At 37.6% G+C, this 57,671-nt stretch carries 55 protein-coding genes, 5 tRNA genes and 1 pseudogene; 45 read left to right on the plus strand and 16 right to left on the minus strand.

From position 1 onward, the window contains the following. Window positions 1-275 precede the first annotated feature (275 nt). The 8 genes from JCM9140_RS09850 to dnaA all read right to left on the minus strand — a co-directional run bounded on the left by JCM9140_RS09850 (window position 276) and on the right by dnaA (window position 10,555). Window positions 276-1,364 carry an HD-GYP domain-containing protein gene (locus tag JCM9140_RS09850; RefSeq protein ID WP_034745475.1) on the minus strand — a complete coding sequence of 363 codons (1,089 nt, stop codon included), beginning with the start codon at window positions 1,362-1,364 and terminating at the stop codon, window positions 276-278. 132 nt (window positions 1,365-1,496) lie between these two features. Next, window positions 1,497-4,031 (minus strand): DNA gyrase subunit A, encoded by a 2,535-nt coding sequence (gyrA, locus tag JCM9140_RS09855; RefSeq protein WP_034745478.1) that lies wholly within the window; start codon window positions 4,029-4,031, stop codon window positions 1,497-1,499. Window positions 4,032-4,056: 25 nt separating this feature from the next. Further along, window positions 4,057-5,997: a DNA topoisomerase (ATP-hydrolyzing) subunit B gene (gyrB, locus tag JCM9140_RS09860; protein WP_034745481.1), complete on the minus strand. Its 1,941-nt coding sequence runs from the start codon at window positions 5,995-5,997 to the stop codon at window positions 4,057-4,059. Between the two features lie 102 nt (window positions 5,998-6,099). Further along, window positions 6,100-6,384: an extracellular matrix regulator RemB gene (remB, locus tag JCM9140_RS09865; protein WP_034745483.1), complete on the minus strand. Its 285-nt coding sequence runs from the start codon at window positions 6,382-6,384 to the stop codon at window positions 6,100-6,102. Between the two features lie 2 nt (window positions 6,385-6,386). Further along, a complete protein-coding gene (gene recF, locus JCM9140_RS09870) occupies window positions 6,387-7,508 on the minus strand; it encodes a DNA replication/repair protein RecF (protein WP_034745486.1) in 1,122 nt (373 codons plus the stop codon). 12 nt (window positions 7,509-7,520) lie between these two features. After that, complete coding sequence (yaaA, locus tag JCM9140_RS09875; RefSeq protein ID WP_034745489.1) at window positions 7,521-7,733, minus strand: S4 domain-containing protein YaaA; 213 nt, start codon at window positions 7,731-7,733, stop codon at window positions 7,521-7,523. Between the two features lie 156 nt (window positions 7,734-7,889). Continuing rightward, window positions 7,890-9,029, minus strand: a complete 1,140-nt coding sequence (gene dnaN, locus JCM9140_RS09880; protein ID WP_034745492.1) for a DNA polymerase III subunit beta — start codon at window positions 9,027-9,029, stop codon at window positions 7,890-7,892. A 179-nt stretch (window positions 9,030-9,208) separates the two neighbouring features. Beyond that, window positions 9,209-10,555: a chromosomal replication initiator protein DnaA gene (dnaA, locus tag JCM9140_RS09885; RefSeq protein WP_034745495.1), complete on the minus strand. Its 1,347-nt coding sequence runs from the start codon at window positions 10,553-10,555 to the stop codon at window positions 9,209-9,211. A gap of 1,041 nt (window positions 10,556-11,596) precedes the next feature. Between dnaA and rpmH the strand changes: the two genes are divergently transcribed. From rpmH to JCM9140_RS09945, 12 genes are all read left to right on the plus strand, one after another. Next, complete coding sequence (gene rpmH / locus JCM9140_RS09890) at window positions 11,597-11,734, plus strand: 50S ribosomal protein L34 (RefSeq protein WP_003323480.1); 138 nt, start codon at window positions 11,597-11,599, stop codon at window positions 11,732-11,734. A 90-nt stretch (window positions 11,735-11,824) separates the two neighbouring features. Continuing rightward, complete coding sequence (gene rnpA, locus JCM9140_RS09895) at window positions 11,825-12,178, plus strand: ribonuclease P protein component (RefSeq protein ID WP_034745499.1); 354 nt, start codon at window positions 11,825-11,827, stop codon at window positions 12,176-12,178. A 79-nt stretch (window positions 12,179-12,257) separates the two neighbouring features. After that, window positions 12,258-13,058, plus strand: a complete 801-nt coding sequence (gene spoIIIJ / locus JCM9140_RS09900; protein ID WP_034745501.1) for a YidC family membrane integrase SpoIIIJ — start codon at window positions 12,258-12,260, stop codon at window positions 13,056-13,058. Then, window positions 13,055-13,678, plus strand: coding sequence for an RNA-binding cell elongation regulator Jag/EloR (gene jag, locus JCM9140_RS09905; RefSeq protein WP_034745504.1), 624 nt, complete (start codon window positions 13,055-13,057; stop codon window positions 13,676-13,678). The genes spoIIIJ and jag overlap by 4 nt, the downstream gene beginning before the upstream one ends. Window positions 13,679-13,839: 161 nt before the next feature. Beyond that, a complete protein-coding gene (gene mnmE / locus JCM9140_RS09910; RefSeq protein ID WP_034745507.1) occupies window positions 13,840-15,216 on the plus strand; it encodes a tRNA uridine-5-carboxymethylaminomethyl(34) synthesis GTPase MnmE in 1,377 nt (458 codons plus the stop codon). Window positions 15,217-15,380: 164 nt separating this feature from the next. Beyond that, window positions 15,381-17,267 carry a tRNA uridine-5-carboxymethylaminomethyl(34) synthesis enzyme MnmG gene (mnmG, locus tag JCM9140_RS09915; RefSeq protein WP_034745510.1) on the plus strand — a complete coding sequence of 629 codons (1,887 nt, stop codon included), beginning with the start codon at window positions 15,381-15,383 and terminating at the stop codon, window positions 17,265-17,267. Between the two features lie 19 nt (window positions 17,268-17,286). After that, on the plus strand, window positions 17,287-18,000 hold the full coding sequence (rsmG, locus tag JCM9140_RS09920; protein ID WP_034745513.1) for a 16S rRNA (guanine(527)-N(7))-methyltransferase RsmG: 714 nt from the start codon (window positions 17,287-17,289) through the stop codon (window positions 17,998-18,000). 256 nt (window positions 18,001-18,256) lie between these two features. Then, on the plus strand, window positions 18,257-19,123 hold the full coding sequence (gene noc, locus JCM9140_RS09925; protein ID WP_034745517.1) for a nucleoid occlusion protein: 867 nt from the start codon (window positions 18,257-18,259) through the stop codon (window positions 19,121-19,123). A gap of 144 nt (window positions 19,124-19,267) precedes the next feature. Beyond that, a complete protein-coding gene (locus tag JCM9140_RS09930; RefSeq protein WP_034745518.1) occupies window positions 19,268-20,041 on the plus strand; it encodes a ParA family protein in 774 nt (257 codons plus the stop codon). Continuing rightward, window positions 20,022-20,876, plus strand: a complete 855-nt coding sequence (locus JCM9140_RS09935) for a ParB/RepB/Spo0J family partition protein (protein WP_034745522.1) — start codon at window positions 20,022-20,024, stop codon at window positions 20,874-20,876. Before JCM9140_RS09930 ends, JCM9140_RS09935 begins: the two co-directional genes overlap by 20 nt. A 245-nt stretch (window positions 20,877-21,121) precedes the next feature. Further along, window positions 21,122-22,273, plus strand: a complete 1,152-nt coding sequence (locus JCM9140_RS09940; protein WP_034745525.1) for an aminotransferase class V-fold PLP-dependent enzyme — start codon at window positions 21,122-21,124, stop codon at window positions 22,271-22,273. Window positions 22,274-22,286: 13 nt separating this feature from the next. Further along, window positions 22,287-22,988, plus strand: coding sequence for a DUF554 domain-containing protein (locus JCM9140_RS09945; RefSeq protein ID WP_034745527.1), 702 nt, complete (start codon window positions 22,287-22,289; stop codon window positions 22,986-22,988). Window positions 22,989-23,137: 149 nt separating this feature from the next. On the opposite strand, the gene yyaC is transcribed toward JCM9140_RS09945, so the two are convergent. Beyond that, on the minus strand, window positions 23,138-23,791 hold the full coding sequence (gene yyaC / locus JCM9140_RS09950; protein ID WP_034745530.1) for a spore protease YyaC: 654 nt from the start codon (window positions 23,789-23,791) through the stop codon (window positions 23,138-23,140). Between the two features lie 105 nt (window positions 23,792-23,896). On the opposite strand from yyaC, the gene JCM9140_RS09955 reads away from it, so the two are divergent. From JCM9140_RS09955 to rlmH, 26 genes and pseudogenes are all read left to right on the plus strand, one after another. After that, on the plus strand, window positions 23,897-24,913 hold the full coding sequence (locus JCM9140_RS09955) for a YkvI family membrane protein (protein ID WP_034745533.1): 1,017 nt from the start codon (window positions 23,897-23,899) through the stop codon (window positions 24,911-24,913). A gap of 92 nt (window positions 24,914-25,005) precedes the next feature. Next, entirely contained in the window at window positions 25,006-25,203 is a 198-nt protein-coding gene (locus tag JCM9140_RS09960; protein ID WP_034745536.1) for a DUF951 domain-containing protein, read from the plus strand. Window positions 25,204-25,341: 138 nt separating this feature from the next. Next, window positions 25,342-26,442, plus strand: coding sequence for a redox-regulated ATPase YchF (gene ychF, locus JCM9140_RS09965; protein ID WP_034745539.1), 1,101 nt, complete (start codon window positions 25,342-25,344; stop codon window positions 26,440-26,442). Between the two features lie 771 nt (window positions 26,443-27,213). Continuing rightward, window positions 27,214-27,501, plus strand: a complete 288-nt coding sequence (rpsF, locus tag JCM9140_RS09970) for a 30S ribosomal protein S6 (protein ID WP_034745542.1) — start codon at window positions 27,214-27,216, stop codon at window positions 27,499-27,501. 27 nt (window positions 27,502-27,528) lie between these two features. Then, window positions 27,529-28,035: a single-stranded DNA-binding protein gene (gene ssb / locus JCM9140_RS09975; RefSeq protein WP_034745545.1), complete on the plus strand. Its 507-nt coding sequence runs from the start codon at window positions 27,529-27,531 to the stop codon at window positions 28,033-28,035. A 69-nt stretch (window positions 28,036-28,104) separates the two neighbouring features. Continuing rightward, window positions 28,105-28,338 (plus strand): 30S ribosomal protein S18, encoded by a 234-nt coding sequence (gene rpsR / locus JCM9140_RS09980; protein ID WP_034745548.1) that lies wholly within the window; start codon window positions 28,105-28,107, stop codon window positions 28,336-28,338. Window positions 28,339-28,515: 177 nt separating this feature from the next. After that, window positions 28,516-29,451 carry a YybS family protein gene (locus tag JCM9140_RS09985; protein WP_034745550.1) on the plus strand — a complete coding sequence of 312 codons (936 nt, stop codon included), beginning with the start codon at window positions 28,516-28,518 and terminating at the stop codon, window positions 29,449-29,451. An 11-nt stretch (window positions 29,452-29,462) separates the two neighbouring features. Next, window positions 29,463-31,434: pseudogene (locus JCM9140_RS09990) on the plus strand (DHH family phosphoesterase). After that, window positions 31,431-31,877: a 50S ribosomal protein L9 gene (gene rplI, locus JCM9140_RS09995; protein ID WP_034745554.1), complete on the plus strand. Its 447-nt coding sequence runs from the start codon at window positions 31,431-31,433 to the stop codon at window positions 31,875-31,877. Before JCM9140_RS09990 ends, rplI begins: the two are co-directional and overlap by 4 nt. Before the next feature lie 102 nt (window positions 31,878-31,979). After that, window positions 31,980-33,344 carry a replicative DNA helicase gene (gene dnaB, locus JCM9140_RS10000; protein WP_034745556.1) on the plus strand — a complete coding sequence of 455 codons (1,365 nt, stop codon included), beginning with the start codon at window positions 31,980-31,982 and terminating at the stop codon, window positions 33,342-33,344. A 263-nt stretch (window positions 33,345-33,607) separates the two neighbouring features. After that, complete coding sequence (locus JCM9140_RS10005; protein ID WP_034745559.1) at window positions 33,608-34,894, plus strand: adenylosuccinate synthase; 1,287 nt, start codon at window positions 33,608-33,610, stop codon at window positions 34,892-34,894. A gap of 408 nt (window positions 34,895-35,302) precedes the next feature. Beyond that, window positions 35,303-35,378, plus strand: a tRNA-Lys gene (locus JCM9140_RS10010). Window positions 35,379-35,391: 13 nt separating this feature from the next. Beyond that, a tRNA-Glu gene (locus JCM9140_RS10015) sits at window positions 35,392-35,466 on the plus strand. Window positions 35,467-35,483: 17 nt separating this feature from the next. Continuing rightward, a tRNA-Asp gene (locus JCM9140_RS10020) sits at window positions 35,484-35,560 on the plus strand. A gap of 21 nt (window positions 35,561-35,581) precedes the next feature. Beyond that, a tRNA-Phe gene (locus JCM9140_RS10025) sits at window positions 35,582-35,657 on the plus strand. 11 nt (window positions 35,658-35,668) lie between these two features. Next, window positions 35,669-35,741, plus strand: a tRNA-Thr gene (locus JCM9140_RS10030). Between the two features lie 214 nt (window positions 35,742-35,955). Continuing rightward, entirely contained in the window at window positions 35,956-37,419 is a 1,464-nt protein-coding gene (locus JCM9140_RS10035) for a M23 family metallopeptidase (RefSeq protein ID WP_052002171.1), read from the plus strand. Between the two features lie 123 nt (window positions 37,420-37,542). Further along, window positions 37,543-38,253 (plus strand): response regulator YycF, encoded by a 711-nt coding sequence (gene yycF / locus JCM9140_RS10040; RefSeq protein WP_034745562.1) that lies wholly within the window; start codon window positions 37,543-37,545, stop codon window positions 38,251-38,253. Beyond that, window positions 38,254-40,071 carry a cell wall metabolism sensor histidine kinase WalK gene (gene walK / locus JCM9140_RS10045; protein WP_034745565.1) on the plus strand — a complete coding sequence of 606 codons (1,818 nt, stop codon included), beginning with the start codon at window positions 38,254-38,256 and terminating at the stop codon, window positions 40,069-40,071. Then, a complete protein-coding gene (gene yycH / locus JCM9140_RS25510) occupies window positions 40,068-40,811 on the plus strand; it encodes a two-component system activity regulator YycH (protein WP_034745568.1) in 744 nt (247 codons plus the stop codon). Before walK ends, yycH begins: the two co-directional genes overlap by 4 nt. Next, window positions 40,808-41,413, plus strand: coding sequence for a two-component system activity regulator YycH (locus tag JCM9140_RS25515; RefSeq protein WP_034745570.1), 606 nt, complete (start codon window positions 40,808-40,810; stop codon window positions 41,411-41,413). Before yycH ends, JCM9140_RS25515 begins: the two co-directional genes overlap by 4 nt. Then, a complete protein-coding gene (locus tag JCM9140_RS10060; RefSeq protein WP_034745573.1) occupies window positions 41,400-42,173 on the plus strand; it encodes a two-component system regulatory protein YycI in 774 nt (257 codons plus the stop codon). The genes JCM9140_RS25515 and JCM9140_RS10060 overlap by 14 nt, the downstream gene beginning before the upstream one ends. A gap of 23 nt (window positions 42,174-42,196) precedes the next feature. After that, the gene (locus JCM9140_RS10065) at window positions 42,197-42,994 is read left to right on the plus strand and encodes an MBL fold metallo-hydrolase (RefSeq protein ID WP_034745576.1); all 798 of its coding nucleotides are present in this window, start codon (window positions 42,197-42,199) and stop codon (window positions 42,992-42,994) included. 215 nt (window positions 42,995-43,209) lie between these two features. Beyond that, window positions 43,210-44,436 (plus strand): S1C family serine protease, encoded by a 1,227-nt coding sequence (locus tag JCM9140_RS10070; RefSeq protein ID WP_034745579.1) that lies wholly within the window; start codon window positions 43,210-43,212, stop codon window positions 44,434-44,436. A gap of 325 nt (window positions 44,437-44,761) precedes the next feature. Next, the gene (locus tag JCM9140_RS23140; protein ID WP_081727651.1) at window positions 44,762-44,923 is read left to right on the plus strand and encodes a CxxH/CxxC protein; all 162 of its coding nucleotides are present in this window, start codon (window positions 44,762-44,764) and stop codon (window positions 44,921-44,923) included. A 69-nt stretch (window positions 44,924-44,992) separates the two neighbouring features. After that, on the plus strand, window positions 44,993-45,472 hold the full coding sequence (rlmH, locus tag JCM9140_RS10075; protein ID WP_034745582.1) for a 23S rRNA (pseudouridine(1915)-N(3))-methyltransferase RlmH: 480 nt from the start codon (window positions 44,993-44,995) through the stop codon (window positions 45,470-45,472). 117 nt (window positions 45,473-45,589) lie between these two features. Here the strand turns inward: rlmH and JCM9140_RS10080 are convergent, their stop codons facing one another. The 7 genes from JCM9140_RS10080 to JCM9140_RS10110 all read right to left on the minus strand — a co-directional run bounded on the left by JCM9140_RS10080 (window position 45,590) and on the right by JCM9140_RS10110 (window position 53,484). Beyond that, window positions 45,590-46,528, minus strand: coding sequence for a hypothetical protein (locus JCM9140_RS10080; RefSeq protein WP_034745585.1), 939 nt, complete (start codon window positions 46,526-46,528; stop codon window positions 45,590-45,592). Window positions 46,529-46,536: 8 nt separating this feature from the next. Continuing rightward, complete coding sequence (locus tag JCM9140_RS10085) at window positions 46,537-47,112, minus strand: KwaA family protein (protein WP_052002172.1); 576 nt, start codon at window positions 47,110-47,112, stop codon at window positions 46,537-46,539. A 68-nt stretch (window positions 47,113-47,180) separates the two neighbouring features. Further along, the gene (locus tag JCM9140_RS22470; protein WP_052002173.1) at window positions 47,181-47,816 is read right to left on the minus strand and encodes a restriction endonuclease subunit S; all 636 of its coding nucleotides are present in this window, start codon (window positions 47,814-47,816) and stop codon (window positions 47,181-47,183) included. Between the two features lie 155 nt (window positions 47,817-47,971). Continuing rightward, complete coding sequence (locus tag JCM9140_RS10095) at window positions 47,972-48,388, minus strand: restriction endonuclease subunit S (RefSeq protein ID WP_034745588.1); 417 nt, start codon at window positions 48,386-48,388, stop codon at window positions 47,972-47,974. Window positions 48,389-48,392: 4 nt separating this feature from the next. Next, on the minus strand, window positions 48,393-49,946 hold the full coding sequence (locus JCM9140_RS10100) for a type I restriction-modification system subunit M (protein ID WP_034745592.1): 1,554 nt from the start codon (window positions 49,944-49,946) through the stop codon (window positions 48,393-48,395). 21 nt (window positions 49,947-49,967) lie between these two features. After that, window positions 49,968-50,558, minus strand: coding sequence for a restriction endonuclease subunit S (locus JCM9140_RS10105; RefSeq protein ID WP_034745595.1), 591 nt, complete (start codon window positions 50,556-50,558; stop codon window positions 49,968-49,970). A 172-nt stretch (window positions 50,559-50,730) separates the two neighbouring features. Beyond that, entirely contained in the window at window positions 50,731-53,484 is a 2,754-nt protein-coding gene (locus tag JCM9140_RS10110) for a type I restriction endonuclease subunit R (protein WP_034745598.1), read from the minus strand. 190 nt (window positions 53,485-53,674) lie between these two features. Between JCM9140_RS10110 and JCM9140_RS10115 the strand changes: the two genes are divergently transcribed. The 7 genes from JCM9140_RS10115 (at window position 53,675) to JCM9140_RS10145 (ending at window position 57,633) form a co-directional block, all read left to right on the plus strand. Next, window positions 53,675-54,121, plus strand: coding sequence for a JAB domain-containing protein (locus tag JCM9140_RS10115; protein ID WP_034745601.1), 447 nt, complete (start codon window positions 53,675-53,677; stop codon window positions 54,119-54,121). 16 nt (window positions 54,122-54,137) lie between these two features. After that, window positions 54,138-54,464 carry a hypothetical protein gene (locus tag JCM9140_RS10120; RefSeq protein WP_052002174.1) on the plus strand — a complete coding sequence of 109 codons (327 nt, stop codon included), beginning with the start codon at window positions 54,138-54,140 and terminating at the stop codon, window positions 54,462-54,464. 101 nt (window positions 54,465-54,565) lie between these two features. Further along, window positions 54,566-54,886: a hypothetical protein gene (locus JCM9140_RS10125; protein ID WP_052002175.1), complete on the plus strand. Its 321-nt coding sequence runs from the start codon at window positions 54,566-54,568 to the stop codon at window positions 54,884-54,886. Window positions 54,887-54,968: 82 nt separating this feature from the next. Continuing rightward, window positions 54,969-55,484 carry a DUF1643 domain-containing protein gene (locus JCM9140_RS10130; RefSeq protein WP_034745604.1) on the plus strand — a complete coding sequence of 172 codons (516 nt, stop codon included), beginning with the start codon at window positions 54,969-54,971 and terminating at the stop codon, window positions 55,482-55,484. 588 nt (window positions 55,485-56,072) lie between these two features. Next, on the plus strand, window positions 56,073-56,948 hold the full coding sequence (locus tag JCM9140_RS10135) for a tyrosine-type recombinase/integrase (protein ID WP_034745607.1): 876 nt from the start codon (window positions 56,073-56,075) through the stop codon (window positions 56,946-56,948). 13 nt (window positions 56,949-56,961) lie between these two features. Beyond that, complete coding sequence (locus tag JCM9140_RS10140) at window positions 56,962-57,327, plus strand: hypothetical protein (RefSeq protein WP_034745610.1); 366 nt, start codon at window positions 56,962-56,964, stop codon at window positions 57,325-57,327. Between the two features lie 33 nt (window positions 57,328-57,360). Then, complete coding sequence (locus JCM9140_RS10145) at window positions 57,361-57,633, plus strand: DUF960 family protein (RefSeq protein ID WP_034745612.1); 273 nt, start codon at window positions 57,361-57,363, stop codon at window positions 57,631-57,633. Window positions 57,634-57,671: the final 38 nt, after the last annotated feature.

Here is a 57,671-nt window from a genome sequence, read left to right on the forward strand (position 1 = left end):
GTAAGTAACGTAATTAGCTATTAAATGCATATCGCTTAACGATACGATTGTGATTTTTACTTAAAATCACAAAAACAATTGACGAGATATCATGTATCTCTATTTCGCTTGGCTTTTGTTCAGTTTTCAAAGAACTCGTTTGTCATTTTTAGCGACAAGGAATAATATATCACATTCAAACAACCTAGTCAACAATATTTTTTAATATAATAACGAAGTCGTCTTAGCGACAAGATTTAATATACCATAAATAAAGAAATACATGCAACCTTTTTTTAAACTTTTATGATTTCTTCTATAAAGGTACTTGATTCTTTTGTTAACTGAATAATATCTCCAGTATCAACTAACTTCACCATTGGTCTGGTAGGAGCTTCTTGTTCAAAGAAGACAATTTCTGCTTCCTTCCCATTGCTTAACTTTACTCTACTCCCGACTGCTACCACAACTAAACTTTCACTTAATGTCTGAACTACTTTTAAATCGAATTTTCCAAATTGGTTCTTTGATATATCTTCAAGTACTTGAAACGGTGATCGTTTATTACGGTAATAACGTTCCGATGTCATAGCATGATAGACATCCGCAACCGCTATAACTTTACTAAACTTATGAAGCTTTTGATCACCTGCACCTAGTGGATAACCACTACCATCAGGCCTTTCATGATGCTGCAACACAGCTAACAAGACTGCATCTGAAATTCCAGTTACTCCTTTTAACATATTATAGCTATGAATTGGATGCTTCTTAATTTCCTCAAATTCTGCTACTGTTAAATGTCCAGGCTTCTTTAAAATAGAAGGGGAAATTTTGGTCATTCCGGTATCCGCTAAAACTGCACTAAACCCTATCTGTAACCATTCTCCCTTTGTGTATTTTAATTTATACCCTAAATAAACGGATAAGATTCCAGTATATACTGAGTGATGATAAAAGTAATCTTCCTTTGTACTATAATGATGAAGTTTCAGTAAGTTCTCAGGTTTGTCAATAATCGTTTCAAACAACGGGAGAAAAAGTTCCCTAATCTTAACCATTTGAACTTTTTCACCAGCTTGCCAGTTTAGAAACATCTTCTTAAATTGTTTAACCGTCTCTAAGTATAAATAAACATATCCAAGTGGTTGTTTTTTAGTTGGCTTATCCTCTATCTCCTCTTCAATAACTACAGCTGGTTTAAAAGATTCTCCATTTGCTAAAACAGGTTCTACATCGACTGTGCTCACCAAAAAAAGGCTGATTAACTCAATATGCTGATCAGTTAAAACGGTATTCTTTTTCATAATAGGTAAATCTGTTAACCCTTGGACATCTTTAGAGAGAATACACCCCTCTATTAACTGATTTGGTCTCACCTTCATGTATGAACCCTCTTTTCATTGTTGCGTTACCAATATTATACGTGACAGGTACAACCAAGAAAAGGAAGATCTTTCAAAGAAATAGAAAAAGTGTGCCTAAAAAGGTTTTCACCTTTTGGCACACTCAATCACTTATTCATTTTCAGTTTCATCTTCAGAATCAAGAGGAGCTTCTTCTACTTGATCGTCATTTCCTTCTGAAACCTCTTCTTCCATTCCTTCTTCATCTTCACTAACTTCTTCATCATTGATATCAACTCTAGCAACGGTTGCTACTTCTTCTCCTTCATTTACCCGAATGAGTGTAACCCCTTGAGTATTTCTTCCTGTTGTAGAGATTCCTTCAACATTCATACGAATAATTACACCACTTGCGGTAATAATCATAATATCATGTTCACCAGAAACAATTTTTAGAGAAACAAGAGAACCATTACGGTCTGTAATGTTACATGTTTTGATCCCTTTACCGCCACGGTTTTGGATGCGATACTCCTCAATTGGCGTTCGCTTTCCATATCCTTTTTCGGTAACAATTAAAACATCGTGCCCTTCTTCGATAATATCCATTCCGACAACGTGATCCCCATCAGCAAGGGAAATCCCTCTTACTCCAGCTGCGGTTCTTCCCATTAACCGGACATCATTTTCAGGAAAGCGAATGGACATTCCATATTTTGTCCCAATGATTAGTTCTTGTTTTCCATCTGTTAACCGTACTCCGTGCAACTCATCTTCTTCACGAAGATTAATAGCAAACAAACCACCTTTTCTTATGTTAGCAAAAGAAGACAACTCTGTTCGTTTAGCTACACCGTACTTCGTTAAGAAAAACAAATACGAATCCTCGGTAAACTCTTCAATTGGAATAACAGTACTAATGTATTCACCTTGCTCAATTTGCAAGAGGTTGATAATTGGAATTCCTTTTGCTGTTCTACCTAGCTCCGGAATTTCATAACCTTTTAAGCGATACACTTTTCCTTTGTTCGTAAAGAAAAGAATCGTATGGTGAGAACTTGTTGTAAATAAATGTTGAACAAAATCATTGTCATTTGTCCCCATTGCTTGAATCCCTTTTCCACCACGACGTTGATTTCGGTACGTGGAAATAGGCAAACGTTTAATATAGCCATTATGTGAAATCGTAATAGCAATATTCGTACGAGGAATTAAATCTTCATCTTCTAGATGTTCTTCACTCATTGAAATAACCGTACGACGTTCATCATTAAATTTATCTTTTACTTCCGTTAACTCATCACGAATAATTTCGAGTACCTTTTCTTCATCTGCTAAAATAGCCTTCAATTCAGCAATCCTAGCAACTAGATCTTGGTACTCTCCTTCAATCTTGTCGCGTTCTAAACCTGTCAGACGTTGTAAACGCATGTCCAAAATCGCTTGTGCTTGTTCATAACTAAGTTCAAAACGCTCCATTAGTCCATTTCGAGCAATTTCTGTTGTTTGAGAAGCACGAATCAGGTTAATAACTTCATCAAGATGATCCAGCGCGACACGTAACCCTTCTAAAATATGAGCACGGGCTTCCGCTTTTCGCAACTCAAAGGCCGTACGGCGTCGGATAACTTCGATTTGATGATCTAGGTAGTGTTCTAAACACTCTTTTAGATTTAATACTTTAGGCTGGCCACCAACAAGCGCTAATAAGTTAATCCCGAAACTAGACTGAAGAGCCGTTTGTTTATACAAATTGTTTAGTAAAACATTTGCATTGGCGTCGCGCCTTAATTCAATGACAATCCTCATTCCATTTCGATCAGATTCGTCTCGTAAATCGGTAATGCCATCGATTTTTTTATCACGAACAAGTTCAGCAATTTTTTCAATTAATCTAGCCTTGTTTACCTGATATGGAATTTCAGTAAAAATAATACGAGGTTTGCCGTTATGCTCCTCAATATTCGATTTAGCACGTAAAGTAATAGATCCTCTTCCAGTTTGATATGCCTTTCGAATTCCTGAACGTCCTAAAATTTCGGCACCTGTTGGAAAGTCTGGTCCAGGAATATATTCCATTAACTCAGGAATGCTCATGTCACGATCTTTCGAGAGAGCTAAGACTCCATCAATGACTTCCCCTAATTGATGTGGTGGAATGTTTGTCGCCATTCCAACAGCAATACCTGATGCACCATTTACTAGTAGATTCGGAAATCTTGCCGGTAGTACGATTGGCTCACGTTCACTACCATCATAGTTATCTTGGTAATCAATTGTATCTTTATTAATATCACGAACAAGCTCCATTGATATTTTAGACATTTTTGCTTCGGTATAACGCATCGCTGCTGCCGAGTCACCATCTACGGAACCGAAGTTACCATGACCATCTACTAACATGTAACGGAAACTAAAATCTTGCGCCATCCGTACCATCGTCTCATAAACAGCTGAATCACCATGAGGGTGATACTTACCAATTACTTCACCAACGATACGTGCCGACTTTTTGTACGCTTTATCTGACGTCATTCCTAATTCATTCATCGCATATAAAATACGACGATGAACCGGCTTTAATCCATCACGAACGTCAGGCAGAGCGCGGCTTACAATGACACTCATCGCATAGTCCATAAACGACGATTTCATTTCCTGACTTATATTTCTTTCTTTTACTCTTGATTGCTCATGCTCAGCCATTAATTATAAACCTCCATCTTCAAGCCTATATATCAAGATTTTGCACGTATTGCGCGTTTTCTTGAATAAAATCACGGCGCGGTTCTACACGGTCACCCATGAGAATTTCAAATATTTCATCCGCCTTCATTGCGTCTTCTAATGTAACTTGAAGAACCGTACGATGTTCAGGGTCCATTGTTGTTTCCCATAGTTGAGTCGGATTCATTTCTCCAAGACCTTTGTAACGCTGAATGCCAAGCTTGTCTTTGTTTGGAATTTCTTTTAATGCTTCTTCTAACTCTTTATCTGTATAAACATAGTTAACTTCTTTCCCTTGACTAAGTTTATATAGTGGTGGTTGTGCAATATAGACATATCCATTTTCAATTAATGGACGCATATAACGATAGAAGAATGTCAAAATTAATGTACGAATATGGGCACCATCAACGTCGGCGTCTGTCATAATAATGATTTTATGATAGCGTGCTTTTTCAATATCAAAATCATCACCAATCCCTGTACCAAAAGCGGTGATCATCGCACGAATCTCATTATTAGCTAAAATTTTATCTAATCTAGCTTTTTCTACGTTAATAATTTTCCCTCGTAATGGCAAAATCGCTTGGAAATGACGGTCTCGTCCTTGTTTAGCTGAACCACCAGCCGAATCACCCTCAACGATGTAAATTTCACTAATCGAAGCATCTTTCGATGAGCAATCTGCAAGTTTTCCTGGCAAGGAACTCACTTCAAGTGCACTCTTTCTTCTTGTTAACTCACGGGCTTTTTTAGCAGCTTCTCTTGCTCTTGATGCCATTAAACCTTTTTCTACTATTTTTCGAGCTACTTGAGGATGTTCAATTAAGAAACGGGAAAAGTGTTCACTAAAAAGCGAATCAGTTATCGTACGCGCTTCACTGTTTCCTAGCTTTGTTTTTGTCTGCCCTTCAAATTGAGGATCAGGGATTTTCACCGAAATAATAGCGGTTAATCCTTCACGAACATCGTCACCCGTTAAGTTAGGGTCTGACTCTTTAAAGAGGTTATTTTTTCTCGCATAATCATTAATAACACGAGTTAACCCTGTTTTAAAGCCAGACTCATGTGTTCCACCTTCATGAGTATTGATGTTGTTAGCAAAAGAGTAAATATTGCTTGTATAGCTATCATTGTACTGGACTGCTACTTCAACAGTTAAACCTTCCTTTTCACTTTCAATGTGAATCGGTTCTTCATGCAGTACCTCTTTTGATCGATTCAAATGTTCAACGAATGAAGCAATCCCACCTTCATAGTGATACGTCGCTTCTTTTCCATCTTCTCGTTTATCTTCAATCGCAATTGTTAAACCTTTATTTAAAAACGCCAGCTCTCGCAAACGCGTTGCTAATATATCAAATTCATAAACCGTTGTTTCCTGAAAAATTTCCTCGTCTGGTTTAAAGTGAATGACCGTTCCTCTTTTTTCTGTTTCTCCAACGACTTCTAAGTCTGCTGCGGGAACACCTTTTTGGAATTTTTGATAATGAATTTTTCCTTCACGATGAACATTTACTTCCAATACGGTTGAAAGGGCATTTACTACGGATGCACCAACCCCGTGCAATCCACCTGATACTTTGTAACCTCCACCACCAAATTTTCCTCCGGCGTGAAGAACTGTCATAATAACTTCAACAGCAGGACGTCCCATTTTTTCATGAATCCCTACCGGAATACCACGTCCATTGTCTTCTACGGTAATGCTATTGTCGACCTCGATGGTCACTTTAATCGTGTCACAATAACCTGCCATCGCTTCATCAATACTATTATCAACAATTTCCCATACAAGATGGTGTAATCCACGTCCACTTGTTGAACCAATATACATTCCTGGTCGTTTACGAACGGCCTCTAACCCTTCTAACACTTGAATTTGACTTTCATCGTACGACTGTTGTGTAGAATGTTGTTCATTCGTCACTTCGTTCACCTTCATTCTTCAAGATCTCAACAACTGCTTCTCTAGATTAGAAAATACAATTGCCTTTTTTCGTACCCGAACACTCTATTTTACCATTGCAATCAATGAAAATCTATGTCACTCTTCATCCTCTTCTTCTAAACCATAGTGAAGGTCCGTTAATGACTTACCTTGCGCTCGACGGTTTAAGGTTAGTGAAGATACGGGAGAATAGTAAATTTCATCATCTGTCAAAACAATTGATTTTGTGTAATCTGAGGAAATGACAACTTTCTTCTTCTTTTTCTCTTCTTCTTTGAGATACGTACTAGTAATAGATGACTGTTCATGCGAATCGCTATTAATAATGGCAATAATATCTTTTGCTCTAATAATGATATCTCCACCTAAATGAATAAACATCGTCACCGCTCCATTTCCTGTGATATCGTTCCTTCTGAAACATAAAAAATAGTTGATTGATTTAATGTTTGTTCGTCGATCCCACTTACATTTGTCGTTGTGACAAACGTTTGTACACGACCTTGAATCGTTTGGAGAAGATGGGATTGCCTGTAGTCATCTAGCTCAGAAAGAACATCATCCAAAAGAAGAATAGGGTATTCTCCGATTTCTGCATAAATTAATTCTATTTCGGCTAATTTAAGGGCAAGTGCTGTTGTTCTTTGCTGTCCTTGAGAACCATATGTTTGAACATCCTTTTCATTGATTAAAAAACCAAGATCATCTCGGTGTGGACCAAACAATGTGATTCCTCTTTGAATTTCCCGTTCTTTAACTTCCTTGTAAACTTGATAGAATGCTTCTTTTATTTTCGACAAATCTATCTCATCTGATACGTCTACAGCTGAGAGATAACAAATCTCGAGTTTCTCTTTTCCTCTGCTCACATCATGATGGATTTGTTCCGCCCACTTTTGAAGCCGTTTAATAAATCCATATCTTCGAATCGTCACTTCTGCAGCTAACACAATCATTTGATCTGTTAAGATATCTAACATTTCTTTAGAACCCTTGCCAAATTGTAAGGTTTTTAAGAGGTGATTCCGTTGTTTCAGAACTTTTTGGTACGTAGCTAAATGATGTAAGTAAACACGACTGATTTGTCCTAATTCCATGTCTAAAAATCTCCTTCTTACCTGAGGGCTTCCTTTGACAAGGTTTAAGTCTTCTGGGGCAAACATGACGACGTTTGCTGCACCAACGTATTCACTAAGTTTCTTTTGTTCAAGTCCATTAATTTTTCCTTTCTTTCCTTTAACAGAAAGAATAAGTTCGATATCAAGTGGACTTGTTTTTCTAGCAACTTCCCCCTGAATCCTGGCAAATTCCTCTCCCCAACCAATTAACTCTTTATCTTTTGATGTCCGATGAGATTTTGCAAGAGCTAACACAAATATAGCCTCTAGTATATTCGTCTTTCCTTGTGCATTCTCACCCAAAAAGATATTAACTTGTTTATGAAACGCTAACTCTACTTTTTTATAGTTACGGTATTGTCTAACATTTAACTTTTTCAAATACAAAAGGGCTTCCCCCTATACGACAATTTCAAATTTTGTACCGTCTTCTAGAGTTATCGTATCACCCGGAACTAATTTTTTTCCGCGACGATTTTCTTCTTGATCGTTTACATAAACAATATGTTCAGATAGGTACCATTTAGCCATACCACCAGTATCAATGATTCCTGCCTCTTTTAGCATTTGTCCTAAAGTTATGTAAGCTGTTGAAATGACGATTGAATTCACGTTTTATCACTCTTTCTTATTTATGTTCGTTCCTTAGTCATGTAGCAAAGTGAAGACAGCAATTCATACGTGAGTTGCTGTCTTTTTAGCGTTCATTCGATTTATCTTATTATATTGTACTAAACGTGCGAGTTTTTTGCCAATCCCTCACGAAAATTAATATGTTCGAACAGGTGAAAACAAGTGTAAATAGTGATCATGTTCAATCGGACGAATAACAAATGGACTCATTGCACCCGTAAAAGAAATGTTTACTTCATCACTATCAATGACTTTAAGAGCATCAATGACATTTTTTCCATTAAATGAAATCCGCATTTCCTCACCTTGCATTGTAGTTTCAATGTTTTCTGTTACTTTTCCTACTTCTGGAGAAACAGAGGTGATTTCGATATTCCCGCTATCTAATGTCTTTAAATTAATAACATTGTTTTTTCCTTCTCTAGATAAAAGAAGAGCACGCTCCAACGTTTGCAAGAAAGGCTTTGTTTTTAATTTTAAAGATGTTTTGGACTGAGTTGGAATCATGCTTTTTGTAACAGGATATTTCCCTTCAAGCAGCCTTGAGAAAAATAATAAATTTTTCAATTTGAACAAAATTTGGTTTTCAGTAACAACGACATCCATCAGCTCATTTGAGTCATCCACAATTTTGCTTAACTCATTCAAACTCTTTCCTGGAATGACAACATTAGAAAATGAAAGGGCTTCGTCATTTTTCTCAATAGTTGCTTTTCTCATTGCCAGACGATGGCTATCTGTTGCAGTACAGATTAACTCACCTTCTTCAGTCTCTAAGTTTACACCTGTCAACACCGGACGTGTTTCCTGAGTGGACACAGCAAACACAGTTTGACGTATCATGTTTTTTAACATGTCTTGAGGCAAGCGAAACAATAAATCTTCTTCTAGTTGTGGCAAACGAGGATACTCTTCAGGATCCAAACCATTTAGGTTAAAAACAGAGGATCCTGATCGAATCGTTGTAGCGAATTGATCTTGAACAATAAGCTCAATTTCATCACCAGGTAGCTTTTTTACAATTTCAGCAAAAAAACGTGCTTGTAAAACAATGCTGCCTTTTTCTTGAATTTCAACTATTTCTTTATCGTCTTCTTCTTTTGGGATGAAAACTTCAATAGATACATCAGAGTCGCTTCCGGTAAGAGTCAATCCTTCATGGTTAGCTACAATTTTAATACCAGTTAAAATAGGAATTGTTGTTCTTGAAGACACAGCTTTCGCTACATTTTGAACATCATGAACAAAACGGTCACGATTAACAGAAAAACGCATATTAAAACTCCTTAATTAATATATTTATGTTTTTAAAAATATAGTAATAATAGTAATAGGGCCTGTGAATTTGTGGATAACTCTCTTACGAAGTAAAATACCAGTCTATCCACATGTTAATAACGTGTTAATAGACTGGTTTCTTTTATTCACAGTTTGCACAAGTATACTTACTCTCATTACGATCTTAATAAATCCGTCAGTTCTTGGATCTTCTCTTGTAACTCTTGATCTGTTGCAAGCAAAGTCGAAATTTTCTCGTGAGCGTGAATGACGGTAGTGTGATCTCTTCCCCCGAACTCACTTCCTATTTTCGGCAATGATGCATCTGTTAATTCTCTTGATAAATACATTGCGATTTGCCTTGGGAAAGCAACAGATTTCGTGCGTTTTTTCGCTTTAAAATCTTCTAGTTTCACATGATAATGTTCCCCTACTAACTTTTGAATATCAACAATCGTCAATATTTTCGGCTTTGAATTAGGAATAATATCTTTTAGTGCTTCCGCTGCTAAATCAGCATTCATATCTTGATTTATAAGCGAGGAATAGGCAACAACACGAATAAGTGCTCCCTCTAATTCACGTATATTTGTATCGATTTGATTCGCAATATATAGCATAACCTCATTTGGAATATCGAGGTTCTCAGCTTTAGCTTTCTTACGTAATATGGCAATTCTCGTTTCTAAGTCAGGAGGCGTGATGTCCGTTATTAATCCCCACTCAAATCTCGAACGCAAACGATCTTCAAGTGTAGGAATCTCCTTAGGAGGCCGATCACTAGATATAACAATTTGCTTTGATTCCTCATGTAACGCATTAAATGTATGGAAAAATTCCTCTTGAGTTTGTTCTTTTCCAGCTAAAAACTGAATATCATCTATAAGGAGAACATCCACGTTTCGATATTTATTTCTAAAATTGACTGCTTTGTTGTCACGTATTGAATTAATGAATTCATTCGTGAACTTTTCCGAAGACAAATAAACCACTTTTGCATTTGGATTGTGATCCATTACGTAATGACCAATGGCATGCATTAAATGGGTTTTCCCAAGACCAACACCACCATAAATAAATAGTGGGTTATAAGCTTTTGCTGGTGCTTCCGCTACGGCGAGAGAAGCAGCATGAGCAAAACGATTTCCTGAACCGATGACAAATGTGTCAAACATATATTTATCATTTAACATCGTTTTAGATGCAGTTTGGTTATTGTCTTGCTTTGTTTGTTTTTTCGGGATGGGCTCAGGTATAAACTCTTCTTCCATTTCATGTTGAGGAATAACAAATTTAGGTTTTAAGCGTGTGCCCGTTATTTGTTCAATCGTGTCCGATGTTAAGTCTGCATAATGATCTTCAAGCCAGTCACGAGCAAATTCATTTGGTGCCGTAATGACAATCATGTCATTTTGAATATCATTGGCTTTTGTTGCTTTTAACCACGTTTCGAAACTAGGCTTACTGACCTTTTTTTCGATTTCGGCAAGAGCTTGTTCCCATAAGTCATGAATATTCTCCAAACGTTCTCCCTCCTTTTTTTCTTAATAACGAACGAACGACCACCAACTTGTCGAACCTTTGTACAAGTTGGTGGATGAAGTCGAATAAATATACATTCACACATATCTGTGTAAAAATTATAATATAGTAGAAAAACGTCAAAACGCTGCTTTTAAACAGTTTGTGGACAAGTAAACACACAGGAAAATAAAAATGTCCACAATGTTACCCACAGGTTGTGGACAAAATAAAGTGAAAATAAGTTTTCCACGAGTGAAAACAATTCAATCATAGCAAAAAAACTTGTTAACCGCAATGGTTTGTTGTATTTATCCACACAACACAGTATCTTGTGTTTAGTTTTTATCCACAGCACAAGATATGTGTGTAACTTGTCGATAAAGTTATGAACAAGTCGAAAAATGTCTGTTTATAGTTATCCACACGGGAAATTAGTTAGAGTTGTACATAGGGGATGTTTTTGAAAGGATGAAAAAGATTAATCATTTCTATATATGTTTGCGATGTTGCAAATAGAACAAATGAAAAAAAGAGGGAGGTTACTAACATAGTGTCGAACTGCCGCAGGGGAATGACACTCCGCTTTCCGCGGGTGCCCGGTGAGCCTCCTCCCCGCGGAAAGCGAGTGGTTGCAGCGCAATGGAACGAACATGGAAAAAAACGCAACCCATCATACTGACCTAAAAATTGTTGCTTAAAAAAACATTTATCTTCTCAGTAAAATGAAGTGGAAGTCATTCGACTCCTGCGGCAAATATAGGTAGGAACGAGATCCTACAGGCGTAGCCGAGGCGGCTCGCCATCTCCCAGCGATAAGCGAGTGGCTGCAGTGCAATGAAACGAACATGGAAAGAACACTAACTATTAATTACAACCTAGTTATCCGTGAGAATAACACCAAACTCGGCCTATTCTATTCGGACAAGAAATAGAAGAAGATCGTTCCCTTTTCTTTCTGCTCTTGACAAACAGGGTTGCAGTTCCTTATAATTTACAAGAATGTCTTTAAGATATAGTCAATCCTCAGGGAGGTGTTATAAATGGGAAAACCAACATTCCAACCGAATAACCGTAAGCGTAAAAAGGTACACGGTTTCCGTGCACGTATGAGCACAAAAAATGGCCGTAAAGTATTAGCTCGTCGTCGTCGTAAAGGAAGAAAAGTATTATCTGCATAGGCCACTGAATGTCAGTGGTCTTTTTCTTCTTTCTTATTTAGTGTAAATTGATCATTTTAACAGTTCTTTTATGGTTGAGGAGTGTATAGATTGAAAAAAGAGCAACGGATTAAAACAAATGAAGAGTTTTCAAACGTTTTTAAGAACGGACAATCCGTTGCAAATCGGCAGTTTGTTCTATATAAATTGCCGAAAGAAGGACAACCTTTTTTCAGACTCGGATTATCTGTAAGTAAGCGAGTAGGGAATGCGGTTACACGAAATCAAGTAAAACGATATATTCGTGAAGTATTCCGGTTAAAGGCAGATATGATTGAACGACATGCTGATTACGTCGTGATTGCAAGAAAGCCAGCAGCTGAGATGACCTTTTCTGAAGTAGAGCAAAGTTTGTTGCATGTTATGAGAAAAGCTCGTGTACTCAAAAAAATGAGACAAACATAGAAGTAGTGAAAAGAATCTTATATGCATGATTGGGCTTTTTATATAGATATGAAGGTATGAGGGACAAGGAGGAAAATACGTGCTAAAAAAATTTGGCTTCGTAGCCATGATGGTAGGGCTTCTTGTTTTAATGACAGGATGTTTTAACATTGAGGAACCCATCACGAAAGATAGTACTGGTTTTTGGGATTCTTATTTAGTTTATCCTTTATCATGGTTGATCATTTACTTTGCAGATATCCTTAATGATAGTTATGGACTTTCTATTATAGTTGTTACGATTCTTTTACGTATTCTTATTTTGCCGTTAATGATTAAACAAACTAAGAGTGCAAAAGCAATGCAAGCCATTCAACCAGAAATGCAAAAGCTTCGTGAGAAATATAGTGCAAAAGATCAAAAAACACAACAAAAGCTTCAACAAGAAATGATGGCAATGTTTCAAGAGCATGGTGTAAACCCATTAGCAGGGTGTTTACCTTTGTTTATTCAGATGCCAATCTTGCTTGCATTTTATCATGCCATTATGCGTACAGGTGAAATTGGAAACCAACCATTTTTGTGGTTCGAGTTAGGAACACCTGATCCATTTTTTATTCTTCCGATTGTAGCTGGTATTACAACATTCATCCAACAAAAGATGATGATGGTACAAGACAATCCTCAAATGAGAATTTTATTGTACGTAATGCCAATTATGATTTTTGTTTTTGCGATCTTCTTCCCAACGGCATTAACGCTTTATTGGGTAGTAGGGAATATCTTTATGATTGCTCAAACTTACTTTATTACTGGGCCGAATGTTGGGAAAGCAGCTGATGGAAAATCAGAAGAAAAAAAACAACCAACAAAGGCAAAAAAGGGAGGTAAAAAGAAGTGACGCCTATAACCGTGTTAGGGAAAACAGTTGATGAGGCCATTGCCAATGCAGTGAATGAGTTGCAGACAACGAGAGAGAAGCTTTCATACCGTATTATAGAGGAGCCTCAAAAAGGTTTTTTAGGTATTATAGGTTCGAAGCCTGCAAAAATTGAAGCCCACGTTCTACCTGATCCGGTTGAATTAGCGCAAAACTTCTTGAAGGAAACTGTTCGATTGATGGGGCAAGAAACAACTATTGAAAAAACAGATTCCCGTAACCGAATCTTGTTTGACCTTTCTAGTTCAAGTGATTCAGGCCGCTTGATCGGAAAAAGAGGCCAAACGTTAGAAGCTCTTGAGTATTTGACAAACCTTGTTTGCAATCGTGGGGAACAGTCTTATACGAGAATTGAACTCGATATTGAAAACTATCGCGAACGTAGAAAGCAAACGTTAGAGCAATTAGCAATGAAAGTTGCAAAAAGAGCAAAACAATCAGGACAATCAATGCCACTTGAAGCAATGAATGCCCTAGAGCGAAAGATCATTCATGAGACACTAAAGTCAGTTGAAGGTGTTCGGACTGAGTCAGAAGGAAAAGGGGCAAATCGACATATCGTCATCATGCCTTCTAAGTAGAAATGAATCCTCTATCTTAATGGTAGAGGATTTTTCTATAGATTACGGGGCGGCTTTTACCGTTTCAATGAAAAGAATCACTTTTAAAGCTATATGAACAAGAAAGAAAGACGATACTAATAATACTATTTTTGATCTGAGATCGTGGAGAGGTGAAATTAATGGAATTTGATACAATTGCAGCGATATCAACAGCCCTTGGAGAAGGGGCGATTGGGATTGTTCGTTTAAGTGGCGATGATGCGATTCGGATTGCTGATCAACTATATAGTGGGAAAAACTCTTTAGAAGAGGTCCCATCTCATACAATTGTGTACGGACATATTGTAGATACTACAAGCAATGAACGGGTAGAAGAAGCAATGGTGTCTGTTATGCGGGCGCCAAGAACATTTACACGGGAAGATGTTGTGGAAATTAATTGTCATGGAGGCTTGCTTTCGGTTAACCGAGTGTTGCAATTAGCATTGCGTCATGGCGCAAGACTTGCCGAACCTGGGGAGTTTACAAAACGAGCCTTCCTAAATGGAAGAATTGATTTATCTCAAGCTGAAGGGGTCATGGATTTAATTCGTGCAAAGACTGACCGTGCAATGAATGTTGCATTGAAACAAGTAGATGGTCGTTTATCTAAAAAAATTGCGGTTCTTCGCCAAGCGTTACTAGAAACAGTTGCTCATGTTGAGGTGAATATTGATTACCCTGAATACGATGCAGAAACAATGACACATCAAATGCTTGAGGAAAAAGCATCATTTGTTATAAAGGAAATAGAGAAGTTATTAGGAACGGCAAAACAAGGTAAGATTTTGCGTGAAGGTCTTTCAACTGTCATCATTGGACGACCGAATGTTGGAAAATCATCCTTATTAAATAGCCTTGTACATGAGAACAAGGCGATTGTTACAGATGTCGCAGGAACAACAAGAGATATTATTGAAGAATACGTGAATGTTAAGGGTGTTCCACTCCGATTAGTCGATACAGCTGGTATTCGTGAGACAGAGGATATCGTTGAACGGATTGGGGTTGAACGCTCAAGAGAAGTGCTAAAAAAAGCAGATCTTATTCTATTAGTGTTAAACTATGGAGAGGAACTATCACCAGAAGACGAAGCGCTCTTTAAAGCTGTAGAAAAAATGAATGTGATTGTCATTGTGAATAAAACAGATGTTGAGCAGAAAATCGATTTGAAAAAAGTGCAGCAATTGGCGGCAGCGCGGCCAATGGTTACAACCTCTCTTCTTCGTGATGAGGGTGTTGACCAGCTTGAACAAGCAATCGCCAACTTATTTTTTGAAGGTGAAATTGAAGGTGATGATGTCACGTATGTATCCAATACACGCCATATTGCCTTATTAGAACAAGCGAAAGCAACCATTGAAGATGCTGTTGCATCAATTGAAATAGGTGTCCCGATAGACCTAGTGCAAATTGATGTAACTAGAACGTGGGAATTGCTAGGTGAGATTATTGGAGACAGCGTACAGGAAAGCCTAATTGACCAGTTGTTCTCTCAGTTCTGTTTAGGGAAGTGATAAGAGCCTTTTTAAGTGATCTTCTTAAAAGGTGAACGGTGAGAGGAGCCACTGCAAAGGGTTTGAATTCTTGCGCAGAAAAAGGCGACCTTCCTTTTCCTATGTTAAACAGTATGTAAAACAGATGTCTTTAAGAAGGCATTACTCATAAGGAGGTTAAAGATATGAATTATCAAGGTGGAGATTTTGATGTCATTGTTGTTGGGGCAGGTCATGCAGGGGTAGAAGCAGGCTTGGCGTCAGCAAGAATGGGAGCAAAGACGTTAATGTTAACGTTAAATTTAGATGCAGTCGCGTATATGCCGTGTAATCCATCTGTCGGAGGGCCAGCAAAAGGAATTGTTGTCCGTGAAATTGACGCGTTAGGTGGAGAGATGGGCCGAAATATTGATAAAACTCACATCCAAATGCGGATGCTTAATACCGGAAAGGGCCCTGCGGTACGGGCATTGCGAGCTCAGGCTGATAAATACCTTTATCAACATGAAATGAAAAAAACCATTGAAGAAAATGAAAACTTACTGCTGCGACAAGGGATGGTTGAACGGTTAATTGTTGAAGAAGGTATATGTAAAGGTGTTGTGACAAATACAGGTGCAGAGTATCGAGCAAAAGCTGTAGTCATTACAACTGGTACGTATTTAAGAGGGAAGATTATTATAGGCGATTTAAGCTATGAGAGTGGGCCGAATAACATGCAGCCATCTGTGCAGCTTTCTTACCACTTAAAAGAACTAGGCTTTGAAATGGTTCGTTTTAAAACAGGAACGCCACCACGTGTTAACGGCAGTACAATTGATTATGATCAAACAGAAATACAGCCAGGTGATGATAAACCGCGTGCTTTTTCCTATGAAACGACAAAGTACATTACCGATCAATTGCCTTGTTGGCTAACGTATACGAGTGAGCAAACGCATCAAATTATTAATGACAATTTAAATCGCTCCCCTATGTACTCTGGAATGATTGAAGGTACTGGACCACGTTACTGTCCATCAATTGAAGATAAAATTGTCCGTTTCAACGACAAACCTAGACATCAAATTTTCCTTGAACCAGAAGGAAGAAATACATCGGAAGTATATGTGCAGGGATTATCAACAAGTTTACCGGAAGATGTGCAGCTAGAAATGCTAAAGACGGTCCCTGGTTTGCAGAACGTTCGGATGATGCGTCCGGGATATGCAATCGAGTATGACGCCATGGTTCCAACACAATTATGGCCTACACTTGAAACAAAGAAGGTGCCAGGCTTATTTACTGCAGGTCAAATCAATGGAACATCAGGTTATGAAGAGGCTGCAGGGCAAGGCATTATGGCTGGGATTAATGCTGCACGAAAAGCGCAAGGAGAAGAAGGGATCATTTTAGATCGCTCAGAAGCTTATATTGGTGTGTTAATTGATGATCTTGTCACAAAAGGAACAAACGAGCCATATCGCTTGCTTACTTCTCGTGCAGAGTATCGTTTGCTCTTGCGTCATGACAATGCAGACTTACGTTTAACGGAAAAAGGACATGAAATAGGTCTTATTCCGCAAGAACGTTATGAACGATTCTTAAGAAAGAAAGAACAAATAGAAGTTGAAAAGAAACGTCTAGAAGGAATTATTGTTAAGCCGTCAGAAGAGCTCAATAACGTATTAGAGCAAGCAGGTTCAGCTCCGATGCAGGAGGCAACTCGTGCAACGATGCTTTTGAAACGACCAGAGTTAACGTATGAAGACGTAGCAAAAGTAATCGAACCACCTTCTGAGCCTCTATCTGAAGATGTGTCGGAACAAGTTGAAATTCAAGTGAAGTATGAGGGGTACATCGGAAAACAACTTCAGCAAGTGGATCGTTCGAAGAAAATGGAGAATAAGAAAATCCCGGAGGATCTCGATTATTCAGCTATTAACGGATTGGCTATGGAAGCTAGACAGAAATTAGCTCAAGTTCGTCCGCTCTCAGTTGGTCAGGCTTCAAGGGTATCGGGTGTGAATCCAGCTGATATTTCCATTCTCCTTGTATACCTTGAACAAGGAAGGTTAGCAAAAACCCAATAAGTGAAAATGGAGAGTCGTGATGAGTAAACAATTATTCGCATCATTGTTGCAAGAAAAAGGAATGCAACTTTCGGAAAAACAAGAGAAGCAATTTGAACGTTATTTTCAATTGTTAGTTGAGTGGAATGAAAAAATGAACTTAACAGCTATAACAGGAGAAGATGATGTTTATTTAAAACATTTTTATGATTCCATTTCTGCGGGCTTTTACTATGACTTTAAAGCTGGTAAGAAAGTGATTGATGTTGGTGCGGGAGCTGGGTTTCCAAGCCTTCCGATTAAAATCATGTTTCCGGACATTCAAGTTAGCATTGTTGATTCACTTAAAAAGAGAATTGGTTTTTTGGAGCATTTAGCGAGTGAACTCGGTTTAGAGAATGTGCAGTTCCATCATGATCGCGCAGAGACGTTTGGTCAAAATCCGGACCATCGAGAAAAATATGATATTGTAACGGCACGTGCTGTAGCGAGGCTATCTGTTTTGACAGAACTTTGTTTGCCTTTAGTGAAAGAAACAGGTGACTTTGTTGCATTAAAGGGTGCAGGAGCAAGTGAAGAGTTAACGGATGCAAAAAAAGCAATTACCCTTTTAGGCGGCAAGGTGATATCAGATGATGCCTTCACACTGCCCATTGAAGAAAGCGAACGTCACATTATTCAGATTAAAAAAGTGAAAACAACGCCGAAAAAATATCCAAGAAAGCCAGGGACTCCGAATAAATTACCTTTGTAAATATTGTTTCACGTGGAACAAAACGATTAGAAGTGACTTTCTTTGAGAGCAACTTATTGCTTAGTGAGGGTCACTCTTTTCCCTGGCAATAATCAAGAAATTGTACTAGTTTCATAGTTTACTAACTTTTGAATAGAAAATTCACTTGACGCTGTTTAGACTCCGGGATATAAATGAGATAAGGTTAAAAGAAGGACTAAAGCAATAGATGTCGAATTAAAAATAGACGGTTACTATCAGAAGGTGGTGTTAGGCGATGAAGCAACCGTTTTCACGCCTTTTTGGCTTTAGTGACAAGCAGGCAGAGGTTGAAGTTAGTGGAAACGAAGAAGTGTTAGAAGAAGTCAGCAATGAAGAGGTTAGGGAAATACCTATTTCAGATATAGTTCCAAATCGTTTTCAGCCACGGACCGTTTTTGATGAAGAACGAATTGCCGAGTTGGCTCAAACGATTCGAACACATGGGGTCATTCAACCAATTGTTGTGAGAGAACGGGACGGAAAGTTTGAAATCATTGCAGGAGAGCGAAGATGGCGTGCAGTTACGAAATTAGGGTGGGAGAAGATTCCTGCGCTTGTAAAAGAGTTTAATGACTCTCAGACGGCATCAGTTGCCTTAATTGAAAATCTTCAAAGAGAAGGGTTAACGGCAATTGAAGAAGCAATTGCTTATGCTAAGCTGATTGAATTGCATGGCTTAACACAAGAAAGTTTAGCGCAACGACTTGGCAAAGGCCAGTCGACTGTTGCGAACAAACTGCGTTTATTAAATTTACCTGAGGATGTTCAAACGGCTATACTAGAACGTCAAATATCAGAACGGCACGCGCGTGCATTGCTGTCATTGAAAAAGGAAGAATGGCAAGTTAAGCTACTAGATGAAATACTAGAAAAGCAGCTTAATGTAAAGCAAACAGAGGAACGTGTGAAAACGATTCTTGAAGGAAGCAATCCTACGAAAAAGAAGCCAACACGGAAGGCGTATTCCAAAGATATGCGTATTGCTATGAATACGATTCGTCAATCTTTAGATATGGTTGCTAAAAGTGGTCTTCATGTGGACACAAATGAAGAAGAGCATGATGAATTTTATCAATTTACGATTCGAATTCCGAAAAAGTAATGTTTATAGGGTACTAAAAAAGGTAACTTCCTTTTTTAGTACCCTAATTTTCATAGATTTTTTTCAGTATTTTTATAAAAACTATTAATGTAACTTGTGTTAAAATAAAAGAGTTCGAGTTAAGGATGGAAAGTAGGTGACAGCGTGGCCAAAATCATTGCTGTAGCAAATCAAAAAGGTGGCGTCGGCAAAACAACGACGGCTGTCAATTTAAGTGCTTGTTTAGCTTATATAGGTAAGAAAGTTTTGCTCGTTGATATAGACCCGCAAGGAAACGCTACTAGTGGCGTTGGAGTTGAAAAGGGGGATGTCGATGAATGTGTGTATGACATTTTAGTTGAAGATGTGGAAGCAATTGATGTGATTCGTTCGACCTCTGTAGAACGCTTAGATGTGCTACCTTCTACTATTCAATTATCCGGTGCTGAGATTGAACTCGTTCCAACTATTTCCCGTGAAGTTCGCTTAAAGCGAGCTCTATCAACAGTTTCAGATAACTACGATTATATCTTCATTGACTGTCCGCCTTCTCTTGGCTTATTGACTATTAATGCATTGACTGCATCTGATTCGGTCCTAATACCGGTTCAATGTGAATATTACGCGCTTGAAGGGTTAAGCCAACTGTTGAATACCGTTCGTCTTGTGCAAAAACACTTAAACACTAACCTTGAAATTGAAGGAGTATTGCTTACGATGTTGGATGCTCGTACGAACCTTGGAATTCAAGTGATTGAAGAAGTAAAAAAATACTTTCGAGAAAAGGTTTTTGATACGATTATTCCTAGAAATGTTCGTCTTGGTGAAGCGCCAAGTCATGGGCAACCCATTATAACGTATGATGCAAAGTCGCGTGGAGCCGAAGTGTATGTAGATTTAGCAAAGGAAGTGGTGACTAGTGGCGAAAGGGTTAGGTAAAGGATTACAAGCATTTTTTCCTGAACAAAATGATGACATCCAAGAAAAAATTGAGCAAATTGCCATTTCACAATTGCGCGCCAATCCATATCAACCTCGAAAAACATTCACAGAAGAAGCTATTTCAGAACTAGCTGATTCGATTGCTGAACATGGAATTCTCCAACCGATTGTTGCAAGAAAAAGCATTAAGGGCTATGAAATCGTTGTTGGTGAACGCCGTTTTCGTGCAGCCCAAAAAGCAGGAGTGAAAGAAGTTCCTGTCATTGTCAAAGAACTTGATGAGCAAAAAATGATGGAGCTCGCCCTCATTGAAAATCTTCAGAGGGAAGACTTGAATCCGATTGAAGAAGCAACGGCTTATGCGAAGCTTATGGATCATTTGTCCATTACTCAAGAAAAATTAGCTGTTCGTTTGGGCAAGAGTCGCCCACATATTGCTAACCATTTACGCCTATTGAATTTACCGAGAATGGTTCAAGAGTTTATCTCTGATGGGAAGCTTTCAATGGGGCATGGAAGAGCATTGCTAGGATTAAAGGAAAAGCAAAAGCTTTCATTACTTGTTGAAAAAATCATAAAAGAACATCTTTCCGTTCGTGAAGTAGAGGATTTGGTGAATCAACTCAATGAACGGGTTCCTAAAGAAACGAAACGCAAAAAAGTGACTCTTTCTCCATTTTTACAAGAAAGACAAGATGTACTCAGGAGTCGACTTGGAACAGCTGTTTCCATTAAACCAGGAAAGAAAAAAGGGAAAATTGAAATTGACTATTTTTCAGAAGAGGATCTAGAGCGAATCATTCAGTTGCTCCACTCTGAGGATGCTTTATAAGGATAATGAAGGTACTCAAAAAGCCAACATATCTCTCTAATACAGATGACTGGAAATTTGTGTCTTTCTGTATTATGGTAGGGAGGATTGGTTTATAGAGCTACCTTCTTTTTGTTTAGCTCTTTCACCATGTTAGTCTTTTTTTTGAGTGAAATCAATGTGTTCGTTCTCCAACCAAACATTTTGCGAAAGAGTCTTTTAGATAAAATAAATAAAGCACTACATGAAAAGAAAGGAACAATCGTATGATTTATTTTGACCATGCTGCCTCATCCTATCCAAAGCCACCAACAGTCGCAAAGGCAATGAGTGAGGCGGTAACACAATATAGTGCTAACCCTGGGCGTGGTGGGCATAAGCTAGCAGAACAAGCAAAAAATGTGATAGAACAAGCAAGAAAAAAACTAGCAAATCTTTTTGATGCACCTAGTAAGAAACATGTTTGGTTTTATCAAAATGCAACAATGGCGTTAAATCAAGCGATTATTGGATTTCCTTTTCAAAAAGGAGATCATGTTGTTACGACGATGTTTGAACATAACTCCATTATTCGTCCATTAGAAAAGCTAGTTAAGGAAAAGAGCATTACGGTTACATATCTTGAACCAAATGAAGATGGACTTATCTTGGCAGAACATTTTCAAAATGCTACAACAGAGAAAACAAAAATGTTTGCCATTTCCCATGCTTCGAATGTAACAGGCGCTATTGTAGAAATAAGTGAAGTATCTAATATAGCAAAGCAACATGAAATTGTTCTGTTGCTTGATGCATCACAAACTGCTGGAACCATTCCTATATCAATGGAAAACGACGGGATTGATATGCTTGCTTTTGCTGGTCATAAGTCATTATTAGGTCCTCAAGGTACTGGAGTTTTAATCTGTAAAAGTGACTTCGGTTTAGAACCTTTGGTTGTTGGTGGGACGGGTACGGAATCTGAACTTCTTCATCAACCGTCTAGTTGGCCAAATCGTTATGAGGCTGGCACATTAAATACACCGGGAATTGCCGGATTGTCAGCGGGGATTGATGCGATTTCTGAGATGGGGATTAACGCCATTCGTTCACATGAGCAAGAGCTTATGGTGCATTTGGTCAATGCAGTAACAGGTATAGAAGGTGTTACGTTACATGGACCAACCGATCTATCTAAACGGGTCGCGGTTATTTCCCTTGAAGTAGAAGAGGTGAATAGTCAAGAAGTAGCGATGATTCTTGATGAACATTATCAAATTGCTGTTCGTGCGGGAATGCACTGTGCTCCTAAAACACATGAATCGTTGCAAAGTAGTGAACAAGGACTTGTTCGTGTAAGTTTTGGTCCATACAATACATTAGAAGAAGTAGATATGCTCGTAAAGGCGTTAAAAGAAATTAAAGAAGCCTTTATGTAAAGGAGAAGAGAGAATGGTTTTAACGGGGACAATTGTAAATGGATTAGCGATTGTGGTTGCAGCAATCATTGGTCTACTAGTGAGGAACATTCCTGAAAAAATGAAAACAACAACGATGCAAGCAATCGCTCTAGCTGTTGTTGTATTAGGTATCGGGATGGGGTTGAAAAGTGAGCAGTTTTTAATTGTTATTGGAAGTTTAGTCATTGGCGGGTTAATTGGTGAGAAGATTGACTTAGATGACCGGTTAAATAAAGTCGGAGCTTGGATTGAAACAAAAGTTGGATCGAAAAAAGATGGATCCGTTGCGAAGGCATTTGTAACAGCCACGTTAATTTACGTTGTTGGAGCAATGGCGATTTTAGGGGCACTCGATAGTGGATTAAGAGGAGACCACTCAGTTTTATATACAAAGTCCATGCTTGATGGCTTCTCAGCACTGATATTTACATCAACATTAGGAATCGGTGTTATTTTCTCTGCGATTCCTGTTGTCCTCTATCAAGGTGGGATTGCATTACTAGCAACACAAATCAATCAATTTGTTCCCCCAGCGTTAATGGACCAGTTTATCGTTGAAATGACCGCTACCGGCGGAGTCATGATTGTAGCCATTGGATTAAACATTTTAGGAGTGCTACAAATACGAGTAGCCAACTTACTACCTAGTATTATTGTGGTCGCTGTAATTGTTTCAGCTCTTTATTATTTATAAAAGGTTTTTCTCATAGTGAAATGGAGCGGAAGGCACTCTCCACCTCCCCGCGGAAAGCGAGTGGCTGCTGCGCAATGAAACGAACATGAGAAGAACACAACCCGATAAAACAAAAAAATATAATCAAAAACGCCTTTGTAGAGAGAATTCTACAAAGGCGTTTCGTTTTTAGATCGTAACAACATCTGTGGCTTTAACCTTAGTGATTGCAACAGTGAAGTGGAAGTCACTTTCTCAGGGAGAAGTTGATCTGTCTTCACAATAATATCGGCAATTGTATGAGCCATTTTCATAACCGTATGCAGTCGAGTGTTTTGTAAAACAAAATACTCCATCATACCACCAACATTCACAATCCCTGTCATATGAATATCACCAATGGATGGCAACTTTTTCTGAACGGCTGCTCCAGGTTGAACAGGTCCATCAGCAAGCGAAATTTTTCCGACACTATTCATGCGACCAAGACAAGCATCGATCGCTAAAACGAAAGGCCGGTAGTGATTTTTTGCTATCTCTTCTAGTCTCTCTTGAAGATTAACAGCATGCACAGGATTTTCTAATGTGCCATAGACATGGAAGCGTCTCAACTCAACCTCTTCCAATTTGGTCCCAATAAGGGGACCTAAAGAGTCCCCTGTAGAACGATCGGTTCCGATACATACCACAACAAGATCTCGTCTATTTTGTGCCTCGGTCATGCTATAAAGTTGTTCTGTTAACTGCGTTACGACTGTTTCATCTTCCATATGAATACGCATAGGTGAATTTTTTTTTCCGAACAGACGATGGTTTGTACTCATAACATCGCCTCCTTTGCCATAGTAGTAACAGTATACGGAACTTTTTTCCTTTCTATACATAAAGAGTTCAAATTGACCTAGTAGATGACGAGGAGAGGGTTATACATGTGGGCTAACGGCTTAAAATGGATGTTTCTTATAATAGGTACAATGATTGGGGCGGGATATGCATCAGGAAGGGAATTATGGGAATTTTTTGGTGCTGAAAGTGGACTAGCAATTCTGTTATTCGCGGTTTTGTTTATTGTTTCTGTTAAAGTAATCATGTCGATTAGCTATAACCATCAGTCTGAACATTATTTGCCTGTGTTAAAGGTTTTAATGGGAAAGCGTATCGCACAAATGTATGATGTAATGATTATTATTTACTTGTTTTCAACAACGGTTATTATGTTAGCTGGCGGTGGCGCTACTTTAGAAGTGATTTATGTACCTTATTGGCTTGGTACGTTAATCATAGGTGCAATGGTTGTTGTTTTATTCTTATGGGATACAAAAGGAATGACATCCATGAATGCATTTATTATTCCTTTATTAATTATCTTTTTAATTGCTATTTTAGTAGCGTTTCAAAAATTAAATGGATTTCCTATTGAATTCAATTTAAATGCTCAACATAATTGGCCAGCGGCTTTAACCTTCACAGCTTTAAACATTCTTCCTTTAATTGCGGTTATTGGAGCAATTGGTCACGAAGTTAAACACAAAGGTGAAATTTGGATTGCTTCTATTGGAAGTGGTGTTATTTTAGGGTCGATTTCGTTTTTATACAACGAATCACTTCTTCAAGTGGCAAGTGATATTATGTTGTACGAGATTCCATTATTTGCGATCTTAAAGCATTATCCATATTATATGATGCTAATCATGTCTGCTTTGCTATGGTTAGCCATCTATACAACTGCTGCAGCTGGTGTGTTTGGTTTGCTTTCGAGGATGAAAGCATGGGTTAAAGGACCAGCTTGGTTAATTGCTCTTCTTTTAATTGCGATTATGGCACCATTAACGACATTTGGTTTTTCCACTCTTATTTCCGTTCTTTACCCATTATATGGAGTGTTAAACTTGTTTGTGTTAGCATCCATTTTGCTTTATCCAATTATGAATCATCGAGCATTATAATCTTTAGACCGGCAAAGTTGCTCGACTCAAGTGCTATCTTTCGTGTATAATACCGAGTAATAAAAGGGTACGAAGAAGGAGGCATCTTGCGTATGATCAATAAAGAGTTTGCACTCCATGATGTTGTGGAAATGAAAAAGCAACATCCTTGCGGGGAAAATCGTTGGAAAATTATTCGGATGGGGATGGATGTTCGGATTAAATGCCTCGGCTGTGAGCATAGCGTTATGCTGCCTCGTAAAGATTTTGCTAAAAAAATGAAAAAAGTGTTAGAACACGGTTCGGCTTAAGCAAGGTGATCTAGGTTACATATCTAGATTACCTTGTCTTTTTTTCGTGTAATCACTATAATTGGTATGGTTATAAACTATGCTATTTTATATATATAAATCGTTAATCCTTGAAAATAGAAAAAGGAAGTGAGTATTTTGGCTTTAACAACTGGAATCGTCGGTTTGCCAAATGTGGGAAAGTCGACATTATTTAATGCAATTACACAAGCTGGAGCAGAATCAGCAAACTACCCTTTCTGTACAATCGATCCAAACGTAGGGATTGTAGAAGTACCAGATTACCGTTTGCAAAAACTAACAGAGCTCGTTGAACCGAAAAAAACCATTCCAACAGCATTTGAATTTACTGATATTGCTGGAATTGTGGAAGGTGCGAGTAAAGGAGAAGGGTTAGGAAACAAGTTTCTTTCACACATTCGTCAAGTCGATGCGATCTCACATGTTGTTCGTTGTTTTGCTGATGACAACATTACCCACGTTTCAGGTGGAGTGAATCCAATTCGGGACATTGAAGTCATCAATCTTGAGTTGATTCTGGCTGATTTGGAATCAATTGAAAAGCGTATTACGCGTGTAGCCAAGCTAGCAAAAGCAAAAGACAAAGAAGCGGTAGCTGAGCTAGAAGTACTTGAACTTCTTCGTGATGCGTTTGAAAATGAAAAACCAGCACGCAGCGTTGAGTTTACCGATGAACAACAAAAAATTGTGAAACACCTTCATTTATTAACAAGTAAACCGGTCCTTTATGTAGCAAACGTAAGTGAAGAAGATCTACTAGCACCAGAAGATAATGATTATGTGAAACAAGTAAAAGAGTTTGCAGGAGCAGAAGGCAGTCAAGTGATTTTAGTTTGTGCAAAGATTGAATCCGAAATTGCAGAATTAGAAGGCGAAGAGAAGGAAATGTTCCTAGAAGAAATAGGAATCAAAGAGTCTGGCCTCGATCAATTAATTCGTGCAGCGTATGATTTATTAGGGCTTCAAACATATTTCACAGCAGGCGTTCAAGAAGTACGAGCATGGACATTCCGTAAAGGAACAAAAGCCCCACAAGCAGCCGGAATTATTCACACTGACTTTGAACGTGGCTTCATCCGCGCTGAAGTTGTATCGTACGAAGACCTAGTCGATGCAGGAACAATGGCCGTCGCAAAAGAGCGCGGAAAAGTCCGCCTCGAAGGAAAAGAATACATCGTCCAGGACGGAGACGTGGTTCACTTTAGATTTAATGTATAAGAGAACAAGAAAACAAGGCCCGCACTTGGCCTTGTTTTCTTGTTCTCGAAGCAATGAGCGAAGCCGCCGTAAAGGTTTTAAGCCTTTTGAGTGGTTTTCTCAAAGGGCGCACGGCGAGAGAAGCCATTGCCATCATCGAAACAGCTAAAGAAGGTTTGAACAAGGCCCGCACTTGGCCTTGTTTTCTTGTTCTATAGCTAGAGAAGGTTGTTTTCGTATACTTTGTTGTTTCTGTCGATTATGTGTTCTTCCCATGTTAGCTTTTAATGAAAAAGAGTAACAAGTTAAAGATAAGTAAAAGTAACCCTAGCAGGGGAATGACACGTAGACTCCTGCGGGACCAGTGACCCACGTGTGAGACCCCGGAGGCGATAGCCGAGGAGGCTCACCGGGCGCCCCGCGGAAAGCGGAGTGTTATTCCCCTGCGGCAGTTAGGCACTTTTTCAGCGGCCTCCCTCTATTTCCCACAGGGGTCGAGTGACTTCCTTCATTTCACTATGAGTATTTCCTACTTAAACTACTTTCCAAAAGCTCAGTAGAAAATATAACAAGGAACTTGAGGGGATTTAAAGTCAGAAAGTATAATAAATGAAACAATCTCCGCCCCAAATCTACATCCCCATCGACAAACTTTTACACCCAACTAAAAACAACTTGCAGTTAAAAATTCATTCTGTTATACTCTACTAATGCGAGTGCAATGACTCAACAGTTGAGTTAATGCTCCTTGCTCCAATATGGAGCCGCTAGACCAAAAGGAGGTGGACCGGAATGCGTAAGTACGAAATTATGTACATCATCGCTCCAAACCTAGAAGAAGCAGCTACTAAAGAAGTTATTGAACGTTTTAACAACGTTTTAACAACAAATGGTGCTGAAGTTGAACAGGTTAAAGAGATGGGTAAGCGTCGTTTAGCATATGAAATCAACGATTTTCGTGAAGGTTTCTACGTATTGTTAAATGTACAAGCTAACTCAGAAGCGATTGCAGAATTCAACCGTCTTATTAAGATCAACGATAACGTTATTCGTGTTCTTATTACAAAAGACGAAGAATAATTTAAAGATGAAGTGGGAGGGGTTCGAATGCTGAACCGAGTCGTACTAGTTGGGCGTTTAACACGCGACCCAGAACTACGGTATACACCAAATGGAGTGGCAGTAGCTAACTTCACATTGGCAGTAAATCGTCCATTTTCTAATCAACAAGGTGAGCGCGAAGCAGATTTTATTAACTGTGTTATTTGGCGCAAGCAAGCAGAAAATGTTGCTAACTATTTGAAAAAAGGTAGTTTAGCAGGTGTAGATGGCCGAATCCAAACACGTAGCTATGACAACAATGAGGGAAAACGTGTTTTCATCACAGAAGTTATGGCAGAAAGTGTTCAATTCCTTGAGCCGCGTGGAGCTAGTTCTAATTCCAATCAAGGACAAGGAAATGATTACTATGGCGGTGGACCAGGCCCTAGTGGAAATGACTTTGGTAGGCAGCAGAACAACAATCAAAACCGTTCTTCAGGTGGGTTTAATGAAGATCCATTTGCTAATGACGGGAAGCCGATCGATATTTCGGATGATGATTTGCCGTTCTAAACGTCCTCTCTACTTTTTGTAGAAAAATAATGTGATTGATAAATAATAATTGGAAAGGAGTGCTGCTACATGGCTCGTCGTGGTCGTCCAAAGCGTCGTAAAGTTTGTTTCTTCACTGTAAACAAAATTACGAAAATTGATTACAAAGATACGGATCTTCTAAAACGTTTCATTTCTGAGCGTGGTAAAATTTTACCTCGCCGTGTAACTGGAACTTCAGCGAAGTACCAACGTCAATTAACAATCGCAATCAAGCGTTCTCGTCAAATCGCTTTATTGCCTTACGTTAACGATGTAAACTAATTTTTAAAAAGTATGACAGACGTTTCTGTCATACTTTTTTTTATGAAGAAGAGAAAATGGGAAAGACTTTTTAGTAAGATTTGGTGACTGTTTGAGTCGGAGCTTTAACTTTATGGACAAGTACGCTAAAATAGATCAAGGATTACTATTTGTTTAGTTTGTATGTGAGGTGTATGCATGAAAAATACAAGGACATTGACAGAAGGGGCATTGCTTGCTTCGCTGTTTGCTATCCTACTAGTCATTACAACCTACGTTCCTTTATTAGGAATGATAACCGTTTGGGCATTGCCATTGCCTTTTGTTGTCTACACGTATCGAAGAGGGCTAAAAGCCGGTTTGTTTTTGTGGGTTGTTTCTTTCTTTTTAGCATTTATCATTGGTGGACTTATAACGATTCCTTCGGCTTTTATTTTTGGTAGTGGAGGTATTATTATAGGTGAATTATATCGTCGGAAACTTTCTGGGTTTTCTGTTCTAATTGGAGCAGGGCTCGTTTATACAGCTAACATGTTGCTTGTCTTTTTAGGTCTTGTGTTGATTATTGGAGATAATCCGATTCAAATGGCTATGGAATTAACAAGAGAGCAGATAGAATTAGCACAATCCACGTTAGGTTCGTTTGGGCAAAACCCAGAACAACTGGAACAAATGAATCAAATGATTGACAATATGGCTTATTTAGCTCCCGTCATGATTGTTGGGGTTGGAGTAACGCTAGCTTTGTTAACCAAGCTTATTAGTTATCTTTTACTGAAAAGATTAGGGCATGAAGTTCATTCTTTACCGCCATTTCGTAAATGGAGTTTTCCGAGGGCATTTCTTTGGTATTACTTAATTATTTTAATTTTAGCAATGGTTGGAGCAGAAGAAGGCTCCATGATGTTTATGGTCATATGGAACTTATTCCCGTTGCTTGAAATTGTCGTAGCCATTCAAGGATTTGCTGTGATTTTTTACTACTTCCATCATAAGAAAGTAGCGGCGGCAGTACCGGTTATTATTTTAATTGTAGCTGTCTTAGTACCCCCGCTCCTGTATATTATAAGAATCATTGGAATCATTGATTTAGGTTTTGATTTACGGTCTCGTATCTCAGGCCAGAAAAAATAGGAGCTGACATTATGCCTAAGTTTTTATTGAAACGGTGGCACGGCTACCACGTAATAACTCTCTTTGTTACAGCATTTCTTTTTATAAGTGTACTAACTTGGTATCAGTGGCAAATTGGTGTAGTCGGATTTTTAATTTTGGGCGCCATTGCTATCTATGCTGTTCAAGCTAGAATTTACTTTGAACGTGATTTAGAAGAGTATATTTTAACGCTATCGTATAGAGTATCAAAAGCTGGTGAAGATGCTGTAACCAAGATGCCTTTAGGAATTTTGCTCTATAACGAAGAGCGAAAAATTCAGTGGGCTAATCCGTATATATCATCTGTTATTTCTTCTGATGTAGTTGGGAAACAAGTAGAGGAAATAAGTGAATCCCTTCAAACGTTGCTAGATGACGATGTGAAGATTGATACGATTAAAATAGGTGATAAGTTTTTTCATGTATCAATTGAAGCAGATGAGCGTCTTATTTACTTTTTTAAATGTTACAGAAAATGAAGAAGTAAAAGTACTTTTTGAAGAATCTCAATCTGTTGTTGCATTCATTTTTTTAGATAATTACGATGAAGTGACGCAAGGGATGGAAGATCAAGTAAGAAGCCGATTAATGAGTCAAGTAACTCTTACGTTAAACAACTGGGCGAACGACAATGAAATCTTTCTAAGGAGAACGGCATCTGATCGTTTTATCGCTGTAATGAATGTGAAAGCACTAAAGGCAATAGAGCAGAATCGTTTTGGTATTCTCGATCAAATTCGCGAGCTAACTGGTAAAGAGAAGGTTCCAATCACGTTAAGTGTGGGGGTTGGAACAGGAGAGGAATCACTTAGAGAATTGGGTTTGTTAGCTCAATCAAGCTTAGATTTAGCGTTAGGTCGCGGTGGAGATCAAGTAGCAATTAAAAGGAAAAATGGAAAAGTCACCTTTTATGGGGGCAAATCGAATGCTTTAGAGAAGAGAACGAGAGTGAGAGCTCGTGTCATTTCACATGCACTACGCGATTTTGTATTAGAAAGTGATCAAGTCTTTATTATGGGTCATAAAAACCCAGATATGGATGCAATCGGCGCAGCTATTGGTGTTCAAAAAATAGCAGATGTCAATGAACGAGAGGGTTTTATCGTTTTAAATCCTCATGACATTAACCATGATGTTCAAAAGTTGATGGAGGAAGTGGAGAACCACGATGATTTGTGGTCAAAGTTTATTACACCAACTGAGGCGTTAGATCAAATTACGCCAGAAACTCTCTTAATTGTTGTTGATACACATAAACCATCACTTGTAATGGAAGAAGAGCTCTTAAATAAGGTTGAGAGAATTGTTGTTCTAGATCATCATCGCCGTGGTGAAGATTTTATTGAAGATCCTGTACTTGTTTACATGGAGCCATATGCATCATCCACCGCTGAATTGGTAACAGAATTGCTTGAGTATCAGCCAAAGAAATTAAAGATGGACCGGTTAGAAGCTACAGCTCTTTTAGCTGGGATCATTGTTGATACGAAAAGTTTTGCTGTTAGGACAGGAGCTAGGACGTTTGACGCTGCTTCGTTTTTGCGTTCGAATGGTGCGGATACAACTTTAGTTCAGAAATTACTAAAAGAAGACCTAGATCACTATGTAAAACGAGCAAAGCTAGTCGAAAGTGCGGAGTATTACCGAAAAGGACTAGCGATTGCTACAGCTAGTGAAGATGAAACATATAGTCAAATTATCATTGCACAAGCGGCAGATACGTTGCTAACAATGAGAGACACTGTTGCGTCTTTTGTTATTTCTAAGCGCAAAGATGGAATTGTCAGCATTAGCGCCCGCTCTCTCGGTGAAGTAAATGTTCAACTGATTATGGAACGAATGAATGGTGGGGGGCATTTAACAAACGCAGCTACTCAACTTGAAGAAGTTTCGATGGAAGAGGCAAAAGAGCAATTACAATTAGCGATAGATGATTACGTTGAAGGGGGAAAAACACAATGAAGGTAATTTTTTTAGCTGATGTAAAAGGAAAAGGAAAAAAAGGGGAAACGAAAAATGTATCAGAAGGTTATGCAAGAAACTATCTGATACCAAATCAACTTGCTGTGGAAGCTACACAAGGTAATTTAAAAAACTTAGAAGCTCAGAAGAAAAGTCATCAGAAAAAAGTAGATGCAGAGCTAGAAGAAGCAAAAAAATATAAAGAAGAATTAGAAGCACTTACTGTTGAAATTAAAGCAAAATCAGGTGAAGGTGGCCGTTTGTTTGGTGCGATCTCGACTAAACAAATTGCGGAGACATTAAAGAAGATGAAGAAAAAAGTAGACAAGCGTAAAATTATGCTAGATGATCCAATCCGTGCATTAGGCTACACAAATGTCCCAATTAAAATTCACCCCGATGTCATTGCAACTGTGAAAGTTCACGTAGTAGAAGAAAAATAACAATATGTTGGAGGGTGTCACAGAAAGTACGATTTGTTACTTATGGGCACCCTCCATCTAATCCAGATGACTTATAAATAGATATGGAGAGAGGAGATTAGCATGAGCGACTTGTTTGCAGATCGTACACCACCTCAGAATATTGAAGCTGAACAAGCCGTTTTAGGTGCCATCTTTTTAGCTGATGAAGCACTCGTCACAGCTTCAGAGCGACTATTACCTGATGACTTTTATCGGGCCTCTCATCAGCGCGTCTATCAAGTGATGCTTGATTTGGCTGAAAAAGGAGAACCGGTTGATCTTGTTACCGTAACATCCGAGTTACAAGATCGTAAATGGCTTGAAGAAATTGGTGGGGTTGCGTACTTAAGTGACTTAGCCAATGCTGTACCAACTGCCGCAAACGTCGATTACTATAGTCGAATTGTTGAAGAAAAATCGGTACTGCGTAGATTAATTAAAGTAGCAACAAACATTGCCGCAGACGGATATGCAAGCGAAGAAGAAGTGGATACGATTTTAACGGAAGCTGAAAAAACCATTTTGGATGTTTCCCAACGAAAAAATACAAGTGCCTTTATTTCAATTAAAGATGTCTTAATTGAAACGTATGACAAAATTGAAGAATTGCAAAATCATTCGGGCGATATTACGGGAATTCCAACTGGGTTCGTTGAACTTGATCGCATGACGGCTGGATTCCAACGAAATGATTTAATTATTGTTGCCGCCCGTCCTTCTGTTGGAAAGACGGCTTTTGCCCTTAATATCTCTCAAAATGTCGCAACAAGAGCTGGTGAAAATGTGGCGATTTTTAGTTTGGAGATGGGAGCGAGCCAACTTGTTCAACGTATGCTTTGTGCAGAGGGGAATATTGATGCACAACGAATGAGAACAGGGGCTCTAACTTCTGAGGATTGGCAAAAGCTAACGATGGCAATGGGAAGCCTTGCAAAAGCAGGCATTTATATAGATGATACACCTGGGGTTAAAGTAAATGACATAAGAGCTAAATGCCGAAGACTGAAGCAAGAACATGGTCTAGGCATGATTATGATTGATTACTTGCAGCTTATTCAAGGGAACGGCAAAGCTGGAGAGAACCGGCAGCAAGAGGTATCAGAAATTTCTCGTACACTAAAACAAATTGCTCGTGAACTTGAGGTACCTGTTATTGCCTTGTCACAGCTTTCACGTGGAGTGGAATCACGTCAAGACAAGCGTCCGATGATGTCTGATATCCGTGAATCAGGGAGTATTGAGCAAGATGCGGATATTGTAGCCTTCTTGTACCGTGATGACTATTATGACAAGGAAACAGAAAACCAAAACATTATTGAAATCATTATAGCAAAACAGCGTAACGGTCCAGTTGGGACAGTAGAGCTAGCATTCGTTAAAGAATATAATAAGTTCGTCAATCTAGAACGAAGACATGATGAAAGCAATATGCCTCCAGGAGCATAGAACAATTGATTATGAGAGTGTGAATCAAATAGGATTCATGCTCTTCTTTTTTTTAGCTAAGTAGTCTAGGGAATAAGTAAGGTCGAAGGTAAACATTCTATACATACAGGCAGAAGATTAAAACGAACAAATAAATAAAAACTTATTTTGAACGTTCGTGTTTTACATTGACGCACGATATCCAAGTTGGTATACTTATGATTGGCTTTGGAAATAGTTTAAATAATTATGTATATACAGTAGCTAAAGTGGAGGTGCATCACATGTCATCAGTGGTTGTGGTTGGTACGCAATGGGGCGACGAAGGAAAAGGAAAGATTACAGATTATCTTTCAGAGAAAGCTGAAGTTGTTGCTCGCTACCAAGGTGGAAATAACGCAGGGCATACGATCGTATTTGGTGGAACGAAATACAAACTTCATTTAATTCCATCAGGGATTTTTTATAAAGATAAAGCGTGTGTAATTGGAAATGGAATGGTGATTGATCCAAAAGCACTTGTTGAAGAATTAGCTTATTTACATGAACGTAATGTCGATACAAGCAACTTACGTATTAGTAACCGAGCACATGTTATTCTTCCGTATCATCTTAAACTTGATATTGTTGAAGAAGAACGTAAAGGTGCAAATAAAATTGGTACAACGAAAAAAGGAATTGGGCCAGCTTACATGGACAAGGCTGCTCGAATCGGAATTCGTATCGCAGATTTACTTGATAAAGAAACATTTGAAGAAAAATTAGTGCGTAACTTAGAAGAAAAAAATAGAATGTTTGAAAAGTACTATGAAGTAGAAGGATTTACGAAAGAAGAAATTCTCGATGAATACTTCGAGTACGGCCAACAAATTGCTCAATATGTTTGTGATACATCAGTTGTTTTAAATGATGCATTAGACGATGGCCGTCGTGTTTTGTTTGAAGGTGCTCAAGGGGTTATGCTAGATATTGACCAAGGAACATACCCATTTGTTACTTCTTCAAACCCAATTGCTGGTGGGGTAACAATTGGTTCAGGTGTTGGACCGTCTAAAATCAACCATGTTGTAGGCGTATCAAAAGCTTATACAACACGTGTTGGTGATGGTCCATTCCCTACAGAGCTACATGATGAAATCGGTAATACGATTCGTGAGGTAGGAAATGAATACGGAACAACGACTGGACGTCCACGTCGTGTAGGTTGGTTTGACAGTGTGGTTGTTCGCCATGCTCGCCGCGTTAGTGGAATTACAGACTTATCTCTTAACTCCATTGATGTGTTAACGGGTATTAAAACATTAAAAATTTGTACAGCGTATAAATATCGTGGAGAAGTAATGGAAGAGTTTCCTGCAAGCTTAAAAATTCTTGCAGAGTGTGAGCCTGTTTATGAGGAACTACCTGGATGGGAAGAAGATATTACTGGAGTTAAATCATTAAGTGAACTCCCAGTCAATGCTCGTCATTACATTGAGCGTGTATCTCAATTAACTGGAATTCCATTAACGGTCTTCTCTGTAGGACCAGATCGTAACCAAACGAACTTAGTTCGTGGAGTATTTGCATAAGTATAATAAAAAAGGGCGCTTTTCCTTATTTTAAATTACGATTGTTATGAAATAACATTTTCACTCGAAGTGAAATGGAGCGGAAGCCACTCGACTCCTGCGGGAAATAGAGGTAGGGGCGAGACCCCACAGGCATAGCCGAGGAGGCTCGCCACCTCCCCGCGGAAAGCGAGTGGCTGCAGCGTAATGGAACGAACATGTCACAGTCACAAACCCCAAATTTACTATTATCTAAAATCGAAGGATGTAATAACTATTGCATCCTTCATGCATTTCTTTTAAGCTATAAGAAGCTTCGACAAAAACCACTAAAAACTTTTTTATAAAAACACTTGCATTAGAAAAATCACTATGGTATTATAAATCTTGTCGCTAAGAGATGTACAAGCGATTTGAAAATAACAGCAAGAGCCATTAGCTCAGTTGGTAGAGCATCTGACTTTTAATCAGAGGGTCGAAGGTTCGAGTCCTTCATGGCTCACCACTTTTTATAAAGTGGCCCGTTGGTCAAGCGGTTAAGACACCGCCCTTTCACGGCGGTAACACGGGTTCGAATCCCGTACGGGTCACCATTTTTAAAATTTCAATTGGTCCGGTAGTTCAGTTGGTTAGAATGCCTGCCTGTCACGCAGGAGGTCGCGGGTTCGAGTCCCGTCCGGACCGCCATTTAATTTCATAGTTGTTTGTGGCTCAGTAGCTCAGTCGGTAGAGCAATGGACTGAAAATCCATGTGTCGGCGGTTCGATTCCGTCCTGAGCCACCATTTTTATATTTGCCGGCCTAGCTCAATTGGTAGAGCAACTGACTTGTAATCAGTAGGTTGGGGGTTCAAGTCCTCTGGCCGGCACTTTTAATCCGTGTGGATATTCCATGCGGATTTTATTTTTTATTTAGACGAAATTCCCTTAAATATCCAGAAATATGACAGGAATATTACAATCTATTTTCAGTTTGGTTTATTTATTCATAATTTAGTAGGATATGCTAAAATAGAAAAGGTTGGCGATTGCTGTCAAAAATAGAACAAATTATGCAGGTTTTGTTTTTCGTAGGAGGAAAAAATGTTAGTAAAACAGAAACTCTTAACAGATCATAAACAACTATTTAATTATTTACCACAACATATACTTCTTCAAACATTCGTCATCTTTTTTATGGCTATTACGTTATTTGCATCTTCGCAAACTGTTGATGCTGAAGAGGATCAAGATGTACATACGATTTATCATGTCTATATTGATGAACGTCATTCTGGCATTAGTAATGATGTTGATGCAATCTATGAATCTATTAATAAGTTACAAAGTCAGTATGAAGAAAAGTATCCTACCTTTTCATTAACTGTAGGTGAAAATATAAGAGTCATCCCTGAACTTGTTTTTACAAAAAGTGAGATTGATGATGGTATTTTAGATAAAATTAAAGAGAGTATAGTGATCCAAGTAGAAGCTGTTGCTTTAATGATTGATGATGAACCAGCTGTTTATTTACCTTCTGAAGAGGAAGCTGAAGAAACTTTAGAGTTGTTCATTTCGCAATATGTTGAAGAAGAAGATTACGAGAACTATTTAAATGGCCTAGAAAATGAAGAACTTCAATTAGAAATCGGTGAAAAGGAAGTTACGAAACTAGAGCTGACAGAAGAAGTAACGGAGCAGGAAGTTTTGGTTGCCCCAGAAGAGGTTCTAACTACAGAAGAAGCAGTCAAAACATTAACAAATGGTGTATTAGAAGAGCAACCTTATGTTGTTAAAGAAGGCGATGTGTTAGGAACAATTGCTAGTGATCATGACTTAACGACGTCACAATTATTAGAATTAAATCATGACTTAGATGAAAATAGTTTGATTCGTGTAGGGGACGAAATTACGGTACAAGATTATCGTCCATTAGTAAAAGTTGTAGCGACTCATGTTCTAAAGTCAGAAGAGGAAATCCCTTTTTCAAGAGAAGTCAAAGAAGATGACTCTATGTACAAAGGTGATGAGAAAGTGACGCAAGAGGGACAAGCAGGGTCGCAAGTCGTTACGTATGAAATAACTGAACAAAACGGTAATGTCATTAAACGTCAAGTTCTTTCTGAAGAAGTAACGAAAGAGCCTGTTACAGAGATTGTTACAAAGGGAACAAAGGTGATTCCTTCAAGGGGATCTGGGACGCTAGGATGGCCAGCTGTTGGTGGGTATATTTCTAGTTATCAAGGTAATCGTTGGGGAAGATTTCACCGAGGAATCGATATTGCACGACCGAGTAACTTCAATATCTTATCAGCAGATAATGGTACTGTAACATTTGCAGGTTGGAGCGGCGGTTATGGGAACTTAATTAAAATCAATCATAACAATGGCATGGAAACATGGTATGCGCATTTAGCTTCAATGGATGTAAGTGTTGGACAAACGGTTACGAAAGGTCAAAAAATCGGTGTAATGGGTCAAACAGGAAACTCAACAGGAATTCATTTGCACTTTGAAGTTTATCAAAATGGGCAATTAAAAAACCCAATGGACTTTCTTAATAGATAATAAAAAACGCTCCTAGTATGGGGCGTTTTTGTCATTTATTTACCAGGTGTTAATGCCAACGTGAGCTGCGTACATGTGTTAAAATAAAAGTAGATTTTATAATGGACGGGAGAGATCTGCACAATGGATAAGCGCATATTAGTTGTCGATGATGAAAGACCAATCGCAGATATTTTGAAGTTTAATCTTGAAAAAGAAGGTTATGAAGTTGTGTGTGCCTATGATGGCTTAGAGGCGATTGATCTAGTAACAAGCGAACAACCTGACTTGATTTTGTTAGATATTATGCTTCCACATAAAGATGGAATGGAAGTATGTCGAGAGGTTCGAAAACAATTTGATATACCGATTATTATGTTAACAGCAAAAGATTCGGAAATTGATAAAGTACTTGGCTTGGAATTAGGAGCAGACGATTACGTGACAAAGCCATTTAGTACGAGAGAGTTGTTGGCGCGAGTAAAGGCAAATTTGCGACGTCACACTTCTAGCAATGAAGAAACCTCATCTCAAAAAGAAATTGTTGTTGGGGATTTAACAATTTACCCAGAAGCTTATCAAGTGAAAAAGCGTGGAGAAGCGATTGACTTAACACATCGTGAGTTTGAGTTGATTCACTACTTAGCGAAGCATTTAGAACAAGTTATGACAAGGGAACATTTGCTTCAAGCAGTATGGGGGTATGATTATTTTGGTGATGTTCGAACGGTTGATGTAACGGTCCGTCGCTTACGTGAAAAAGTAGAGGACAACCCTAGTTACCCTATTTGGATTATTACAAGACGAGGGGTAGGGTATTATTTATCGTCACCTGAACAAAAGGAGCAACGATAAATGGATCGTAAAGTTGGCTTTTTTAAGTCGATCCAGTTCAAATTGATCATTATCTACGTATTGATTATTTTCATTGCTATTCAAATAATTGGTGTTTACTTCACAAGACAATTAGAAAGTCAATTAGTATCTAATTACTTTGAAATGCTTGATGATCGTGCAAATTTACTGTCATTTAATCTTGCCCAGGAAATGACGAAAAACAAAGAGGATCGTACGGCATTAACTGCCAATATTAATACGTTGCTTCGTGATACATTCTCTATTGAACAATCAGAAGTACAAGTGATTGATCAAAATCGCGTTGTTGTCACTACATCGAACTTATCTAACAGACATATTATTGGACAACAAAGTACAGAAGTGAGTGTGAAGCGGGCATTATTAGGAAATAAGTTTGGAGATGTGCTTCGTGATCCGACAACAGGACACCGTGTACGCGTGCTAGCTGTTCCAATTAAGTCGGATGATGGTCCGGTTGGAGCTTTGTATATTGAAGCATCAATGGAAGATATCTATGATCAAATAAGACAAATTAACAATATATTAATTAGTGGTACCTTTATTGCTCTTGTTATCTCGTCTGTGCTTGTTATCTTTGTCGCAAGAACGATAACAGGGCCAATTGTAGATATGAGAAAACAGGCCACTCGCATGGGGCGAGGAGATTTTACCAAGCAAGTTACGGTATATAGTGGTGATGAAATTGGACAACTTGCAACCTCGTTTAATGATTTGACGATGAAACTGCAAGAAGCGACGTTAACCCGTGACCGTGAGCAAAAGAGATTGAAATCTGTTTTAACACATATGACAGATGGTGTTATTGCAACTGATCAAAATGGTCGCATTATTTTAATGAATAAGCGTGCAGAAGAACTGTTAAATATTTCGAGTCATGCAGCAATGGGTCAGTTATTGCCAAGTGTTCTTCGTTTGTCTGATTCATTTGCCTTAAATGAGTTGTATGAGCAATCAGATTCAATCTTACTTGATTTTAGCAGTCCAAAAGAAGAATATTTGCTTGAAGCAAATTTCTCTGTTATTCAAGAGAAAAATGGACCAATCAATGGTCTGATTACCGTTCTCCATGATGTGACGGAACAAGAAAAAATTGAACAAGAACGTCGCGAGTTTGTGGCAAATGTCTCACATGAATTACGAACGCCGCTTACAACAATGAGAAGTTATTTAGAAGCGCTTGAAGATGGAGCCATGTCGGATCAAGAGTTAGGTCCTAGGTTTCTAGGTGTAACTCAAAACGAAACAGAGCGCATGATTAGACTCGTGAATGATCTCTTACAGTTATCGAAGATTGATAGCTATGACTATAAGTTAGCCTTTCAATCAGTGGACATTGGGCAATTCCTCCACGAAGTGATTGATCGTTTTGAGATGATTGCTCAGAATAAACATATTACCTTTATTCGAAAAATCTCTTCAAAACCAACGTATGTGAAGATAGCTACGGATAAAATGACACAAGTTATTGATAATATTATTTCAAATGCAATGAAATATTCTCCTGAGGGTGGAAATGTAACGATTGCCCTTTTGCAGCAAGGTGAAAAGTTGCAAATTAGTATTGCAGACCAAGGAATGGGAATTCCGCGAGAAAGTCAGACGAAAATTTTTGAGCGTTTTTACCGAGTTGATAAGGCCAGAGCAAGAAGCGTTGGAGGAACTGGACTTGGACTTGCCATCGCAAAAGAGCTCATTCATGCGCATCAAGGTGAAATTTGGGCAGAAAGTGAATATGGAAAAGGGACAACGATCTTCTTTACATTGCCTGCAATGCAAGAGGAGGATAACCAATGAATTATGAGCATTTAAAATCGACACTGCTAATTATTTTAATTGGGATAAGCGTTATTTTAACGTGGCAGCTCTATACATTTCAGCCTGAGATTGCTCTACTTGATGATACGGTTTCAAGGTATGTTCCAGATTCGTTAAATGAAGAGCGAGAAGAACGAGTGATTTCAGAAGTGGTAAGACCAGAACAAATCATTGTTCATCGTGACGAACAATATGGGATGATCGGAAATGATGAAGAGAAGTTTGATTTGTTCTATGAAAAACTATTAGCAACGAACTTAAATGAAGTAAACTTGCTTTCGACTGATCGTTTTCCGACTCAAACCACGGGAAATGGAGTGGAGTTGGTTTTTCCAACATCCTTGCCAACAAGTATATTTTTAGCGTTGTTTGGTATCTATGATGAAGAATTAGCCATTCCAACACTTGAAATTGATCGGTTGTTTTTATTTATCGATCAAGGCAACGCTGTTCATATGCAAGCACTAGCGAGTGAAGAAGAACGTTTAATAGAGTTTGAAACGAGTCTATCTGTCGGAGACTTTGAAAGTAATTACTTGGAGCCTTTTGAGGAATATACCGAAGTGATGACGGTGTTAGATGAAACAGCTTCAAAGCGACTTAGTGAGAATATTTATTTACCAGTAGACCCCGTTTACGTTGATCGATTATCGTTTGCGACATCTCCTTTGTCTAGTGAATTTTTTAAACAGTCTCTTTTCACGGACCTAGTTCTGTGAAGTACTACCAACAGACAGATGGGGAAGATTCCTATACAGATGGAAATCGTATTATTACGATGCATAATAATGGGGCTTTTATGGAGTATTACAATCCTGTTTTTATTGAAACACAGGAAAGAAGCAATAAACATATTGTTCAAAATAGCTATGAGTTTATAAATGGACATGGCGGCTGGACGAATGATTATATACTTGCAAATTGGAACTCTTCTGACATTCGTGATGAAGCTGTTTTTCAAATGCAAATAAAGGGAGTACCGGTCGTTCAATTTGAAGGCCAAGGAGATATGAGTTTGCAAATTAGTCGTTCTGGGAACCAAATTGTAAACTATTCTAGACCGCTTTTTGAATTGGATGCCTTTCCGATTGATGCACGGGAGCAAATTGAACTGCCATCGGGAGAAGAAGTAATCAACTATTTAAAAAGGCAGGAATTTTTTGATGAGCGTCGGCTTATAAAAGTAACGATTGGATATGAAATGATTTCAAGAAATTCATCTTTTGTCACGGTCGAACCACACTGGTTTATTTATTACGGAAACAGGTGGCAAAAAGTGACCTTTGAGCCAGAGGAAGGTGGAGCAAATGGATTGGAGTAGAACAAAAACGATTTTCATTTTCACCTTCTTTTTGTTAAATGTTTTCTTAACATGGCAGTTAGTGGAGACACATAATGTGAACCAAATAAGTATGATTACAGAAGCAACCATTCAAGAAGTATTAAGAGAAAATAACGTCCAAATAGAAGTAGATTTGCCAGAAGAGGAATCACCAGGTTTACTTGTTGTTGGTAAGTATATTGAGATTCAGACGACAGATGTTCCTCTTGATGATAATCAAAAAATAGAGCTTCTCGATGACTATACAATTCTATCTCAGCTGATAGAACCATTCGCTTTATCTCGTGAGAACTTCGCTACAGAGTTAAGCACGTTTTTAACATCTCATGTGTTTAAAGGAGAGACGTATCGGTTTGGAGGGTTTGACTCAGAAAAAAATCGAGTGACTTTATACCAAATGTATGGAGAAAAAACAGCTTATACACTAGAAGAAGAACCGCTAATTTTGCAGCTTGATGAGGATCTTCAAATTGTAGGCTACCAACAGAGACATTTTCAATTTGAAGAGCAAGAGGGAGAAGAACGAGAGATTCTTTCAAGTCTAAAGGCAATTGAAGTGTTATTAAATGATCAATTAATTCGTATGAATCAAACGATTACCAATGTTCAATTTGGATATTATAGCTTTTTTAGCCCAACTGGGGATGTACAAGTATTTGCTCCAATGTGGCGTGTAACGGTAGATGGAGAAACGTATTTGGTTCATGCAATTGGAGGATCCGTACAGCAGCTTACGTAAGTTTTTTGAGGGGAATGAGGAGAATGACATTACGCTTTAGTGTACTTGCGAGTGGGAGTACAGGCAACGCTGTCTATGTAGAGACAGATGAGCAGCGTTTATTAATAGATGCAGGATTAAGTGGGAAGAAAATGGACGAGCTTTTTCAGCAAATAAATCGAGATCCAAAAGAGTTAAATGGAATTCTAGTAAGTCACGAGCATTCCGATCATATTAAGGGAGTCGGTGTATTTGCTAGAAAGCACAAGCTCCCCATTTATGCCAATGAAAAAACGTGGAAAGCGATGGATGGGCAGTTAGGGACATTGTCAAATGAGCAGAAGTTCACGTTTGCTACAGGAGAAGTAAAAACATTCGGGAACTTAGATGTTGAATCGTTTGGTGTATCTCATGACGCAGCTGAACCGATGTTTTTCACGTTTCACCATGAAGGCAAAAAGTTAGTGCTCGCCACTGATATGGGGTATGTGAGTGAACGAATTAAAGGAACGATTGAAAAAGCAGATATGTTTATTTTTGAGTCCAATCATGACATGAATATGTTACGTATGGGTCGTTACCCGTGGAGTGTGAAACGTCGGATTTTGAGCGATGTGGGCCATGTGTCGAACGAGGATGCAGCACTTGCACTTTCAGAAGTGATTGGTGATAACACAAGTCGCATTTATTTGGCTCATTTAAGCCTTGATAACAATATGAAGGACTTAGCACGATTGTCCGTTGAACAAGTGCTAAAAGAACAAGGTATGGCTGTGGGGGAGCAATTTGAACTATATGATACCGATCCTCACAACCCAACAGCGTTAGCCATTGTTTCATAGTATGAAAGAAGCAGAATACCCTTTTCTGCTTCTTTTTGTACAAAAAAATGAGGAAAAAGTTGTTTTTTGATGATTATGCGTCAAACTTGTTGGGAATTATAAAACAAGTGTAAAAAATAATTTAAAAAAGCCCATAGCGCTATTTTTTCTTATGTTTCTTATTATAATAAGGGTAATGACTACTTACTATTTAGGATAAAAGGGTGGTGTTATACATGGGTTATTATGATGATCATTCAACAGATCAAGTAAGAACACGAAGAGATTCACAAAAACGTGGGGTTCCAATTGTTGCGGCTTTTATTGGTTCAATCATAGGAGGACTATGTGTCTTATTTTCGATGCCGATTCTATCGAACTATGGGCTTCTTCCTTATACGATTCAGACAGAACCCGAATCAATTGCTGTATTTGATTCAGAAACGCCACAGCAAGGTCTTCAAGCCGTGAACCTTGATGTGAACAGTGATGTAACTCAAGCTGTGGACCGAGTATCAGATGCTGTTGTAGGTGTAATTAATATGAGACAATCTAGTTTCTTTTCTTCGGGAGATGAGAATGAAGGAACAGGATCTGGTGTTATTTATAAAAAAAGTGGTGACAAGGCTTATGTTGTAACAAATCACCACGTCATTGATGGAGCTAATGAAATTGAAGTAAGCCTAGCAGATGGTACTAGAGTACCAGCCGAATTACTAGGAACAGATGTTATCACGGATCTAGCGGTCCTTGAAATAGACGGAGGATCAGTTGAAACGGTTGCCGAATTTGGTAGTTCCGATACACTCCGAGTCGGTGAGCCTGCGTTAGCAATCGGAAATCCATTAGGTCTACGTTTTTCAAGTACGGTAACGCAAGGAATCATCAGTGCAACGGAGCGTAGCATTCCTGTTGATTTAACTGGAAACGGACAAGTTGATTGGCATGCAGAAGTCTTGCAAACAGACGCAGCCATTAACCCTGGAAATAGTGGAGGAGCACTTGTCAATATTGAAGGACAAGTGATTGGAATTAACTCGATGAAAATTGCTCAAAGTTCAGTGGAGGGAATCGGGTTTGCCATTCCAACCGCCATTGCGATTCCGGTTATTGAAGATCTAGAAACGTTAGGTGAGGTTCGCCGACCACAACTTGGAGTCGGGATTCGCTCGCTAAGTGAGATTCCAAGCTCATATTGGCAGGAAACACTTAGGCTGCCTGAGGATATAAAAGGTGGAGTTGTGATTACAAGTATTGCACCAACGTCTCCTGCCGATCGAGCTGGGCTACAAGATTATGATGTAATTGTTGAAATAGACGGGGTTGAAATTGGAGATAGTCATGATCTAAGGAAGTTTCTCTATACAGAAAAACGAATTGGTGAAGATGTAGAAGTCACGATTTACCGGAATGGAAATAGAGAAGTTATAAACGTTCAGTTAGCCGAACAACAGAGTTTTTAAGTGGGATTGAATAGAAGAGCAGATAAGGTGGATTCATCTTATCTGCTCTTTTTCTATGGATTCTGTGTTCTAAAGATATTCGTTCCATTGCGCTGCAGCCACTCGCACCCGCAAGGAGGTGTAGAGCCTCCTCGACTGCGCCTGTGGGGTCTCGACCTTACCTCTATTTCCCGCAGGAGTCGAGTGGCTTCCGCTCTATTGCACTAGGAGAATAATGTTTACACAGCATTAATCTTTATCAAAAAGTATTTTCTATTTAGTTTATCCACAGTGAACTTTTTGGGTATGCTATAATGAGAAAATGTATGAAGAAAGGGCGTTATGTATGTACTTTGCTTGTAATGAACATATTGAATTAGCCATTGATATGACGGTTGACGAACAAGAACAGGCACCAATTATAGAGAAAGTAGAACAAACGAATGAAAGTTTATCCACAGGGTGTAGTTTTTGTGAAAAGGCAGCCTTATACACGGTGGAACCATAATAAAAAATCCACAACTGTTGATATGTGGATAACTACTGTGGATAAAGTGAAGGGAAGGTTATACACATTGTGAATATCCAAATCATAACGGTTGGCAAATTAAAAGAAAAATATTTAAAAATGGGAATAGCTGAATACACAAAGAGGCTTGGCGCATACGCCAAAGTCGAAGAGATAGAGGTAGCCGACGAAAAAGCACCTGAACAAGCAAGTGATGCAGAAATGTTACAAATCAAAGAAAAAGAGGGAGAAAGAATTTTAGCGAAGATTCATCCTGATACCCATGTGATTGCGTTAGCCATTGAAGGAAAGATGATGACGTCAGAACAGCTTGCAGATAATGTAGACAAGCTAGCTACCTATGGAAAAAGCAAGATTGCATTCGTTATAGGTGGGTCGCTTGGATTGAGTGAGGCTGTGATGAAGAGATCAAATGAGAGCTTGTCGTTTTCTAAGATGACATTTCCGCATCAGTTGATGAAGCTCGTGTTGGTGGAGCAGGTGTATCGAGCGTTTCGGATTAATCGGGGTGAACCGTACCATAAGTAAATGAGGTTTTTTTGTAAGTGGTACAAAATTACGAATTGAATTTATGTAAGTAGCAACAGCACCGTCTCTTAAAATGTGAGAGAGGTGCTGTTATTTACTAAATACTATTGTCTTATATTAAACTGTTATTTCTACATCTCCCGATATTAATCGCTCAATAATAGAATTGTGAATAATCCCTACAAAGGTTTTTGCTGTATCGGGTGAAATGATGATCTCTTTTGTTGTATCATTGAAGTTCACATGTAAACTTGGATCTAATCGCTCAACAGCTTCCTTAATTTTTTCAATAGGATAGTTATTTTCTGAAGGTTGATACTTTGCTAAACGTCTAATAGCTCTTTTACTCATTTGAAGCTTTTGCTGCACGTCCTGTGAGCCTAACCCTTTAAATATATACTGGTCAGAAGAAATTTTATATTCACCAGTATTAAATTTATTTAACGTAGCTTGTGATTTTGCTTTTTGATTTTCATTCAAGGTTAACATACTCTCAAATTTATTGACATCATAGACAAATAATTTCTTTGTAGCCCAATTAAGTTTAGCTGTAATTGCACTAGGTACTTGGATCCCTTTTGGAACAGTGAGCACTGACGAGTTTTCATTAATATCGAAGTTCAGTATTAATTTATTTTTAATAATCGCGTGATTAGAAGCATGTAAGAAAAATAGTTCATCATTTGACTGTGCAATAATAAATTTGATGCCTTCATCTTCTTCTAAATTTTTTATTTCTCCTTGTTTTAAAGGACTTTTAGAAAACTGAATTACTGATGGGCTGTTTGGATTTATAATTTCATTTATTTTTTCCTTGAACGGATGTAAATAACTATTTGTATCGATATCGTCAAAAATAATGTAATATGGAATATCATCAATTAGTGCATCACCGTTTAACTTTTCTAAATAGGAATCTGAATCTGATTTATTATTTAAATCGGATTCAAAGCATTTATAAATTGCAGTTCGCTCGTCTTTACCAGTTTGTAAGCTGTAAATTCGATTGAGATTAGCGTTTTTTGATGTACATACCCAAATTCTGATTAGATTCATATGTTACCTCACTTTTTATAAATGGTTATAAATGTTTTTGACTTTGAAGAATCTCCTATTTGAAAAACCTTTAATTCTGATACAGTCTCTTTTTTGAAAACAAATAGATATTTTCCTTCTTTTGTTTTGCAAAGATCAACTCCCAAAATAACAAGTAGAATATTAGGAAAAATATCAGAACTTTTCATGATTAGAATGAAAATAAGAATTTGTAGTGTTAAAAAGACAATGATAGCTTCATATATACTATTTTCCATAATTAAAACACCAGGAATAATATTTCCAAGTAAGAAGGAAATAACACTACCATTCGATTCTTCTAAGTTAGATTGGGAATACTGTTGAATTTCACTAGTTGGTACTTCGTTACCACGCTCTTTAATGTAGTGTCTATATAAGCTATTTTTTAACAGGTATGCCAATGAAATGATGAGAATAAACAAAATAAGGCACATTACATAAATATTAGTATCGAAAGCTTTATTAAATTTATCATTTATTTGTAGTAAGAATAGAAAGTAAGCTGGAGCCATTGCTGTAACATAATAAAGAACTTTATAGAAAAGCTTCGTTCCGTAAAACAATTGCATCCCCCTATTCTTTGAAAGACTATTGGGAATATAAACAATTTTAATTTACATTCCCAATAAGTTTAAATAAACATTTGTTGCATAAAGGATTTTTTTTGATTGTCCAGATGTTCTAATATTTGCATTTCTAATATAATTTTGGAGTCTAAACTAGTTAAGAATTCAGCTATTTTCTTTTGCTCTGCAACACATGGTAGTGGGATCTTAATGTTAGCGAAATTTTCATAGAACAAGTATTCACGTACACTGCCTTCTGTATTTTTAATTACATCTTGATTAAAGTAGCGAGAGTGCATATAAGCTTTTAAGTACGACTGGATTAACTCAGGTAATGTTTCGAATACTACATATAAAGAACTTACAATTGTAGTATCAGTTACGTTTTGTAAGCCGAAAGAACCTACATTAATCCGTGCTGGATTATAAGCAAATTCATTTTGATGAACGAGTTTATATGCTTTAATATCTACATCAGCGTTAGAGTAATTACGACCACCTTCTAAAATAAATCCTTTTTTATTACTAATAGCTGCTATAGGATATTTTATCCCTTTTGAATTTTTCTTACCAGTTTTTTTGGTTAATTTGCCAAGTCTAACTTTCTCCCACTTAGGAAACTCTTGCCCATTCTCATCTCTAAAACTTAACTTCTGACTAAAAATCTTCTGCATAAATCCTTTTTTTTGTTTTTTTAGCAAGTCGATTCTTTCTTGTTGAAGTTTGATCTTCTGGTCATATAGATTTAGAAATTCTGCTATTTTTACTTGTTCAATTTTCTCATTAGGGATATAAATATCTAGGTTTTTAACAAGATTAGGTGTAAGACTTTGTTGCTTTGTTCCTTGTGTAAATGTTATCCCAATTTGTTCACCATTTTTTTATACCAATGATATAAAAAATCTAAAACGATATATTTATTTAAAGGAAAAGCTAGACAAGATTGATTTGTAGTCATTGGTACTGTATTTATTGCTGCACTACTTCTAGTTCCTTTTGCTTCTAGTCCTGTTATTGCTATAAAGAGAGTGCCAGCAGGGTGAATTTTTAAATTAGTTTTTTTTATAGCTTCAATAGTAATGTATTCTTTGGTACTAGAAACATAATGACTTTTCAGTTCTCCACTACTAATCCATGGAATATCTCCATTAAAATATTCAGGTTTTAAGCGTGATGGTGTACTGCCAGTTGCTAGGTGTTCAAAAAAATCACCAATTTTACATTTTTTCCAACTATCAATAAAACCTTTAAAGCGTAAATTAGGTGTATTCATTTGCCTACACTCCCAATTCTTCAAAGTACTTCTCTAATTCTCTATCGACTTCCGCAATTTCTTCACCAATCTCTTTCAAACGTTTTTCAACTACTTTAAGGTCAATTGGTTCTTCTTCTTCAAATGTATCCACGTAGCGAGGGATGTTTAAGTTGTAGTCGTTCTCTTTGATCTCCTCTAGAGTTGCGGCGTATGAATACTTATCTATTGTTTCACGACTTAAGAATGTTGCAATGATTTTTTCAACGTGAACATCAGATAAATGGTTTTGGTTTTTTCCTTTTTCAAATTCATTGGAAGCATCGATGAGTAGTACATTATCATCCTGCTTACGGCATTTCTTGAATACTAAGATACATGTTGGAATGCTTGTACCGTAGAATATATTTGCTGGTAAACCGATTACTGCATCCAAGTAATTTTTTTCTTCAATTAGATACTTACGGATTGCTGCTTCTGCCGCACCACGGAATAGCACACCGTGTGGTAATACAACAGCCATTGTACCGTTATCATCTAATTGATGAATGAAGTGTTGAATGAAGGCAAAGTCTGCTTTTGATTTTGGTGCTAGTTTTGCATAGCCACTAAATCGTTCATCTTCTTTAAACTTATCGTCTGCACTCCATTTCGCTGAATATGGAGGATTGGCAACGATTGCTTCAAAGCGTTGGTCAATATGTTGCGGTTCTTCTAATGTATCCGCATTTTGAATATCAAAACGTTGGTATGCAACATCATGTAGCAACATATTCATTCGAGCTAGGTTGTATGTTGTTGAAACTTTTTCTTGTCCGTAATATTTGTGTACTTTTGCTTCTTTACCTACACGAAGTAGCAAAGATCCTGAACCACAAGCCCCATCATATACATCTCGAATTTCAGATTTATCAGCAGTTACAATCTTCGCTAAGATTTTAGATACTTGTTGTGGTGTATAGAACTCCCCGGCTTTCTTTCCTGCATTTGCTGCAAATTGGGAAATCATATATTCGTATGCATCACCTAAAACATCAATTTCTACATCATCTTGCAAAAAGGGAATACTAGCAATGTTGACAATGACCTTACTAATTAAATTCGTACGATCCTTAACAGTACGTCCTAAACGTGAAGACGCTAAATCCATATCGTCAAATAGATTTTGGAAGTCGTCTTGACTTGCAGTACCTAAAGTAGATGTCTCAATTGCTTTTACACCGTTCTGTAGCATCTCTACATCGAAGTTGCCATTTGCTCCTTTTTCGATTTCCTCAAGAAAGCGTGAGAACAGGAATTGAGGTTCTACTACATAACCTAACTCATCAATTAGATATTCAGCTAAGTCCTCTCGGTACTCTTCATTTGCCCATGCTTCTGCATAAGCAATGTTATCGTCTTTTAATAACTTTTTAGCTCGTGCTTCTACTTTTTCTGATAGGTAACGATAGAAAATAAGTCCTAAGATATAATCTTTAAATTCGTTGGCATCCATCTGGCCTCGTAAGTCATTTGCCATCGCCCATAATTTTTTATGTAACTCAGCTTGTTGTTGACGTTGTTTTTCACTTGTGGTCATAAAAATTCCTCCTATAATTTTTTAATTAACATTAATACTTTGAATTAACTTCTGTTGAATATATAGCTGCTGTAAATCACGTTTTTCAGTTAATAACGATTGTTGTTTCTTTTTCAACTGGGCAATTTCACCTACCGTTTTTTGCTTTTGAATAGGTGGTAAGTCAATTTCTAAATCTTTTAAATGAGATAGTTTTAATAATGAGTTGACTGTTCCTTCACTTAACACTGATAATTGCTTTTGAATGACTGGATGTTCATTAAAGTACCATTCAAAGAAGGTTAGATCTACATCGCTTGTAAATTGAATTTTTATAAAGTTATTAGTTAATAATAACCCACTATATTTATCAGGTAACAAAGCGAATTTCTGGGTATGTGTGTGTAAAATTAAACTATTTGAATCCGTTAAAAGTTGTGGTGTTAGTTTTTCTTTTGGTACAGTTATTTCAGCACTTTTCTCATTTGAAATTCGATAAGTTAGTCCAAGAGTTTCGTTAAATTGCTTGAGCGAAAGCAGTCTAACTGTTGATGTCTCGATGTTGTCAGCGAACGTTTCTAACCGATTTGCAAAAGCACCTTGTGTGAATTGTGCTATTTCATAAAGTTTCACAACAACCCTCCTTTGATATTTTTTAATATATCACAACTACACGTTTAGTATAAATGTTATTTTATAAAATATCAACACTTTTAATATATTTCTTTGATATTATTTAAAATATCAAAAAAGAGCGCTAATTCTGCGCTCTTCTTTAAACAGATAATAATTAAGCAGTTGGCTTCTATGCACCATACTTTTCTGTAAAGTCACGGATAAACGATGTGATATGTCTAATTGTTTTGTTTTTCTTCAAAAACGATCCCGATAAAGAGTCCATAATTGCATTCTTTTCAATTAAATTTGAGTATTCATAAGTTGATACTTGTTCACGTAACACGCTATCTTCAATATCTACTTCTTTTGCAAAAGAAGTGAGTTCCTGCTCGCTCATTTCTTCTTCGTAGCGATTATAGGCATCTATTACAGATTCATTAGGTGCTATAGTTGGTGCAACTTTATCTAAGAATCCTTTGATCAACTCAACTTTTAGACGTAGCTTCGGATCAGATGCATGGTCTAATTCTTGTTTTATAAGGCGGATTTCTTTCTCACGTTCCTTATGATCTTCAGTACTTAAATTCGCAATTAGATTCATAATATAGCCGACATTGATGCGGTCTGTATGCATCAGCTCTAACTCAAAGTCAATATCATGCAGAATGGACTCTTTTGGAACTTCGCTACGCTTAAACTCTTCGTAAACTTTAAAGTATTTACTTTTGTAATCTTCGTATGATTGTTGTGAAATTTTAAGTTCAGTTTCATCAAACTCAAAATCAGAAAATGACTGTAAACGCTGGAGCATCTTCGTGACATTTTTGAATGCGACAATGAACTTTCGTTTATCTTCTTCACGTTCTAGTTCATCTACTTCTTCTGGAATAACTGCAATTGCTCGAAGATTTTTGAGTGCTTCGTTAAAAGCTTTTAGATATTCATCGTAGCTACTCATAAGTACAGTATCAACATTATCTGTTCTAGAGAATAGCTTAATTGCATCATCTGTATTGTCTTTTAAATTTCGATAGCAAACAATGTTACCATACTGCTTTGTTGATTTCTCAACGCGGTTTGTACGACTGTAAGCTTGAAGTAGATCATGATACACCATGTTTTTATCTACATATAATGTGTTGAGTGGTTTACTATCGAATCCCGTGAGAAACATCTTTACAACAAGTAAAATGTCAATCTGTGCATATTTCACTTTCTTAGACACATCAGCAAAGTAACGATCCCAAGTTTCTGTCGAATAGTCAGTGTTGTACATATTGTTATAGTCCACAATCATACGGTCTAATGTTTCACGAGAATGTTCCTCTGTACCATCGCTTTCCTCATTTTGTCCATATGAATAAATTCCAGCAATCTTTAATTTGTGGTTTTTCTTTTTGAAGATGTCATAGTACTTGATAAGCGTTGGAATTGAATCTATTGCAAAAATTGCACAATAGCCTTTACTCTTCGAACGTCTAATATGGTTATCTAAAATGTGATCTGCAACAAGGTTAAGACGTCGATCGTCATGCCAGACCTCAGCCGTGTCAATCGCTTGTACTTTAGTATCATCATCTTCTTTGATATTTGCATTAAAAGTACGAATATACTCAACAGAGAAGCCAAGTACGTTACCATCACGAATTGCATCTTTGATGAGATAAAGATGGAGACATTTTTCAAATAGGTCAGCCGTTGTACGTCCATCTTGACTTTTGTTCTCGACAAAGCGAGGTGTTCCTGTAAAGCCAAAGTATTGAGCGTTTTGGAAATGGCGGTCGATTTCTTTTCGCATATCACCAAATTGACTGCGATGGCACTCATCAATAATAAATACAACATGATCTTGTTTGTATGGGGCCATAACCTTTGCGTATTTTGGATTTTTAATCGCATTGTTCATCTTCTGAATTGTTGTAACAATAAAACGCTTCATTGGATCTTTAACTTGTTCGATGAGTATTTCTGTTTTGTCAGTACGGTCTACAGATCCCTTTTGAAACTTATTAAATTCAGCAATGGTTTGGGTATCTAAATCTTGTCGGTCAACAAGGAAGAATACCTTTTTAATATTTTCTTCGTCGGCTAGTATTTGTCCAGCTTTAAAAGAGGTTAATGTCTTACCAGAACCTGTCGTATGCCAAATAAAGCCGTTGTTCTTTGTTTCGGTAGCACGCTTTACAAGTGCTTCCACTGCATACACTTGGTATGGACGCATGACCATTAACGCTTTATCTGTATCATTAATGACCATATAACGACTAATCATTTTTGCTAAATGGCACGTTTGTAAGAATGCTCTACTGAACTCTTGTAAGTTTGTAATCAGCTTGTTCTCCTCATCTGACCAGAAGAATGTGAACCCAAATTGAATGTCGTAATCAGAGTTGGAAAAGTATTTTGTATCAACCCCATTACTTACGACAAAGATTTGGAGAAAACGATACAAACCAGAAAAAGTGTGACGACGATAGCGCTGAATTTGATTGAACGCTTCCTTGAAATCGAGTCCTCGTCTTTTTAATTCAATTTGAACGAGTGGTAAGCCGTTAATTAGGATTGTCACGTCATAGCGGTTTGTGTAAATACCATTCATTGTTGTTTGCGTCGTGACTTGAAAGAGGTTCTTACACCAATCTTTTGTGTTTAGCAACTCTACGTAAAGCTGCGTACCATCTTCCCGTTCAATCAGTTGCTTATCACGTAAGATCTTTGCAGAGTCGTAAATGCTCTTGCCTTCAATTAATGTAAGAACTCTCTTAAATTCTATATCTGTTAATGGTTGCCCATTTAGTTTATGTTTATTGAATAAATTAAGCTGTTGCTTGAAATTAGATAATAATGCGTCATAGTCGGCAATCTTAACCGCTTTGTATCCTTGATTTACAAGTTGTTTAAGTAAATTTCTCTCAAGTTCTGCTTCTGGTTGATATGCCATGCTGGGACCCCCTTCAATCTATCTCCTACTATTATACTTGAAATTAAATACTGTGGTTTCATTTTCCTAATAATTTCCCAGAAATTGTGTGTGAACAGGTTTAATTAAGTTTTTATATTTTTCAAAACCCGCTACTAATCAATTTATGGAAATATATTATATTAATGAATAATATTAGGGGGTATTTTACATGAAATCTGCTAAAAGAGTAAATCTAGTTTCTGTTAAATTAATAAAGGAAAAGTCTATGCTGTATCAGAAAAGAAAGGTACAAAGTCCACAAGATGCCTATGATTTATTGAAGCCAATGTTAGTTGATGAAGATAGGGAAAAATTTCTAGTAGTTTGTTTATCAACGAAAAATGAGCCCGTAGCAATCAATGTATGTCATGTAGGAAGTCTAAATGCTTCAATTGTTCATCCAAGAGAAGTCATGAAAGTAGCTATTCTGGCTAATTCAGCTTCCATCATTGTAGCTCATAACCATCCATCTCAAGATCCAACTGAATCAAGAGAGGATATAGAAGTTACAAAGCGGTTAGCTGAGGCTGGTAAGTTATTAGGTATTGAGCTTCTTGACCATCTAATTGTTTGTGAAGAGAAGTTTGTGTCATTGAAAGAGAAAGGACATATCTAAAGAAAGGGAGATTACAATGCAAAGTCCATTTATGTTGTTTCAGAGGTATATGAACTCAAAGTATGGTATAGAGATTAAGAAAAATGAAGTAGCTACCGAATCCATGATACTTTTTCATGAAGAGATTGATGAAGAGTTATTTTTACAAGAAGACTTAGAAAAATTACCAGATCCACTTCTGCTCTTGACGATGGAATATGTCGACAAGAAAAAGCAGGAGTGGATTTTTTGTATTGCTGCTCCAGAAGGTAATTCAGATCAATGGTTACATGGTTTGTGCATAAGAGATGGAAAATTAGTAGATAATCATATTCTTTTAGAAATAGAAAAGTATCCTTCATAACAATTAGTAGAAGTAGGGAAGATTATAGGGATAGAGCTGATAGATCACATTTTTGTAGGTGATAATATTAAAAGATATAGGATATAGGGGGCGTTAGGTAAGTGAAGAAGGAATCAAAGTTGTTTCAATCATACCTTGAAGTAGTACTAGGCACTAATGTAGATATTGACGAGACAGGTTGGGAAGCCGTTACGTTCTACCACGACGAATTGGATGAACCCGAGCAGTTTCCAAAAGAAATATTATCTAATCTACCAGATCCACTCCTCCTTTTGATTACTAGTTATGAAGATAACAAAGGGGACGAGTGGATCTTTTATTTAGCAACTGAGAACAATGATGCAAGTAAGTGGTTGTATGCTTTATGCCTAAAGAACGATGCTGTATTTGAAACTGATATACCAATAGAAGAGGGGGAATGAATAGAGTTGTTATCTGTCCTCTTTAGTGAAGAAAGGTTTTGGTCATTGAAAGATATAGGCTACATTTGAAAGGAGAAAAAAGGTGAAAACAGTAAAATGTACGATAAAAACGGAAGTCATTTTTGATGACGATAAGAATAACAAGTATCTCATTAGAAAAGAGTGGAACAAGAATAAGAGAAAAGCACTTGTCATTATGAAAAATGCAGGTCAGGCAGATGAAATTGTACAAGATCATACAACAATGAATGTCATTAATAATCTAAATAAATTGGGATATGGTGTTGTAGATATTGTAAATCTATTTCCTACTATTGAAGGGAAAGAGACAAAAGAGTCTGTAACTGAGAACTTGAAATGTATCCAAGAAGCTATTCTAAGGACAGATGATGTTATTATTGCGGTTGGTAAAGGAGCAGAGAAAATCAAGAAGGCTGTTGAACGCTTAAATATGATCTTAGCTATTCTGTTAGATAAGAAGGCAAACATTCTTCAAATAGAAGCGAATTTTGGTAGAAAGGGTTTCCATCCTCTATATCCTGCCCTGAAGTATAAATGGAAATTAGTACCGTATAGCAATATTGAAGATAATCAATAAAGTTAGGTGCGAAAAGGCCAAGTTGTGTTTGATTTTATCGAAATGTTATTCAGGATTACACTCGCTATCTTGAGAGATATAGTCAAGAGTAAGAAAACTGACGACAAAACTAATACATTACTTACGACAAAACTCTAACAAGATAAGGATGACCAAGTGATATTAAATAACACCAAGCACTTTAGCTATTTTTGCTTTGTAAATACTCACGACTTAAATATAGTTCTGTCGGGAGTGGTGAATAACTGTCCCTAAAGTAGTGTCAGTAGAGACAATAGCGACAATGACACTACTATTGTATTGACGCTACAGGAGGGTCATGCGTGAAGGGAGGTGAAAGGAAATGTGGCAGAAAATTCTTGTAACAGTCTTAGTTGCTGTTGCTGCTGAGGTAATAAAAGAACTGAAGGATGAGAGACAAGTAATTCATATTGAAGAAGGGAAGTGAGTTAGTGAAGCTAATTCCCAATAGAAACAGGGTGCCTTGCCTATTGTTTAGGTTGTTTAGTTTATTTAAGATTTTTAAAAAATAAAGCCATTGATGTAGAACTTTTAGCATCAATGGCTTTTTGTATTTTGGAGGGACAGATGATGCTAATAAAAGAGTTTGTACATTGGCTAGAAGAGGAAGGAAAGGCAGACACGACTATCGAGTCTTACGTAGGAGACTTGCTAAGCTACCAAAAGTATATGTCTGAAAAAATGACTGATGAGAGACAGTTACTTTCAAGGTTCGCTTTTCTAAGATATAAACAATTCCTCATTGATCAAAGCTATGCGACTGCAACAATCAACAAGAAGATTAACAGTTTAAAAGTTTACAATGATTTTTTAATGTTTCAAGGTGTAGTTAGTCAATCCTTCATATATATGAAAAGGGATCGGATTATGGTTGCTTCAGGGAGTGAGCATGTCGTTACTGCCCTGTCAGACAAAGAGGTAGAACAACTACTTTTTTACCTTGAAGACCCAAGGAAAGTGAATCCTAGAAATAAGCTAATCGTTTATTTACTTTTATACACAGGGGTTCGAGTGAGTGAGCTTATTAACATAAAACTTAGAGATATTGAATACCTGACTAATACAATCACAGTTAGAGGAAAAGGTGGGAAGGTGAGAGAGATCAGTTTGCGACAAGATGTAGTTGAACTAATACGAGTATATGTAAAAGATATTAGAGCAACTTCTAAATTTTATGAGAGTGAATATCTACTTGTTAGTCAAAGAGCACTGAAAATGCATAGAGATGCAGTAAGAGATTGGTTAGCTAAGATATCTAAAGAGTTAGGTTTTAAGCTGCACCCGCATTTGTTTCGTCATACATTTTGTACAAGGCTGCTAAAAAAGGGGGTAGACCTAACAACTGTAAGTAAGTTGGCTGGTCACTCTACGGTTAATATGACTGCCAAGTACTATATTCAGACAACCAGGCAAGAGAAAAGAGATGCTGTTGAGTTATTGTAGAGAGGAGAAGTGTATGGAGATTATACAGTCTTTAGCAGATATAGAGTCGTTAAGAGTAAGGGAGAAAATACCTCTTGAACTAATAACAGAGATTGAGAAAGATTTTCTAAGTATTTATGAAGCAGAAGGAAATGAAACATACTTAATGGATTTCCGCTTGTCTACTTGGCGGTCACTTCATATTTTGGAAAAAGGGGATCGCGTTGCTGCTAAGATTGGCCATTCATTAGAACTTGAATATGTGGAACTATGCAAGTTAAAGGGATTAGAGTATTACCGCTGTGCAGTGCGTAATGATCAAGAGTTCCAATTGTTTTACTCAATAGTAGGGACTCATGATCCAGAGACAGAAGAGTGGCTATTAGAGAATGGGAGTTGATTTCCGCTGTTCGAACTAGATAAACCATTCTATATGACTAGAGCTGTTGCTGAAGAACTATCAGAAGAACATAAGAAGCTCATTGCGAGCTACATCCAGGAGAATCAAGAGATATTAACGGATTACTTACAAGTATTTGAATTCAGTATAGAGAAAAATAAACAACTACTTAGACAAAGGCAGGAAATACCTGAAAGAGAAACGAACATTGTTTTACCACTTAGAGAGGTAAATCCAATTCTCAGAACGGTTTGGGTGATGGATCAAGGTGATCATGTTATGATTTTGTTTCCAGAAGACTATTAGTATTGCTTATGAGCTAACCATTAAATGTGGTAAGCTCA

Origin of the sequence: Halalkalibacter wakoensis JCM 9140 (genome assembly GCF_000513095.1) — a bacterium.
Classification (GTDB): Bacteria; Bacillota; Bacilli; order Bacillales; family Bacillaceae_D; genus Halalkalibacter; species Halalkalibacter wakoensis.

Bases quoted from the DNA above. Each gene is read 5' to 3' on its own strand.
- JCM9140_RS09850 (WP_034745475.1), bottom strand. From the start codon at position 1,364: ATGAAGGTGAGACCAAATCAGTTAATAGAGGGGTGTATTCTCTCTAAA.
- gyrA (WP_034745478.1), bottom strand. From the start codon at position 4,031: ATGGCTGAGCATGAGCAATCAAGAGTAAAAGAAAGAAATATAAGTCAG.
- gyrB (WP_034745481.1), bottom strand. From the start codon at position 5,997: ATGAAGGTGAACGAAGTGACGAATGAACAACATTCTACACAACAGTCG.
- remB (WP_034745483.1), bottom strand. From the start codon at position 6,384: ATGTTTATTCATTTAGGTGGAGATATCATTATTAGAGCAAAAGATATT.
- dnaN (WP_034745492.1), bottom strand. From the start codon at position 9,029: ATGCGTTTTTCTGTTAATCGTGACCGTTTTGTTCATGATGTTCAAAAT.
- rpmH (WP_003323480.1), top strand. From the start codon at position 11,597: ATGGGAAAACCAACATTCCAACCGAATAACCGTAAGCGTAAAAAGGTA.
- mnmE (WP_034745507.1), top strand. From the start codon at position 13,840: ATGGAATTTGATACAATTGCAGCGATATCAACAGCCCTTGGAGAAGGG.
- mnmG (WP_034745510.1), top strand. From the start codon at position 15,381: ATGAATTATCAAGGTGGAGATTTTGATGTCATTGTTGTTGGGGCAGGT.
- rsmG (WP_034745513.1), top strand. From the start codon at position 17,287: ATGAGTAAACAATTATTCGCATCATTGTTGCAAGAAAAAGGAATGCAA.
- noc (WP_034745517.1), top strand. From the start codon at position 18,257: ATGAAGCAACCGTTTTCACGCCTTTTTGGCTTTAGTGACAAGCAGGCA.
- JCM9140_RS09940 (WP_034745525.1), top strand. From the start codon at position 21,122: ATGATTTATTTTGACCATGCTGCCTCATCCTATCCAAAGCCACCAACA.
- JCM9140_RS09945 (WP_034745527.1), top strand. From the start codon at position 22,287: ATGGTTTTAACGGGGACAATTGTAAATGGATTAGCGATTGTGGTTGCA.
- yyaC (WP_034745530.1), bottom strand. From the start codon at position 23,791: ATGAGTACAAACCATCGTCTGTTCGGAAAAAAAAATTCACCTATGCGT.
- JCM9140_RS09955 (WP_034745533.1), top strand. From the start codon at position 23,897: ATGTGGGCTAACGGCTTAAAATGGATGTTTCTTATAATAGGTACAATG.
- JCM9140_RS09960 (WP_034745536.1), top strand. From the start codon at position 25,006: ATGATCAATAAAGAGTTTGCACTCCATGATGTTGTGGAAATGAAAAAG.
- rpsF (WP_034745542.1), top strand. From the start codon at position 27,214: ATGCGTAAGTACGAAATTATGTACATCATCGCTCCAAACCTAGAAGAA.
- ssb (WP_034745545.1), top strand. From the start codon at position 27,529: ATGCTGAACCGAGTCGTACTAGTTGGGCGTTTAACACGCGACCCAGAA.
- rpsR (WP_034745548.1), top strand. From the start codon at position 28,105: ATGGCTCGTCGTGGTCGTCCAAAGCGTCGTAAAGTTTGTTTCTTCACT.
- JCM9140_RS09985 (WP_034745550.1), top strand. From the start codon at position 28,516: ATGAAAAATACAAGGACATTGACAGAAGGGGCATTGCTTGCTTCGCTG.
- rplI (WP_034745554.1), top strand. From the start codon at position 31,431: ATGAAGGTAATTTTTTTAGCTGATGTAAAAGGAAAAGGAAAAAAAGGG.
- dnaB (WP_034745556.1), top strand. From the start codon at position 31,980: ATGAGCGACTTGTTTGCAGATCGTACACCACCTCAGAATATTGAAGCT.
- JCM9140_RS10005 (WP_034745559.1), top strand. From the start codon at position 33,608: ATGTCATCAGTGGTTGTGGTTGGTACGCAATGGGGCGACGAAGGAAAA.
- JCM9140_RS10035 (WP_052002171.1), top strand. From the start codon at position 35,956: ATGTTAGTAAAACAGAAACTCTTAACAGATCATAAACAACTATTTAAT.
- yycF (WP_034745562.1), top strand. From the start codon at position 37,543: ATGGATAAGCGCATATTAGTTGTCGATGATGAAAGACCAATCGCAGAT.
- walK (WP_034745565.1), top strand. From the start codon at position 38,254: ATGGATCGTAAAGTTGGCTTTTTTAAGTCGATCCAGTTCAAATTGATC.
- yycH (WP_034745568.1), top strand. From the start codon at position 40,068: ATGAATTATGAGCATTTAAAATCGACACTGCTAATTATTTTAATTGGG.
- JCM9140_RS10060 (WP_034745573.1), top strand. From the start codon at position 41,400: ATGGATTGGAGTAGAACAAAAACGATTTTCATTTTCACCTTCTTTTTG.
- JCM9140_RS10065 (WP_034745576.1), top strand. From the start codon at position 42,197: ATGACATTACGCTTTAGTGTACTTGCGAGTGGGAGTACAGGCAACGCT.
- JCM9140_RS10070 (WP_034745579.1), top strand. From the start codon at position 43,210: ATGGGTTATTATGATGATCATTCAACAGATCAAGTAAGAACACGAAGA.
- JCM9140_RS23140 (WP_081727651.1), top strand. From the start codon at position 44,762: ATGTACTTTGCTTGTAATGAACATATTGAATTAGCCATTGATATGACG.
- JCM9140_RS10080 (WP_034745585.1), bottom strand. From the start codon at position 46,528: ATGAATCTAATCAGAATTTGGGTATGTACATCAAAAAACGCTAATCTC.
- JCM9140_RS10095 (WP_034745588.1), bottom strand. From the start codon at position 48,388: ATGAATACACCTAATTTACGCTTTAAAGGTTTTATTGATAGTTGGAAA.
- JCM9140_RS10100 (WP_034745592.1), bottom strand. From the start codon at position 49,946: ATGACCACAAGTGAAAAACAACGTCAACAACAAGCTGAGTTACATAAA.
- JCM9140_RS10110 (WP_034745598.1), bottom strand. From the start codon at position 53,484: ATGGCATATCAACCAGAAGCAGAACTTGAGAGAAATTTACTTAAACAA.
- JCM9140_RS10115 (WP_034745601.1), top strand. From the start codon at position 53,675: ATGAAATCTGCTAAAAGAGTAAATCTAGTTTCTGTTAAATTAATAAAG.
- JCM9140_RS10120 (WP_052002174.1), top strand. From the start codon at position 54,138: ATGCAAAGTCCATTTATGTTGTTTCAGAGGTATATGAACTCAAAGTAT.
- JCM9140_RS10135 (WP_034745607.1), top strand. From the start codon at position 56,073: ATGATGCTAATAAAAGAGTTTGTACATTGGCTAGAAGAGGAAGGAAAG.
- JCM9140_RS10140 (WP_034745610.1), top strand. From the start codon at position 56,962: ATGGAGATTATACAGTCTTTAGCAGATATAGAGTCGTTAAGAGTAAGG.
- JCM9140_RS10145 (WP_034745612.1), top strand. From the start codon at position 57,361: ATGACTAGAGCTGTTGCTGAAGAACTATCAGAAGAACATAAGAAGCTC.